This window comes from Streptomyces sp. NPDC051322 (assembly GCF_040689485.1).
In the GTDB taxonomy this organism is placed as follows: Bacteria; Actinomycetota; Actinomycetes; order Streptomycetales; family Streptomycetaceae; genus Streptomyces.
On sequence record NZ_JBFBAK010000003.1, the window covers coordinates 521,407 to 578,221 of the forward strand.

Genomic DNA, 56,815 nt, shown 5'->3' on the forward strand with positions numbered 1-56,815 from the left:
GGGATGCACACCGGTGGTGGCGCCCTCGCCATGACCATGGGTGACGACTGGGGCTCGGACCAGAGCGACCAGGCGGGCAATGACGACCACGGCAAGGCCGACCACGACAACGGCCGCCCGCACGGCGGCATGCACACCGGTGGTGGCGCCCTGGCCCTGACCACGGCCGTGACCACGGGCGACGACGGCGGCTCGGCCTCCGGTGTCGACCGCGGCGACTCCTGGAAGGGCGACCACGACAAGTCGCGCGAGGACGTCCGGCCGCACGGTGGCATGCACACCGGCGGTGGCGGCATGGCCGTCACCAACGGCGGCCTGGCCGCAGGTTCGATGCTGCTGCTGGGTGGCATGGGCGCCGGCGCGTTCGTGCTGCGCCGTCGCCGCAGCAGCGTCTCGGGCCTTTCCGCTGCCTGACCGATTCCGCACCACCGTACGTTTCAGAGCTGACGAGGCCACCGCCCGCCACGGGCGGTGGCCGCGGCGGTGGTCATTGCCGCTCGCCGGCCCGCATCCTTCACTCCCCCCACCCGCACATGCCACCACCCCGTTCTCGAAAGGCAGCGCACCACCCCCATGGCCGCCGAGAAACTCCCCCCGCCGCATCCGTCCTCCCCGTCCGCCCCGCAGCACTCGTACCCCCCGCCTCCCTCCCGCTCCCCGTTCCGCGCGTTCCCGGAGAGACGTGTGCGCCCGCTGTACCGCGCACTGATGTTGCCCGTCGCGGCCATGGCCGTGGGCGTGCTCCTCCTCTGCAACTCCTTCGCCGCCCCGACCGACGACGCCAAGGCGCAGTCGAGTCCCGAGGTCGTCGCGTCCGCCCCCGCCCCGCGGGCGGCCAGTCCCACCCCTGCCGGTGTCGCCCCACTGCCTCGCTCCACGCCGACGCGGCTGACGATCCCGAGCATCTCCGTGAACGCGCCGTTCACCCCCCTCGACATCGGCGCCTCCGGGCAGCTCAACGCGCCGCCCCCCAACAACACCAACCTGGTCGGCTGGTACCGGGGCGGTGCCACCCCCGGCGAGCGCGGCACGGCGATCGTCGCGGGACACGTCGACACCAAGACCGGCCCGGCCGTGTTCCTGCTGCTCCGCACGCTGAAGCCGGCGAGCACCGTGAACATCACCCGGCAGGACGGCACCATCGCCGTCTTCAAGGTCGACTCCGTCGAAACCTTCAGCAAGGCCAACTTCCCGAACGACCGCGTCTACGCCGACACCCCTGACCCGCAACTGCGGTTGATCACCTGCGGTGGCGCCTACGACAGAAAGGCGCAGGACTACGAGGACAACGTCGTCGTCTTCGCCCACCTCGACTCGGTGAAGCACACCTGATCCGCCGGCGCAGCAGATCTGTCGGGAGCGCACCTCACACGGTGAACAGCCGCGCCGCGTTGTCATGGCAGACCGCGCGCAGCCACGTGTCACCCAACCCGGTGCGCTCCAGCGCGCGGAGCGCGTCGATGTACGGATAGGGGATGTTGGGGAAGTCCGTCCCCAGCAGCACCCGCTCCCGCAGGCCGGCCAGCCGGGGGAGCGCGGTGCGCGGGAACGGAGCAGCGGCCTCGGCGAAGGGGGTGAACGCCATGGTGGTGTCCAGCATGACCCCCTCGTAACGTTCCGCGAGTCCGAGGAACTCCTCGTACTCCGGCATCCCGAGGTGCGCGACGATCAGCCGCAGCCGCGGATGCCGCCCCAGCAGCTCGGCGATGGGTCCGGGCCCCGTGAAGGGGCCGGGCACCGGCCCGGACCCGCAGTGCGTCACCACGGGCGTCCCGTGGTCGGCCAGCAGCCCCCATACGCCGTCGAGCAGCGGGTCGTTCGGGTCGTAACCACCCACCTGCAGGTGGCACTTGAAGACTCGCGCGCCCTGGTCGAGCGCCCGGCGCACGTCGTCGAGCGCCTCCGGCTCGGCGAAGAAGGTGGCCGTGTGCAGACACTCCGGCACCCGCGCCGCGAAGTCGGCGGCCCAGTCGTTCAGCCAGCGCGCCATCCCCGGTTTGTGCGGGTAGAGCATGCTCGTGAACGCCCGCACCCCGAAGCCCCGCAACGTCTCGACCCGGCGCTTCTCCTCCTCCCGGTACGTGATCGGCCACGGCCGCCCGATCAGCGGCCCGGCCGCGTCGAAGTAGGCCCACACCTTGGCCAGCACCTGCTCCGGCATGAAGTGCGTGTGCACATCGATCAGCGCCTCCAGCCCGACCGCCCGCCGGAACGCGGCAACCGCGCCCTGCTCGGTCTCGCCACCGGGCGGTATCGGCTTCTCCGGCATGAGCCCGCTCCCTCGTCGTGTACCAGCACTGTTCGGCAGGACGGCCTCGGGCCGCCGCCGGACAGCGATCATCCTCCTGCGGACGGGTGCGGGACGCGGCCGGGGTCCACACGCCTGCCCGCCACCCGGGCGGCCGAGTCCGAGGTCGGGCGGGCGTGCCGTCCCTCCGTCCGGCCGCCCCGGGTGGCCGGTGGTCGCACCGTGGGTGACACTCGGCGGAGCCCACAGAACCCCGGCCGCTGTCCGCCGGACGGTCCCGAGGAGTCGCTCTGATGTCAGCGGACACCCCGGCGGGAGACGGTCCGAACGCCGCCCTGATCGAGGACCCGTTCGGCCCGCTGAGGAGCAAGAACTACCTCATGCTCCTCGTGCTGACCGGTCTGTTCGGTGTAGTGATCTCAGCGGGCGCCTACGGCTTCCTCGAAGCGGTCTCCCATCTGCAGAGTGCCCTCTACACCGACCTGCCGAAGGCGCTCGGCTTCCACCGACCGCCGCCGTGGTGGCCACTCCCGCTTCTCGCGGTGGCCGGGCTCCTGGTGGCACTGACGGTCCGGTTCCTGCCGGGCAACGGTGGGCACCAGCCGGCCGAGGGCCTCAAGACCAGGGGGACCACCACCTCCGCCGAACTCCCCGGCGTGCTGCTCGCAGCGGTCGCCTCGCTGGCACTCGGTGCGGTCGTCGGGCCCGAGGCGCCGCTGATCGCGCTGGGCGGGGGCTCGGCCGTGTACGTCTTCCGGTTGCTCGGACCCGACTCCGAGGCGACGTCCCGGGCAATGGTGGGGGCCGCCGGCAGTTTCGCCGCGATCAGTGCCCTGCTCGGTTCGCCACTGCTGGGTGCGTTTCTGCTGATGGAGGCATCAGGGCTGGGTGGCCCCATGCTCGGGATCGTACTGCTGCCCGGTCTGCTGGCCTCCGGCATCGGGTCCCTGGTGTTCACCGGCCTCGGTTCCTGGGCAGGAGTCAAAGGCGTCACACTGGTCATCCCGCACCTTCCGCACACCGGGCGGCCCGACATCGCCCAATTCGGCTGGGCGTTGGCGATCGGCGTCGCGATGGCGTTGCTCGGCACCGGCATCCGCTCCCTGGCACTGCGTCTGCAACGCCGGGTGAACCGCCGCAGGATGGTCTTGACCCCGGCCCTGGGTCTCGTCGTGGCGGCCCTGGCCATCGCCTATGCGGAGGGCACCGGTAAGGGCGCGTCCGATGTGCTGTTCTCCGGGCAGAGCGCGCTGCCCCACTTGCTGCTGCACGCCGGCAGTTACTCGGCGGGGGCGCTGATCCTGCTGCTCGTCTGCAAGGGACTCGCCTACTGCCTCTCGCTGTCCGCGTTCCGCGGTGGCCCGATCTTCCCCGCGATGTTCCTCGGTGCCGCGTCCGGGATCGTGGTCTCCCATCTCCCGGGGCTGCCGTTCGTCACCGGCGCTGCCATGGGAATGGGCGCGATGTCGGTGGCGATGCTCAAGCTCCCGCTGACCTCCGTCCTGCTGGCCACGCTGCTGCTCGGCTCCGACGGGGTCGACGTGATGCCTCTGGTGATCGTTGCGGTGGTGGTCTGCCACATCACCGTTTCCTGGCTCACACCGCCGTCCGGACGGCCCCTCCACCCAGGGCGAAAGAAGTGAGGGTGCGGGAACGGGCGGAGCTCGAATTCGTTGGCACAACCCGCACCCTCAGCGCGGCCGCACCTGAGAGCGGCGGTTGGTGACGGGGGCAACGAGTGGCATCGCCTGGGGAGGGGCTGCATACGGTGCTGACCGGCTGAAACGCACTTCTTGCTCCCAGGTGGGGCATGACGCCCGAGGGTGGCGGCGCAACCGCCGGTCTCCGGCGTTGCAGAAATTGCATGACGCTGTTGCATTGGCCACATGCTGCCTTGAGAGTGGCCGCCTGAGACCGCAGTGCAGTCTCGTACTCCCGCCCGACTCAAGGATTTATCGTGATTCAGAAGGACACCGCGTTTTACAGCGAGGGCAGCCGTCTTGAGGCCACCCTCTACTACCCGGACGACGTGACGGAGGGCGGGCAGCGCCAGGCGCTCGTCATCAACTCCGGCTACCAGGGGTTCAACGAGTTCTACCCGAAGATGTTTGCTTCGCGGATGACCGAGCGCGGATTCGTCTGCCTGGGCTTCGACTACCGGGGTATGGCGGACAGCGAGGGTGAGAAGGGCCGCGTCCTGATCGAAGAGCAGGTCCAGGATGTGCGCAACGCGGTGACGTTTCTCCGCTCGCAGGAGGACGTCGACCCCCGCCGCGTCGGCCTCATCGGCTGGGGCATGGGTGCGGCGAACGTCATCCTCGCTGCCGAGAAGGCCGGCGACGTCGCGGGTGTCGCCTCACTGAACGGGTTCTACGACGGGGAGCGCTGGCTCAAGTCCATCCACACCTACGACGAGTTCCAGAAAATCGTCGCCGAAGTGGAAGAGGACCGGACGAACCGGGTCCTCCGGGGCGAGTCCAGGCTTGCGGACACCTTCGTCCACTACCCGCTCGACCCGGCGACCGGTGACTACGTCCAGAAGGAACTGTCGCAGGTCTACGGCTTCGGGCACCCGACCCGGCTGCAGTTCACCGAGTCCATCCTTGACCTGAAGGTGGCGAGCGTGGTGGCGAACCTGGCGCCGACGCCGCTGTTCCTCGGACACGGTGAGCAGAACTCGCTGCACCCGTACGACGAGGCCCTGTCCCTGTACGCGTCGGCCGCCTCGCCCAAGACGCTCTACACGATCCCGGGACGACACAACGACTTCATGTTCGGCGATCACCCGGAGTTCGTGCTGCTCTGCGACCGTCTGCGGGAGTTCTTCGACGAGGCCTTCGACATCTCCGCCGCTCCCGTCCGGAGTGTCTCGGCCTGACCGCCGTCCGGGGCTGCCCCTGCGGAACCTGGCCGGTTCAGCCCCGACGCCGAAGGCGGATCGAAGCGCGTGATGCAGAAAGTGCAACCTTTCGTTGCGTATATCGTCGCGATCCGTCTAGTTATTCATACCGCTACCAAGGATTCGGTATGGCTTCTGAGCAGAAACAGACTCCCGCTGCGCGGAGTGGCGCTTCGCGCGTGATGGCCGTTCTCGACGCGCTCGCGTCGGCGGATCCGGTCGTGTTCCCGGACGGGATGAGCGTGTCCGATGTCGCGAGGACGCTCGGGCGCGAGAAGTCCGTTGTGTCCCGGCAGCTCAAGAGTCTGCTCGAAACGGGCATGGTGGCCAGACGTCCTTCGATGCGGTACGAGCTGAGCTGGCGGCTCTTCGCGCTGGCTGTCCGGGCGGGGGACCAGCGGCTGACCACACTCGCGAGCCCTTTGCTGCTCAGGCTGACCGAAACCGTCCGGGAGCGCACCTACCTGAGCGTTCTCAGTGACGGCGAGGTGCTCACCGTGCTGTCCGAGGGCTCCCGGCGGTCGGTCGAGGCCGTGAACTGGGTGGGCCGCACGATCCCGGCGCACAGGAGCTCCAGTGGCATGGCTCTGCTGATGGACTACGAGGACGAGCACATCCTCGAGCTGGTCCGGCGCGGCGACCAGAGGGGATCGGACCGTGAGGCACAGGTGTTCCTCGCCCAGGTGCAGGAGGCCCGCCGACGGGGTTACACGGTCGCGAACCGGATCTTCGACCCGGAGCTCGTGGGTATCGGGGCACCGGTCCGGGATTTCACCGGCCGGATCACAGCCGCGGTCAACATCTCCGGCCCCGCGTTCCGGGTCGAGCCGCACATCAGGACGCTCGCCGGGCACCTGCTCTCGACGATGCGCGTCCTGCAGTCCGCTCTCGGCTCCGACGTGCGCCCCTGCACCGATCCAAGTGATCTCTGACGGTCACTGATGCCCACCGACACCACCCGTTCGAGCCCCGGAGAACCGGAGAACACCATGCGACATCCTGCTCGCCCCCTGCCCGGGTCCGGCCCCGCCGGGCCGCGGCAGCCGAGACTCCATGCGGTCGTGAGCTGTGCCGGCACGAGGACGGCCGCGCCATGAAGCTCGTCTCCTACATGTCTGACAATGCCGCCTACTTGCTGTTCCTGACCGAGCAGCACATCGAACTCGTCCTGATCAGTGTCGGGATCGCCGCGGTCGTCGGAATCGGGCTGGCCGTTCTCACCCAGTCCGCACCGGGCCTGCGCCGCGCTCTGCTGTCACTCACCGGATCGCTGCTGACCATCCCTTCCTTCGCCCTGTTCGCCCTCATGATCCCTGTCTTGGGGCTCGGTGTGGCCCCGACGATCGTCGCCCTCACCGTGTACGGAGTCTTCCCGATCCTGCGCAATGCGGTCACCGGCATCGAAGAGGTCGACCCGGCCGTCGTGGAGGCGGCACGTGGACTCGGCATGGGCCCGGGACGGCGTATGCGTACGGTCGTGCTGCCCCTGGCCTGGCCGGTGATCCTCAACGGGATCCGAACGGCAACGATCATGCTGGTCGCGACAGCGGCCATCGGAGCCGTCGTACGCGGCCCCGGTCTGGGCCAGCTGATCTTCCGTGGGCTGGATCGTATCGGGGGAGCCAACGCGCTGGAGGAAGCTCTCTCCGGAGTGATCGGAGTGGTGCTCGTCGCTCTGGTCCTCGACCTGCTGTTCATCGCGATCGCCAAGATCACTGCCCTGCGAGGATCGAATGTCTGACAGGCCCATCCCGAGCCCTGACGCCATGATCTGTCTGGACGAGGTCTCCACACGATATCCGGGCCAGGAAAAGGCCGTTGTCTCCGAACTCTCGATGGAGATCGAGCGAGGAGAGTTCGTCGTCCTGGTCGGGCCGTCCGGCTGCGGGAAGACCACCACGCTGCGGATGATCAACCGCCTCGTCGAGCCGACACACGGGCGGATACTCATCGACGGCAAGGACGTCACCCACACCGAGGTGGACGGCCTGCGGCGTGGCATCGGCTACGTCATCCAGCAGATCGGCCTGCTGCCACACCTGACGATCGCGGACAACATCGCTCTCGTGCCCAAGATGTTGGGAGTGAAGAGGCCCGAGCGCCGTGAGCGGGCGAGGGAACTGCTGGAGATGGTCGGGCTCGATCCGGCCACCTACGCGGACAGGTACCCCAAGCAGCTCTCCGGCGGCCAGCAGCAGCGGGTCGGTGTTGCCCGCGCTCTCGCGGCTGATCCGCCGGTGATGCTGATGGACGAGCCGTTCGGCGCCGTGGACCCCATCGCGCGGGAGAAGCTCCAGACGGAGTTCCTGCGGCTGCAGCAACGCATCCGCAAAACGATCGTGATGGTCACGCACGACATCGACGAGGCGCTTCGCATGGGCGACCGCATCGCCATATTCGGTCCCGGGTCGCGCCTCGCCCAGTTCGACACCCCGTTGGAGATCCTCAGCAACCCCGCAGACGACTTCGTCCGCGACTTCGTCGGCTCGGGCGCCCCAGTCCGGCGGCTGACGCTCCTGAAGGTCTCGGACGTCATCGACTCCGCGCCTTCCGGCACGGCCGGCGTGGCGAACGCCGTAGAGGTCGGCGCCGATGACAGCGTCCACAGGGCACTTGAGCTGGTCCTGGCGGCGGGGGCCGACGGCGTCGAGGTCAGCGTTCCCGGGGACGCCGGCCGCTACCTCGACCTCCAGACCCTGCTCACCGCAGCAGCCCAGCCGGCGAAGGTGCTCTCGTGAGTGCCGGGGCCGTTCAGGCGACCACCCGGGGCGGAGCGCGCCGTTCGCGGACATGGGTGCCGCCGCTGGTCGTCCTCGTCCTGCTGGGAGCCATCTGGGCCTATGTCGGCTCCAGTCAGCTGGATTCCGTCGAAACCCGCAGCCTGGCCTCGGACGTCGTGCTGACCGCACTGTGGCAGCACGTCCAGCTCGTCGTCATGTCGACGCTGCTGACCATCGCCGTCGGAGTCCCCCTGGGGGTGCTGCTGACCAGGCCCCGCATCAGCAGGGCGGGCGCGGTGGTGCTCGCGGCGGCCAACGCGAGCCAGGCGGTGCCGTCGATCGGGGTGCTGGTGGTGCTGGCCATCGTCTTCGGCGTCGGTTTCTGGATGGCCGTCGTCGCGCTGGTGCTGTATGCCCTCCTTCCCGTACTGCGCAACACCATGGTCGGGATCCGTCAGGTCAGCCCTGCGCTGATCGACGCCGGGCGGGGCATGGGGATGAGTCGACGGGAGGTGCTCGTCACCATCGAACTGCCGCTGGCGGTACCGGTGATGCTGGCGGGCATCCGGGTGGCGCTGATCCTGAACGTCGGCGTGGCCACCCTCGCCGCGTTCACCAACGCCGGCGGCCTCGGCTCCGTCATCTCCTCCGGTATCTCTCTCGACAGGACGCCGGTGCTCGTCGTCGGCAGTGCCCTCACGATGGCCCTGGCCCTTGCCGTCGACTGGCTGGCCGGCCTGGCCGAGCGGGCCCTGCGCCCGCGCGGTATCTGAGACCGCCCGGTTCCGGGACCCCGCACACATCGTCAAGCACCACGAAAGGGCTTCAGCATGCGGAAATACATGGTGACTGCGGCAAGCCTGCTCGGCCTTGTGCTCGCCAGCGGCTGCGCTCTCACCAGCAACGGCCCCGGGCAGGGCAGCGGCCCAGCGGACAGCGGCCCCCTCAAAGGGGCCACCGTGAATGTCGCCTCGAAGGATTTCACCGAGCAGCTGCTGCTGTGCGAAATCACCGCTCAGCGGCTCGAGTCGCAGGCAGCGAACGTCAAACGCACCTGTGGAATGAGCGGCAGCAACGCCGTCCGCGCCGCACTGACCGGCGGCTCCGTGGACATGTACTGGGAATACACCGGCACCGGCTGGCTGGCCCTGAAACAGCATGGAAGCACCTCCGACCCGCAGGCCGTGTACGAGAAGGTCAGGTCCCTGGACAAGGCCGAGAACGATGTGGTGTGGCTCCCCCCTGCGGCGGCGAACAACACCTATGCGCTCGCGATGAGGACACGGACGGCGAAGAAGCTCAACGTCTCCACGCTCTCCGACTACGCCGAACTCGCCACGAAGGATCCGGCAAGCGGCCGCTTCTGCGGTGCCTCGGAGTTCTTCGGCCGGGACGACGGGTGGTCCGGGCTGGAGAAGGCGTACGGTTTCCGCCTCCCCAAGAGCGATGTGGCGGAGCTGGCCGAAGGCCCGATCTACAACGCGGTCGCTAAGGGGAATCCGTGCAGTGCGGGTGAGGTCTTCGCCACCGACGGCCGGATCTCCGCCCTCGGGCTGACCGTCCTGAAGGACGACAAGAAGTACTTCACGCCCTACAACCTCTCCCTGAACGTCCGAGGCGCCATCCTGAGGAAATACCCGGGGATCCGGACGGCGATGGCTCCGGTGGCCAGGCTGCTGACCACCTCCGAGATGCAGAAGCTCAACGCACAGATCGACGTGGCGGGCAAGAGGCCGGAGGAGGTGGCACACCAGTGGCTCAGCGCCAACAATCTGACCTGACGGCGGGCGCGGCGGGATCTTCCACGCTTCGCGTGGGACTCCTCCAGACCGCACCCGTCTTCGGCGCGGTGGGGGAGAACCTCGCCGGCATCGCCGAACTGCACGGTGGCCTCGGCCCCGTCGATCTCGCTGTCACCCCCGAACTCTCCGTCAACGGCTACGGATTCACCCCCCACGAGGAGACGGACCTCTTCGCCGGCGATGATCCGCGTCTCGCCGCCCTGGTGTCCGCGGGTGTCGGCGTGGGCTTTGCCGAGAAGGGCGCCTCGGGGCTGCCCTGGAACAGCTACCTGCTGTCCGATCCGCGGACCGGGACCCGGCACCTCCAGCACAAGCTCCATCCCGTCTCCTACGCCCCGTGGAACGAGCACCTGTCGTTCCGGCCCGGCGCGGAGCTGCGGACCGCCTGCTTCGACGCGGCCAGGATCGCCACGGCCATCTGCAACGACATGTGGCACCCGGTCGTCCCGTGGCTGGCGGCCCAGGGCGGTGCCGAGGTCCTGATCGTGCCCGTGGCCAGCATGGCGGGTACCGACCCGGCGAGGATTCGCCGCACGTGGGAGGTGATCCTGGAACATGCCGCCGTGCTGCTGCAGTGCTACGTCGTCTTCGTCAACCGCTGCGGTACGGACGGCGAGGCTCGGTTCTGGGGCGGATCGCGCGTGCTGGGCCCGGACGGCGACGTCCTCGTACACCTCGGGGGCGAGCCGGGTGCCGCGTTCGCCGATCTGGACCTGAAAGCCCTGCGCCGGCTCCGCGCAGAGGTACCCCTGCGCGCAGAAGCCCGGACCGACTTCCTCGCCAGGGCGTTGCCGGCACGACTGCCCTCCGAAAGCGAGCCGCCATATGTTTGACGTTCATGTGCACGCAGCCCCCGACGTCCTCGCACGGATCGGCCACGACGACCAGGTCGGAGCTGCTTATGCCAGGGCCGGCTACAGCGGCTTCGTCCTGAAGGCTCACCACGAATCCACGGTGGGCCGGGCCAGCGCTCTCAACCGTTCGTCCGGGCTGGACGTCGTGGGGGGAATCACCCTCAACCGTGCCGTCGGCGGGATCAATCCGGCGGCCGTACTGTCGGCCCTGTCCACAGGCGGCCGGGTCGTGTGGTTCCCCACAGCGGACGCCCACACCCAGGAGAGTGCCGGCCTGCCACGGCTGGGCGACCTGGACGAGCGGCTGGACCGCTCCGTGCTGTCCGTCCCCCCCGTCCTGGCAACGGGCGACGCATCAGCCGAGAACGCCGCCTTCGTGATGGACCTGATCGCCGAGCACGACGCGGTGCTGTGCACAGGGCACCTCAGCGGCGCGGAATGCCGGTGGCTGCTGGAGCAGGCCGAAGCCCGGGGCATCGACAGGTTCCTGCTCACACACCCCTCCTACACCGTCCCCGGTATGGAACTGGGGGAGATCGCCGAGCTCGCGGAGCGGGGCGCCCACGTCGAGATCACCGCCTACCAGCTCTTCCACCAGCCCGGGATGACACCTGCCCGACTGGCCGCCGTCGCCCGGGCAGCAGGGTCGCGTCTGGTCCTGGCCTCCGACGCGGGACAGCCCGACAGTCCCGAACCTCCCGCCGCCCTCGAACAGCTCATCGCCGCGCTCGCCGCCGAAGGACTGGACCCCGGTTGGCTGCGGGACGCCGCCGGCGACACCCCCAGGAAGCTCGTCCTCCCGTGACGGCCGGGCACGCGAAGCGCATCCCTTCATGTTCGTCAGCAGACCCGAGACACCCGGACGCGAATCCGTAGCGAACGGATGCGTGTCCACCCCACCGGACCCGATGGCTTTCCAGGAGCAGCACCCTATGGACGCGACCATGGCAGACGATCCGAAGGCCCTCACCGAGGCGTTCCTCGACGCCCTGCGCGGACAGCTCGGCGAGCTCGTCGACGGCTCGTCCGCGACCAGGGCGGTTTATTCGACGGACGCGTCGAACTACCGGATCATCCCGAAGGCCGTTCTCATGCCCCGGTCGAAGAGCGACGTGATCACCGCGGTCCGTATCGCCCGCGCCCACAACGTCCAGGTCACCGTCAGGGGAGGAGGCACCTCCTGCGCCGGGAACGCCGTGGGTCCAGGTCTGGTGATCGACTTCTCCCGCTTCATGAACCGTGTCCTGTCGGTCGATGCCGGGTCCTCGACGGCGGTGGTCGAACCGGGGACCGTCCTGAGCACGCTCCAGAGCGAGGCCCTCCCCCTCGGACTGCGGTTCGGCCCCGATCCGTCCACCGCCACCCGCTGCACAATCGGCGGGATGATCGGCAACAACGCCTGCGGCCCCCACGGCCTCTCCTACGGGCGCACGGCCGACAACGTAATCTCCATGACCTGGCTGACCGGCAGCGGTGACGTGATCACGGCCGGCTCGGGGGACGACGCGCTCACGGCGGTGCCCGGTCTGGACGCCTTCGTCTCCGAGAACCTGGCCGTACTGCGTACCGAGTTCGGACGTTTCGGACGCCAGATCTCCGGCTACTCCCTGGAGCACCTGCTTCCTGAGAACGGACGCAACCTGGCAGCCGCCCTGACCGGCACGGAAGGCAGCTGTGGGATCCTCCTCGAAGCCACGGTCAGGCTCGTCCCCCAGGCACCGGCACCGGCCCTGGCGGTCCTCGGTTACAGCGACATGGCCACCGCCGCGGACGATGTGCCGAACCTGCTCCCCTTCCACCCGCTCGCCCTGGAAGGCCTGGACGCACAGCTCATCGACGTCGTCCGCCGGGCGCACGGCAACGCCAGTGTCCCCACCCTGCCCGCAGGCGGCGGATGGCTGATCGCCGAGGTCGGCGGCGCCACCTCGAACGAGGCCGTCGGGGCAGCACGGAAACTCGTCGCCTCCTCCGCCTCCGCCGACGCCGTCGTCCTGCCCGCAGGCCCCGACGCGACCAGGCTCTGGCAGATCCGCGCCGACGGCGCCGGCCTGGCCGGACGCACCGCCGACGGCAAGCAGGCGTGGCCCGGCTGGGAGGATTCCGCCGTCCCCCCGGAAAGGCTCGGGGACTACCTGCGCGGACTCGAAGCGCTCATGGCCGAGAAGGAGCTTTCCGGGCTGGCCTACGGGCACTTCGGCGACGGGTGTGTCCACGTTCGTATCGACTTCCCGCTCGACGCCGGGGGCGCGTGCATGCGCGGGTTCCTCGAACGCGCTGCGGCCCTGGCCGGCGAGCACGGCGGCTCCCTCTCCGGCGAACACGGAGACGGGCGTGCCCGCTCCGAGCTGCTGCCCGCCATGTACAGCCCCGAGGCCCTGCGCGTGATGGAGACCTTCAAGGCGCTCCTGGACCCCGAGGACCTCTTGAACCCCGGGGTCGTCGTCCGCCCGGCGCCGCTGGACGCCGACCTGCGCCGCCCCCGGGCCCGCCGGCTCCGCGCCACCGACGGCTTCGCCTTCGCACACGACGGCGGAGACATCACCGAAGCCGTCCACCGGTGCGTCGGGGTGGGCAAGTGCCGTGCCGATCTTCGCGATCAGGGCGGATTCATGTGCCCCTCGTACACGGCCACCCGGGACGAGAAGGATTCCACCCGAGGCCGTGCGCGCATGCTCCAGGAAATGCTCAACGGCGGATTCGTCACGGAGGACTGGAGCTCCCCCGAAATCCACGAGGCCCTCGACCTGTGCCTGAGCTGCAAGGCCTGCGCCAACGACTGCCCGACCGGCATCGACATGGCCATGTTCAAGTCAGAGACCCTCCACCAGACGTACAAGGGGCGTCTGCGTCCGCTCAGCCACTACACGCTCGGCCGGCTCCCGCAGTGGCTCCGGCTCGCCGGCCCCGTGGCCCCGCTCGTCAACCTCGCCGGCCGCATCCCCGCGCTCCGCAGAGCCATGGCGACGCTGATGGGAGCCGATCCCCGCCGTTCGCTGCCGACTCTGCCCCGGAAGCCGTTCCGCCGGAGCAGGCCGGAGACGACGGGCAAGCGGCAGGCAGGCGGGCCCAGGGTCCTGCTCTGGGTCGACTCCTTCTCGGACGCCATCGATCCGGACGTCCCCCGGGACGCCCTCGATGTCCTCGCCGCCGCCGGCTGCGACGTCGAGATCGCCGCCCCCGGGGCCTGCTGCGGTCTGACTCTCATCTCCACCGGTCAGCTCACCGCCGCCAAGGCCAAGCTCCGCAGGACACTCGACCTGTTGCTTCCGCACGTCAGGGACGGTCGGACTGTCGTCGGCATCGAGCCCAGCTGCATCGCTACGCTCCGCTCGGACCTCGTGGAGCTCCTCCCCGACGACCCCCGCGCCGCCGAGCTCTCCGGCTCGGTCAGGACCGTCGCCGAGTTTCTCAACTCGATCAGCTGGACGCCGCCGCAGGCATCGGAGAGCCTCCTCGTCCAGCCCCACTGCCACCACTACTCGGTCATGGGATACGACGCGGATCAGGCATTCCTGCAGGCCATGGGCTGTGACGTCGAGATCTCTGCCGGATGCTGCGGTCTCGCCGGGAACTTCGGTATGGAGAAGGGCCACTACGAAGTCTCCGAGAAGATCGCGCAGGACGGCATTCTCGCCAAGGCGTCCGCTGCCCCGGACCGGCGCATCCTTGCCGACGGGTTCTCCTGCCGTACGCAGGTACGCGATCTCGCCGGCCTCGACAGCCGGCACCTCGTCCAGGTCGTCGCCGAAGCTCTCCGGGGGGCTGAGTGATTCCTCGAGCAGCTCACCCTCGCATGTGGACTTCTCGAAGGTTCCTTCCCCGCTGCTCGTGACACAGCAAGCGTCCCACCTGCGCCGGTGGTACTCGTTCCTGTATCACTCGGGCTCAGCATGCGATATCCAGCGCCTCGTCGTCGGGTGGGCAGTCGCGGCAGCGGCCCGGTTGTGCGGCGCGGAAGGGGCGGTCGCAGCCGCCGTCGCAGGTCTGCCAGGGCAGAACGGTGGGTGCGGCTGCCGGGGCGGGTGCGTCGAGGGGCCGTTCGCTGAGGCGGTAGGCGAGGATTTTGGCGGGGCGCGCGAGGAAGTGGTCCGGGAGGCGGAAGGTGAGCTCCTGGGTGATCTGTTCCGCGCTGATGCCTGCTGCCAGCCAGTCGGCGACGGCGGGTGCCAGTTCGGCGACTTCGCGGCGGGAGAGGACCAGTCGGCGGTCGACGATGCGGAGCGACGCGAGGATGGCGACGGCCTGCGGGTCTGCGTCGGCGAGTGCGAGTGGGGGTGGCGGCGGGGTGGTGGTGCTCGGTTGCTGTACGGGCGACGGCGTCACCGGTGGCGTGATGGTCCGGGCCGCCGGGGCCGGTGCCCGCGCCGGTACGTCCCCCGGGATGTCCTCCGGCACGCACATCCGGGGCAGCGGCGGTGTGGGTGGGGGCGGGCTGGGGAGGCCACGGCCGGGTACGTCGTAGGCGTAGGTGCGGGTGTGGAACCGGCCGCCGGGACCGCGTACGCGGCGGCGTTCGAGGTATCCGGCCGTTTCGAGTTCGCGCAGGGCCCGCGAGATGAGGATCTCGCCCTCGGTGAAGTGCGCGCACAGCGCGGGGATGCTCACCGGGGCGCCGTCGGGCAGCGAGAGGATGTACGCCGCGACACCGACCGTGACCGCGCTACCGGGCCGCTGCGCGAGGGCGTTGGCGAGGACGGTGAAGTTCGCGGTGAGGCGGGTACGGACGCGGATCACGCCGGAGGTCGGTGCTCCGGTGTCGGCGCGCAGGGGCGCGTTAGACTGCGGCTCAGCCATCGGGAAGGTATCGCTTCCTGGTTGGTCAGGCCCTCGGTCAGGATTGCGAGTCCTGGTTGAGGGCCGTCTTCATGTCTTGGGTTGTTGGGCTGAACGTAACCGTCCTCACCGTGCATATGCAACCAAGTCACCCTTGCGGGTGACGGGTTGGGCGGGGAGGGTGGGTAGGTAGTTCTTTCTCTTAGGTCCTTGAAGGGATCTCGTGGGTCACCGGCCCCTCGCGGACGGGAACCCGGTGAAGCCGAGCGTCTGCCAGGCCGCCCCTCAGCGCTGCGCGGCTGGACGGAGTCCGTCCCCTTTCGTGCCTCCGTGCCGGCTTCGGACCCGCGCCCAATGAAAGACTCGCCAAGCCTGCTTCCCATCCTGCGTTCCCGCCTGCAGGGCGAACTCCTGGCCCTGCTCTGCCTGCATTCGGAACGCGAATACCGCATTACCGAGCTCGCGACGGACTTCGGGGTGACACCCACGACCGTCATGCGCGAGGTTGACCGTCTGATCGGCGGCGGCATTCTGGCCGATCGGCGAGTGGGGCGGAGCCGCCTCGTCAGGGCTCGAACGGACACCCCGCTGTATCGCCCACTGAGCGATCTCATGGCCGTCTCCTTCGGGCCTGTGCCTCTGCTCTCCGCGATGCTGGCGGGACTCGCCGGTGTGTGCGAGGCATACATCTATGGTTCGTGGGCCGCTCGGTACAGCGGTGAGTCGGGTCCGCCCCCCGGAGATGTCGATGTCCTCGTCGTGGGCGAGCCCGATGCGGACTCGCTCTTTGACCTCGCCGAAGAGGCGTCTCGGCGGCTGCGCCGTGAGGTCAACACCCATCGGGTCACCGCCAAAGCGTGGGCTGCTCGCACGGAGGATCCGTTCCTTACCGGCGTTCGCGAGCGTCCGCTGGTCCAGTTGAAGCTTGACCAGGAGACGCAATGACGCGTTGGAACCAAGGGCGGGCGACGATCGACGCGCTCATCAGCAGCGGTGCACTCGAGCGAGTGCCCGCTTCCCAGCAGGCCGCCGAGGCGGAGGTGGTCCGGTAAATGGACTTGGCTCGCCAGGAGCCCGTCGCCGAAGATGGCGTCGCCTGAATCGCCGTCACCCGAGACAAGAGGAGCTCAACGACCATGGCCCGTGCTGTCACTCTGATCCGATCCGCTGCCCTGTCAGACGTCGCGGAGTACGCCTACGCGGCCACGGCCCCCGCCGACGCGCGGTTGATCTTCCTCGCCGGGGCGTGCCCGCTGGACGAGGACGGCTCGACGGTGGCGGTCGGGGACTATGCGGGCCAGGCTGCACAAGCCGTCGAGAACATGCGGACCGCGCTCGTCGCGGCGGGAGCGTCGCTGCAGGACGTCATCAGCACGAGGGTGCTCGTCGCGTCCACCCGGCGGGAGGACCTGGTGACTGCCTGGCAGGTGGTCCGGGACGCGTTCGGCGATCACGATGTGCCCAGTACGTTGATGGGGGTCACCGTGCTCGGGTACGACGACCAACTCGTTGAGCTCGAAGCCGTCGCCGCCGTGCTCGACTCCTGATGATGACGTCAGTGCATGGTGCGGCCCGCTGTCCGTGCAGGCGGCAGACCGTTGAGCCGGTGCGCCTCGGCCCCAGGTCCTGATGCTTCTCCGACGTCGCCTGAGGTCGGACCGGAGGCCCGGAAAGTGCGTCGGTAGGCCGACGGGGCGACCCCCGCCTCCGCCGCCAGGTGCCGCCGCAGCGAGGTGGCGGTGGCGAAGCCGACCTCGTGGGCGACCCGTTCCACCGGCAGGTCGCTGGACTCCAGCAGGTGCCGCGCCCGCCGCAGCCGTTGCTGGGTGAGCCAGCGGCCGGGGCTCAGACCGGTCTCCTCCCGGAAGCGCCGGGCGAAGGTACGGCTGCTCATCGCCGCGTGCGCGGCCAGCTCGTCCAGCGACAGGGGCAACTCCAGCCGCTGCAGCGCCCAGTCGCGGGTCGGCCCGGTGCCGGTTCCGCTCGCGGGCGGCAGTGGCCTCTCGATGTACTGCGCCTGCCCGCCGTCCCGGTACGGCGGCACGACGCAGCGGCGGGCCACCTGGTTGGCCACCTCGCTGCCGTGGTCCTGGCGCACCAGGTGCAGGCAGACGTCGACACCGCTCGCCGCCCCCGCGGAGGTCAGCACGTCACCGTGGTCGACGAAGAGCACACCGGCGTCGAGCTCGACCCTGGGGAACAGCTCCCGGAAGTGGTCGGTGAGCGCCCAGTGGGTGGTGGCCCGCCGCCCGTCCAGCAGACCGGCGGCGGCCAGCAGGAAGGCGCCGGTGCAGATGGACACCAGCCGGGTGCCGGGGCGGACGCGGGACAGCGCGGCGACAGCCCGCGGGTCAGGGGCGGCGGCCGAGGCCGCGGTGATGGCGTACGGGGGGATGACCACGGTGTCCGCCCCGGCCAGCACCTCGAGGCCGTGCCCGGGGGTGACGGTGAGGTCCGAGTCGGTGCGCACGGGCTGCCCGTCCACGCTCGCCGACAGCACCTCGTAACGGCCGTCGGCTGACCCCATGACCCGGTGCGGGATGCCGAGTTCGAAGGGGTAGACGCCGTCGAGGGCGAGGACGACGACCTTGTGGGCGCCGGGCCGTGGGGCCGGGCGCATCAGGCGGTCCAGTTCGGCCGCGCGGGCGGCAAGGTCGATGAGCATGGCAGGAATGTATCGGACAATGACGTTCCTGCCATCGTCCTGGCTCGGACCGTACGGCGAGGATCGGCGTATGACCTCTACGGACAACTCCGCGAACCCCACCTCCCGCAACTCCGCCGCCCCGGATGACGCTCCGGCCGGCGCCCCCGTGATGCTCGCCCTGCACCAGACGGTCCTCGGCGGCCCCGATGTGCTGCACCTGACCGAGCTTCCGCGGCCCGCGCCCGGCCCCGGCGAGATCCTCGTCGCGGTGCACGCGGCGGGGCTGAACCCCACGGACTTCAAGCACCGTGCCCTCAGCGTCTTTCTGCCGCCCCCGCCGCTGACCCTCGGCTGGGACGTCTCCGGCACCGTGGTGGAGACCGGCTTCGGCGTCACCCTCTTCCGGCCCGGTGACGAGGTGTTCGGGATGCTGCCCTACCCGTACGGGGCCGGCTCCCACGCCGAATACGTGACCGGCCCCACCCGCGCCTTCGCCGCCAAGCCCGCCGGTATCGACCACGTCCACGCGGCCGCTCTGCCGCTGGCCGCGCTCACCGCCTGGCAGGCTCTCGTCGAGACCGCGGACCTCCGTGCCGGGCAGCGGGTGCTGATCCACGCAGCGGCCGGCGGTGTCGGCCATCTCGCCGTACAGATCGCCAAGGAGCGCGGCGCCCACGTCACCGGGACGGCGAGCGCCCCCAAGCACGACTTCCTGCGTGAGCTCGGCGCGGATGCCTGCATCGATTACCGCTCCGAGGACTTCGCCGACACCGGGGAGCCCTACGACGTCGTCCTTGACGCCCTCGGCGGCGAGAACGCCACCCGTTCCGTGGGCGTACTCCGCCCCGGCGGCATCCTCGTCTCCCTGCTGCCCGGCGCCGACGACACCCAGGCCGCGGCGGAGAAGGCGCAGGTCAGCGCCGTCAACCTGCTCGTCGAGCACGACCAGGCCGGGATGCGCGCCGTCGCCGAGCTCGTCGCCCGGGGCAGGCTCCGTGCCCACGTCTTTGGCACCTTCCCCCTCGCCGAGGGCGCCCGGGCCCACACCCTGGGGGAGACGGGCCGCACCACGGGGAAGCTGGTCATCACCGTGCGCTGAGACGGATCATGCTGCCCGCGCTCGTCGGCTTCAGGAAGACCACGCGGCGAGGAGATCCGCAGGACCGTACGCGGCATCGATCCCCCTGCAGGCTGTTCCGCTGCGCGAGACGGCGACCAGGGGCAAGGGCTCGGACGTGAGCATGGCGCGGTGCCGGTGCAGAGCCGAGAGGTCGTGCTGGTCGAACGGTGAGTTCTCCAGCCACTTCACCGAACCGACGAACAGCAGCTCCTTCGCGATCGGAGCGCGGTCGGCTCCGACGATGTCGATCTCCACGTCATTGGTCCTGGTCCAGTAACCGCCGATGGCCGGAGCGGCGTTGAGCGTCGAGTCGGGAAGCAGCCGGGCCAGCGCCTCGCGTACCAGGGGCTCGACGGCCCGGCCGCGCCAACTGGTCCAGTTGGCGCGGATGCGCTCCAGCGTCAGGTCGCCCCGGCCGCGCTCGATCTCCTCCATGGCCGGGCCGAGGAGCTTCAGCCAGAAGCGCAGGTACGGATCGGCGACCCGGTAGCGACGTTCCTTCGAGGGCCGCGTCGACAGGGGCAGCTCAGCCGCGATCATGCGTTTGTCCGCGAGGACGGCGAGCGACCGCTGGAGGGGGGTGGGTCCTATACCGCCGGCGCTGCGGGCAATGTTGGAGAACGTCCGTTCGCCGCTGCCGATCGCCGACAGCACGGTCCGGGCCTGGGCCCGCTGGGGGAACTCCGCAGCGAGCGAGCGCTCCGCCGACACGAGCAGGGCCGAGACCGGATCCCGAAGTGCTTCCTTCAGGAAGTCCCACATTCCGGCGCCATGGCTCCACTCGGCGCAGATGAGCGGCAGTCCCCCGGTGATGAGGGCCGCGTCGAAGGCGCCGGCGGGATCGAGGCCGAGCATGGCGCCCACCTCGGCCGGGTTGAGAGGGCCCAGCACCATCTCCCGCCCCCGCTGGTGGAACGGACGTCCGTAACTGTTGAGCGCCTCCATCATCGACAGATCGGATCCGATCAGGACAAGCAGAACCGGTTTGGTTTCCATCGCCCGGTCCCACGCCCGCTGCAGGATGCCCTCGAAAGCACCCTCGTCGTCCATCAGGTAGGGCATCTCGTCCATGACCACGATGCTCGCCCGGTCACCTGGCAGGGCCGCCGCCAGTACATCGAAGGCGGCATCCCAGCTCACCGGTCGGGCTGCTGACAGCAGGCTCGCCGATGGAAGGCTGGAGGACCGCGCGTCCCGGCCGAGCCGTTCCAGGTCCCCCTCGACCGATGCACCTGTGGCGGCGTAGAAGAGAAAAGGCGCGCCTGACTTCTCGGCGAACCGTTCCACCAGACGTGACTTGCCCACCCGCCGCCGCCCCCGCAGCATCACGCAACGTCCGGGGCGCTGTCCGCCGACACCCGCGATCACCTTGCTGAGCTCGCTGTCGAGGGTCCGGAGCTCGTCCTGCCTGCCTACGAAGTCCACCATCCGACGTTCTCCAGTCACGAGGCCCGCTCCGCCATAAACTAACGTTGATGTTACTAACATCAACGTTGCTAACATTGATGTTAGTTCAATTCACGCACGCCGCGTCCAAGGTGGCCCGTGGATACCGGCGCTGACCAGGTGCGCGCCCGCGCCTCCGGCACCTTCCCCCTCGCCGAGGGCGCCCGGGCCCACGTCCTGGGGGAGACGGGCCGCACCAGGGGGAAGCTGGTCATCACCGTGCGCTGAGACGGATCATGCTGCCCGGTCGGCCGCAGCAGTGGCTCCTCATCCGTCCCGTCGGAGAGGAAGGCCGCCTTGAAGGCCGCGAGGGTCCCGGGGTCGGCGGTGCGGAAGTTGGAGCGCAGCAGCCCGAGTTCGGCGGGGTTGCCGACCATCGCCGACGCCAGTCCGGTGGCGTCGACCGTGGCCATCTCGGGCTCGGCACAGTAGGCGCTGACGTCGAGGTCGACGGGGCACCAGGCGGACATCTATCTGCTCAATTTCTGGTTGTCGTTGTCAACGGGTGTTCGCGGTCGCCTCGTCCGGCGTGCCGACCGCGTCCGGACCGGTGGAGCGGTGCGGCACCGCCGAGCCGTTCGTGGGCTTGGACCTCGCCAGCCACAGGCCGGTGAAGGCGGCGGTGACCATGGTGACGGCGCCGGCGGCGAGGAAGGCGCTGTTGAGGCCGGCCTCGAAGGAGGCGCCGCCGGACTGCCGGGTGCGGACGACGGCTCCGAGCACCGCCACGCCGAGCACCGCGCCGATCTGCCGGGTGGTGCTGCTGATGCCGGAGGCGAGGCCGCCCTCCTGCGAGCTGACCGCTTGGATGGTGGCGCCTGTCAGCGGAGACATGGTCAAGGCGAAGCCGATGCCGACGACTGCCAGCCGCCACCACACGTTCCCGTAACCGGTGTCGGCGTGCACCAGGCCCAGCGCAAGGAGCCCCCCTCCGGCCAGGGCCAGGCCGATGGTGACCACGATGCGGAAGCCGTACCGGGCGGCGAGCCGGCCCGCGAACGGGCTGACGATCACCATGCCGAGGGAGACGGGGAGGGTCTGCAGGCCGGCGCGCAGGATCGAGCTGCCCTGGACGTACACGAAGAACTGGGAGAAGAAGAACGACGAGCCCATGAGCGCGAACCCCACCACGATCATTGCGGTGTTGGACACGGTGAACAGCCGCTGACGGAACAGCCGCAGCGGCAGCATCGGTGCGGAGCGACGCGCTTCCACGGCGACGAAGGCGGCGAGAAGAATCGCCGCGGCGGCGAAACTTCCCAGGACGACCGGTGTGGTCCAGCCGCGGGCGCCGCCCTCGATCAGTCCGTAGGTCAGCGCCCCCACCGCCAGAATGGACAGCACGGTCCCCGGGATGTCGATCGCCGGGGCGTTCGGACTGCGGGACTCGTCGAGGTGGCGCAGGCCGACCAGCAGCAGGATCGCACCGATGGGCAGATTGACCAGGAAGATGGCGGGCCAGCCGAAGGCATCGGTCAGTACGCCACCGGCCACGGGGCCTACGGCCAGGCCGATTCCGCTGAATCCGGCCCACAGGCCGATCGCCTTGATGCGTTCCTGAGGTACGGGGCAGGCGGCGGCGAGCAGGGCCAGCGATGCGGGGCTCAGCGCCGAGGCCCCGATGCCCTGCAGCGCCCGGCCGGCGATCAGCCATCCGACAGAGGGCGCGAGGCTGCAGAGCGCCGATGCGGCGGTGAACACCACCGCACCGGTCAGGTACACCCGCTTGCGGCCGAACCGGTCGGCGAAGACTCCGCCGGACAGCAGCAGCATGGCGACCAGCAGCACGTACGCGTCAACGATCCATTGCAGACCGGTCAGTTGAGTGTGCAGCCGGAGCTGCATGTCGGGCAGTGCTGCTCCGACGATCGTGTTGTCGAGCAGCACCATGAATTGGCCGAGGCAGGTCACCGTGAGCAGCACGGCCCGGTTCGGTCGACTGCCTACGGCCGCAGGCGATCCAGCCATGAAGAATTCTTCCCCTCGATCGGTGGTTGCGCCTCTCCACGGCCGACAGGGTCGGGCCCCGGACGCGCTAAAGCAGCCAATGGCTGCGTTAGGAGACTGTAAGGGGGTCGCTTCATAAACGCAAGTAATAACTGCGTTAAGGTGGGCGCATGAACGAGCGACAGCAAGCCCGGCGACCCGGCGGGCGCGGCGCCCGCGTCCGCGCGGCGGTGCACCAGGCCGTCACCGACCTGGTGAGTGAGCGCGGCTACGGCAAGTTCACCGTCGGCGAGGTCGCAGCCCGCGCGGGCGTGGCCGACAGCAGCATCTACCGCCGGTGGGGCAACCTGGACGCCCTGCTCACCGACGTGGCGCTCACCCGGCTCAACGCACTGTCGCCGATGCCCGACACCGGGAGTCTGGAAGGCGACCTGCGCGCTTACGCGGCCCAAGTGGCCCGCGTGATCACCGGACCCGACGGCCTGGCGGTGCTGCGCCTGGCCGTCACCCTGTCGAGCAACGGTCAGCAGGGCCTGCAGGCACGTGCCGACTTCCTCGCCGAACGCAACCAAAAACTGCAGTCCATGCTCGATCGCGCCGGCGAACGCGGCGAGGACGCACCCGACGCGCTCGGCGTGCTGGACCACGTGATGGCCCCGATGTACGTCCGCGTCCTGCTCGGCATCGGCCCGCTCACCCCGGAGTACGTCGACGGACTGGTCGACCGATTGCTGTGACCTCGGCCCGGTCACCGGGGTCGGCCCTCGGACGCGGTGCCCGGGCTCCGTGAGGTGCGGGTGGGTGCCCGGAAGCCGGCGACGTTCACCCTGCACGCCTACGGCGAGGCTTCGTTCGACCTTCTCGCCCCCTTCTTCGCGCCGGATGGCTCTGCCCCATGGAGGCACTTAGCGTGGCCACAGCGGCATGATGCGGTTCGCGTACTACTCGGGCTGAGGGAACTCGGAGAACGAACGCCAACGATGGTGCACCGGTTCGGATGGTCCCCGCCACGCCCCTTGAGTCGATCCCGGTGACCGGGTGGGAGGTGTGCGGCGCGCCGACCAGTCAGCGCGGAGGCGCGCAAGGCGCGTGACAGCCTGTCGGTGCCGTGCGAAAAGTGCCCCGGGAGTACGGGACCTGGGCGGACTGGCTGGGGGTGCCGCGGCATACGTTCGCGGTCATGTTCGGGGCGGTCATCGCACAGGGGCGGGACTACCGGGAGACTTTTCAGGAGTTCCAGCCCGGCTTCAATCTGGCTGAGGAGCGCGAGAAGCGCGCGGCCGCTGGGAAGCCCGAATGGTTCGGTGAAGACGACCTTTGCGCCGATGTGCGGCCGACCCTGACGGCGCTGCGTGAGGCCGGGCTGTGGGTGGGTATAGCTGGGAATCAGACGGTGCGGGCCGGTGGGCTACTGCGCGGTCTGGACCTGCCGTCCGATCTGATCGCCACCAGTGACGACTGGGGTGCATCGAAGCCGGACGTGGCCTTCTTCGAACACGTCGTAGAGACGACGCCTGCCGAGCCGGGCGAGATCCTCTACGTCGGGGACCGGCTCGACAACGACATCCGTCCGGCCGTGCAGGCGGGGCTGCTGACAGCCCTGATCCGGCGTGGGCCCTGGGGCACGATTCAGCGGCGTGATCCGGAGGCTGATGTGATCACGACGATGCGGATCGACTCGCTGGCGGAGCTGCCGGAGAAGATCGCCAAGTTCAACGCTGGAGAGCGCTGACCGTCGTACCCAGCCTCGCTGACTACCTCGCCGAGCGGCTGTCCCGTGCCTACAGCCGCTACACCGTTGAGCGCTTCGGTGCGCGACCAGTAGTCGCACGACTGGCGGACCAAGGCACTGATGCCGAGGCGAACCGCATCAGGCGTGACCGTGCCGAGCCCGTGGCCGGCGGTTGTCTCCGCCATCGAGAGGGAGCTGTACGCATGAGTGCGCCATGAGCAGGTGCCCCCACGCGGTCCCCGTCTGTCCGTCGCCTCCGCCATGGAAGAGGCCTACTACGGCGTGCGGCTCTACCGCGCGAAGGATGGGCCGTTCATGGTCGGCGTGTGTATCCAGCGGATAGACCTTTGCGTTCCCCTGGGGCACTTCGTGACGAGCCAGGTCTGCCACGAGGTGGCGGACTTCCGAGACGACGAGCTGGCGCGGCCTACCGGGCTTCGCCGGGTCCCGTTGCCGACGGCCTGAGCTGCGATGCGCTTAACTAGCTCATCTCTCTGATAACCAGGGTTATCGAACATTCGCCGACTTGCCCTTCTCCTTCGGTCGTAGAGTGCACATGCACCGCCACCAGCACCTGGAGACCGCGAGGGAGGGGAGCCCCATCATGTCCAAGATGTCGGATTCCGTGTCGCGCGCAGCGCACTCCCTGGCAGCCGCGCCGCTCGTCTCGATGTCCGAGATCGCCACTCTCGCGCAGGTGAAGCGCCCGGTGGTCTCCACCTGGCGCCGTCGGCACCGGGACTTCCCGGGCCCGGTCACGGCGAGCGTCAGCCGACCGCTGTTCGATGGCGGGCAGGTGGCCGAGTGGCTGATCATGACGGGCCTGGGCAATGCCGATCCCGCTGTTCTCCGGCCGGAGATCGCGCTCTTCGGCATCGCCGCACAACGAGAACACTTCAGTGCCCGGCAGCTGGTCGAAGTCCTCGGCAGCCTGCTCTGTCTGCGGAAGCTCGACAACCGTCCCCTGGCCGCATCCGTCGCGGACCGTGTCGGCCGGACCCCGGATGATGACCAGGAACTGTGGGCCGCCGTGCTGCACCGGGCCGAGCGCATCGACGCCGAGGACGAGTTCGTGCTGCGCGAACTACGCTCCGCCGGTGCCGTTGCGGCGCCGCTCGTCCGGCTCGCCGAAGACCTCGTCGAAGCCGCTTACGACGAGCGCGGCGCCTATGAGTGGCTCCTTGCATCCCGCTTCCGGCTGGGACTCGACGCTCTGGCGGCCGATGCCGTGGCCCCGGGGCTCCAGGCTCTCCTCATCCAGCTGACCGATCTCCGCGCCCGGCTGGAGCGAGGCGAATCCGTCACCCTGGCCGATCCGCATGCCGGTGTGGGCGACCTGCTCGCCGGGCTGCTGAGGGAGGCGGACGACTGCGAGCAGGTCACCGTGCTGGCCGCCGACCCTGACACGTGGCTGGCCCGTGTCGTCCGGCGCCGACTGTTGCTGGCCGGTGTCGACGAGCTGGCTCTCGACGTTCAGACCGGTCACGACCTGGAAGAACGCCTCGCGGACCCCGACCTGGTCGTCACCCAGCTCCCGTACCGTCCCGGCGAGGACCGCTCGGTACTCGCCGCCCTGGAAGGCGTCGAGCGCATCGCCGACCTGCTCGGCCCCGGCTGCACGGCGCTCGTACTGGGCCCGGCCGATGCCCTGGTCGACAAGCTGAAGGGCACAGAGGAATCGCAGCTGCGGTCTGCTCTGCTGCGCAGCAACGTCGTCGAGGCCGTCATCTCCCTTCCCGGTGGCGTGCTGCCCTACCGCCCCGGTTACCGGCCGGCCCTGTGGGTCCTCACCCGTGGCGCGGTCCCGGCGGCGGAAGGCAAGGTTTTACTGGCCGACATCAGCGCCGAGCCCCTGACCGAAGGGGTACGGGGCCGGCTGGCCGAGGACGTACTCCTCTGGCGCGCCGAAGGCTTCCGCGCCCTCGACGGCCACGACCCCCGCTACGGGCGCGCGGTGACCGTCGCCGAACTGGACCGCGACTTCGGCGGCCCGCTGACCCCGTCCGCGCCACCGGCCTCCGCGATCTGGTCCCGTACGGTCACCGAGCGCCCCGCGCTCATCGCCGAGGCCGAAGCGAGCCTGGCACGTGCGGCAGAGGCTTCTCGGTCGTACGGCGAGGAGCACGGCCCGTACCGCGGTGGCATTCTGCGCCGCATGGGGCGGATGCCCCGGCGCACCACGCTGTGCGCGCTGATCGCCGAAGGCCGGGTCGCCAGGCTCCCGGGCCACCGCATCGACGGGCAGCACGTCATCCCGGACGGACACCACACCGTGCTCGGACCCGAGGAGATCACCGGCAGCGGCGCCGTCGGAGCGCGGCGGATGGACCGAATGGTGCTGGCCGCCGCGTACGAGCGGGTGGCGCTCACCGAACCGGGTGACGTCGTCTACACGCTGGCGCCGCAACTCGGGCTGTACGTCGACCATGCGGGCTTCAGCGTCGTCGCGTTCCCGGCACGGGCGCTCCGCGTCAACGCCGGGGCCGTCCGCCCGCTGACCCCGCGCGTATTGGCCGCGCTGCTCGGCGCCGCCCGCAATACCGGCCGCAGCCCCAGCGCGGTGCGCGCTGCCCGCCGTATCGAGGACTACCAACTGCCCGACCTGGACCCGGAGGACGTCGAGCGCTTCGACGCCCTGCTGGCCGAGACCGAGCACCGGGAGCGGATGCTGCGGGCGCAGGAGGACGCGCTCGACGAGGCACGGCGACTGACGGTCGCCGGCCTCGCCGACGGCACGCTCACCCTTGACCACATTCCGACCGACTACCGCACGCCGTCACCAGGAAGAAGGAACGATGCCCCCGCGTAAGCGAGCCGCAGCCGGACAGGACGAACTGCCCGGCGTCTCCAGTACCAAGGAGATCCAGGACATCCTGTGGAAGGCTGCGGACAAGCTCCGTGGCTCGATGGACGCAGCCCAGTACAAGGAGTTCGTGCTGGGGCTGGTGTTCCTGAAGTACGTGTCCGACGCGTTCACCGAGCGGCGGGAAGAGCTGGCCGCCGACCCCGAGTTGGCGGCGATTCCGGAGCACCGGCGGGCGGCGTTCCTGGAGGAGAAGGATGAGTACACCAACGAGAACGTCTTTTGGGTGCCGGCCACCGCACGCTGGGACCACATCGCGGAGAACGCGAGCAGCGCGGAGGGGGGTATCGGAAAGCTCCTCGACGAGGCGATGGACGAGGTGATGAAGGCCAACAAGACCCTCACCGGTGTCCTGCCGAAGATCTTCAACCGCGACAACGTCGACCAGAAGCGGCTGAAGGAACTGGTCGACCTCATCAGCGACGCCCGCTTCACCGGGCACGGCGACCGCCCGGCACAGGATGTGCTCGGTGAGGTCTATGAGTACTTCCTGGAGCGGTTCGCCCGAGCAGAGGGCAAGCGGGCCGGCGAGTTCTACACACCGGCGAGCGTGGTGCGGCTGCTGGTGGAGGTGCTGGAGCCGTACGAGGGGCGGGTGTACGACCCGGCGTGCGGCTCGGGCGGCATGTTCGTGCAGTCGGGCAAGTTCGTCATCAGCCGACGCGGCAAGGACCACACGCACGACCTCGCGGTGTACGGCCAGGAGGCCAACGAGCGGACATGGCGCCTGGCCAAGATGAACCTCGCCATTCACGGCATGGACCCCAAGGGGGTCGGCGAGCGGTGGGCAGACACCTTCGCCGACGACAAGCTGCCCGACCTCAAGGCCGACTTCGTCATGGCCAACCCGCCGTTCAACATGTCCGACTGGGCACGGGTGGTCGGCGACTCGCGGTGGCGCTACGGGACTCCGCCGCAGTCCAACGCGAACTATGCGTGGCTGCAGCACATCGTGTCGAAGCTGGGGGACCGGGGGAGCGCGGGGGTTGTGCTGTCGAACGGTTCCATGTCGTCGAAGCAGTCGGGGGAGGGGGAGATCCGGGCGGCGCTGGTCGAGGCAGACCTGGTGGCGTGCATGGTGGCTTTGCCGGGGAACTTGTTTCGGACGACGGCGATTCCGGCGTGCCTGTGGTTCCTGACGAAGGACAAGTCGCCGCAGGGGTCGAAGGCGCTGGAGGACCGGCGGAGCAGGGTGCTGTTCATCGACGCGCGGGCTATGGGGACGATGCTCGATCGTACGGAGCGCATCCTTACGGAGGAGGACTTGGGGAAGATCTCCGACACGTACCACGCGTGGCGGGGCACGAAGTCGGCGAAGGACAAGGGACTTTCGTACGAGGACGTGGCCGGGTTCTGCTACAGCGCGACGCTGGAGGAGATCGAGAAGCACGAGTATGCGCTCACGCCGGTGCGGTATGTGGGGGCGGCGGAAATCAAGGACGATCCGGACGCGGAGCCGATCGACGTGCGAATTACACGGTTGACGAAAGAACTTCTCGTGCATCTTGACGAGTCTGCTCAGCTCGACGCCACCCTGCGCGAGCAGTTGGGGAGGACAAATGGCTGAGTGGGCTCAAATTTCACTGGCCCGGGCTGCATCATGGCACTCGGGCGGCACGCCTAGGACCTCTGAACCTAGCTTTTGGGGCGGTGATATCCCGTGGATCTCGGCTGCGAGCCTAAAGGACTTTTATGTCGATTCCTCTGACCGAAATGTCACGGAGTTGGGTGCTGCCAACGGGACTCGTCTCGTGCCGAAAGATACAGTCCTCATTATCGTGCGTGGTATGAGTCTGAAATCCGAGCTCAGGATGGGCATTACTCGCCGGACGGTCGCGTTCGGACAGGACTGCAAGGCGCTGATTCCTGCCCCTGGCATTCACCCGCCGTTTCTTGCGTATGCTATCAGGGCAAAAACTGACGAGATCCTTGCATTGGTTGACGAAGCTGGACACGGAACTGGGAGGCTGCAGACGGAACTGATCGCCAAGATCACCATTCCAGTCCCTGAGCTGATTGAAGAGCAAGTTCGCGCCGTCGCTTTGCTCGAGGCGCTGGACGACAAGATCGCGGTCAACGAGCGCATCGCGGTTACATCCCGCGCCCTGGGGCTGACCGAATACGCCCTGGCCGTCGAATCCGGTGAAGCATCCGAAGCGCGACTCGGCGCAGTGGTCTCGCTGTTGACCCGCGGCGTGGCGCCCAAGTATTCGGATGATGCGGAAGAGCTTACGGTGCTGAATCAGAAATGCATCAGGGATGGGCGCATCATTCTCGCCCCGTCGCGGAAGACACTCGGCGACAAGGTGCCGAAAACGAAGCGCCTTATTCCGCACGACGTGCTCATCAATTCAACCGGAGTTGGGACGCTGGGCCGTGTTGCCCGCTGGATGGATTCTAAAGAAGCAACGGTTGACTCCCACGTGACTATCGTCCGACTCGCCCCTGAAAAGGTCGACCTGGTGTGTGGAGGATTCGCTCTTCTCCGAGCGCAACCCGAGATCGAGGCAATGGGTGTAGGCAGCACCGGGCAGACCGAACTCAGACGTTCTCAACTTGAGGACCTTGAAATTCTGCTTCCCGCCGAGTCTCGCCAGCCAAGCCTGCGTGCCAGGCTGGATGCGCTCGAGACTAGAAGTGACGCGGCCCTTGCTGAATCCCACACCCTCGCCGCCCTCCGCGACACCCTCCTCCCCCAACTCATGTCCGGAAAACTCCGCGTCCGCGACGCGGAACGCATTGTGGAGGACGCCACATGACCAGCGGTAGCGACAGCGACAGAGTCCCCGCCAAGCACGACGGCAAGATGACCGAGTCCACCTGGGAGAACCTCGCCATGGATGAGCTTGCCGAGCTCGCCTGGGTGGTCAAAGAGGGCAAGGACATCGCCCCGGGCTCTGGTCACCGCAAGGACTGGGACGACCTGATCCTGCACGATGAGCTGGCCGCAGCGATCGCGCGCCTGAACCCCGAACTGCCGTCCTCGGCAGTTCAGGAGGCTCTCCGGATCGCGACCGACCCCGCCTCCACCGAGGCGTACCCGGAGAACAAGCAGGCGCACGCCCACCTCACCTCCGGTATCCGCTTCACCTACAACGACGAGTTCGGCGCCGAGCAGACCCCGACCGTCCGCCTGGTCGATTTCACCGGCACCGGAACGGGCACGGCCGTCGACACCGGCAACGCGTCGGACACGAACAGCTACCTCGCCGTCAACCAGGTCACCCTCCGCGACAGCGACGGTCGCCACCGCCGCTTCGACGTTGTCCTCTACGTCAACGGCCTCCCCCTCGCCGTCATCGAGTTGAAGAGCGCCGCCGCCGAGAACGCGACGCTCAAGGACGCGCACGCCCAGCTCCAGACGTACATCGCCGAGTTCCCGATCGCCTTCCGCTACAACGTCCTCTGTCTCGTCTCGGACGGCATCACCGCCAAGTACGGCACCGTCTTCACCCCGTACGAGCACTTCGCCCCCTGGAACGTGGACCACGAGGGCGCACACGTCGACACCAACGCCCCCGACTACGACGGCCTGGAGGCGCTGAACCTCGCGCTGCACGGCCTGTTCACGCAGCCCCGGTTTCTCTCCCTCACCGCCAACTTCGTCAACTTCACCCCTACCGGCAAGCGGATCGCCAAGCCGCACCAGTTCTTCGCTGTCTCGAAGGCCGTGGACGCGATCGTCACCGCGTCCCGCAGCAATGGTCAGGCCGGTGTCGTCTGGCACACCCAGGGGGCCGGCAAGTCCGAGGAGATGGTGGAGACCTCCGCTCTGGTCTCCCGGCACCCGGCCCTGAACAACCCGACGATCGTCGTCGTCACCGACCGCAACGACCTCGACGACCAGCTGTACGAGACGTTCCAGGACAGCCAGATCCTCCTCGGGCAGGAACCCCTCCAGGTCACCACCCGCGAGCACCTCCGTACCGAGCTGACCAACCGCCGCACCGGTGGGATCGTCTTCACCACACTGCAGAAGTTCGGGCTCAGCAAGGAGGAGAAGGACGCGGGCGCCGACCATCCCCTCCTCTCCGACCGGCGCAACATCCTGGTTGTCGTGGACGAGGCGCACCGTTCGCACTACGACAGCCTCGACGGATACGCCCGCCACCTGCGGGACGCGCTCCCGTACGCCACGCTCATCGCCTTCACCGGTACGCCGATCTCCAAGGCCGACGCGGACACCCGTGCGGTGTTCGGTGAGTACATCGACGTCTACGACCTCAAGCGGGCCGTCGACGACGAGGCCACCGTCCGGGTCTTTCACGAACCACGCGTCATCGACGTCTCCCTGCCGCCCGGTGTGGACCCCGAGTCCATCGACGCGAAGGCCAACGCCCTCACCGAGGGCATGGACGATGCCGAGCGCCGCCGTGCCGTGCAGTACGCCGCCACCATGAACACGGTTTACGGCGCACCCGACCGCATAGCGACGCTCGCCGACGACCTGATTGCGCACTGGGAGAAGCGCCGGGAGCTGATGAAGCCCGACATCGGCGGTCCGGGCAAGGCGATGATCGTCTGCGCCACCCGGGAGATCTGCGTCCGGGTGTACGACGCTCTGAAGGAGCGGCGCCCGGAATGGGCGGACCAGGACGTCACCAAGGGTGTCATGAAGATCGTCTTCCATGGCGACCGCACCGACTTCGAGCACCTTCGCGAGCACGCCCTGCGCAAGAGCGAGCAGAAGATCGTGCAGAAGCGCGCCAAGGACGTGGACGACGAGCTCGAACTCCTCATCGTCCACTCGATGCTGCTCACTGGATACGACGCGCCGCCCATCCACACCCTGTACATGGACCGCCCCATGCAGGGCGCCAACCTGATGCAGGCCCTGGCCCGCGTCAACCGCCGCTTTCGCAGCAAGCAGGACGGGCTCCTCGTCGGCTACGCGCCACTCACCGACAACCTCAACAAGGCGCTGCGCGAGTACTCACGCCAGGACCAGGAGGACCAGACCCTCGGTGCGGACATCGAGCGGGCGATCACCGAGGTCAAGAACGAACTCGCCACCATCAAGGGCCTGCTGGCCGGCTCGCACTGGAAGGAACGGCTAGCCGAGACCCACCATCCCGAGTCACGCAAGCGCGCTCTGCGGCTGACCTCCAACTATCTCCGCGACCCGAAGACCCCCGGCAACAAGGTGGAGCCCGGTGAGGCCCCGCTGTCCACGCGCTTCAAGGACAGTGCCGCCCGGCTGGAGCGCTTCTTCCGGGTCTGCGCGATGAGCCGCGAGATCGTGGAGCGCTGCGAAGAACTGGCGGACTGGCGGCGGGACATCTCGTTCTTCAGCGAGGTCCGGGCCTGGATGGTCAAGCTCGACGCTGCCGAACGCGAGGCGACCGGAGAGCCGCTGACAGCCGAGGTCCGGCGCTACCTGGAAGCGCTCGCCGCCTCCGTCGTCGACGCCGACAAGATCACCGATCTGTACGACGAGGCCGGCATCGGTCCGCTGGACATCACCCGCCTCAACGAGGCGCAGCTGCGCAAGCTGGAGAACTCCGAGACCCCGCACCTGGTCGCGGAGGCCCTGCGCCGCATGATCGAGCAGAAGATGCGAGAGGTGACGAAGCACAACGTCGTCCGGCACGAAAGCTTCTCCGAGCGGCTGGACGACCTGATGAAGCGCTACATGCTTCAACAGCTGTCCAGCGCCCAGGTAATCGCGGAACTCGCCGCGATGGCCCGGGAGGTGTCCGACGAGGCCCGCCGCGGTGAGCGCTTCGACCCCCCGCTCAACCACGCCGAGCTAGCCTTCTACGACGCTGTCGCACACCGTGACATGGCCGAGCTGATGGCGGGCGGCGACGAGACCCTCGCCAAGATCGCCCGCGCACTCGTCGCCGATATCCGGAAGAACCTCTCCGTCGACTGGCTCTCCCGCGAACCGGTCCGCGCCAAGCTGCGGACCCGTATCCGCCGAGTCCTGGCCATGTTCGACTACCCGCCGGAGGAGGAGCGGGAGGCCGTCGACCTGGTCCTCAGGCAGATGGAGACCGTCGCCGCGCTGTGGGCGCCGGGGGCATCGAAGTAGACCTGAGCGGTGGGGAGGGCACCCCCTCGTAAATCCGTGAACAGTTCAGGCCGATGTGTTCACTGCCCGCTCGATTGAGTAGGCGGTGAACACATCGCGGCGAAATGTTCACGTTTTTTGGGCCCTACTGCCCGCGCCCTGTCCGTGATCAGTACGAGGCCGGCGGGCAGCCAGGTGGAGCCGAGCGCCCCGCCGTTCAGACTCGTGGGGCGGCAGTGTGCGCGGTGAAAGCCGACCACGCGGCGGGGGAGACGGTGAGGGGGCGGATCCCGGTGTCCTTGGAGTCGCGGACGTGGACTGAATCGGGACGGTAAGCGACCTCGATGCAGTTGTCGTTCTCACTGCCGCTGTAGCTGCTCTTGAACCAGTCCAGATGTGTGCTGCTCATAAGGCTCCTCGCATCTGTTTCAGCAGGCTCACCGTAGCTCCGCAATCGAGTGCCTGCGAACGCAGTTTGCCATAGCGCTGGAGGAGCACACTGACGTCCTTCGGGGCCGTGATGAGGTTGCTCGACCGCTGCCCTTCCGTGTAGCCGATCCATCGGAGATCCGGAGTTTCGGCCAGGTACATCTGACCATCTACGCCTGCGTGGTCTTCCTGGCAGATCGGCATCAGCTGGACCTCAACATTGCGCCGACTCCCCACCTGTAAAAGGTGATCGATGACCTCGGCGGTGACGCCGCGGCCTCCCACGTGCCGTTCCAGGAGCGTCTGCTCGATCACGAAGCTGAAGGTGGTACTCGGCCGCTGGGCGAAGAGCTGCTGACGGTCGAGCCGAAGGCCTACCTCGCGCTCGAGTTCGTCCTCCGCGATCGGAGGCACCCGCCGCTCGAAAATGGCCCGGACGTACGGCTCCGGCTGCAACAATCCAGGGATCGCCCGGCACTCGTACGCATACAGCGACACCGCCTCCTCCTCGATCCCCGCCCACTGCCGGAACCACGAGGCCAGCCCCGCCTTCCGGGTAAGGCTCTGCGCCGCCGCCTTCAGTACCCGCCCGGCCGTCGGCCCGAGTACGGCCTCCGACCGCTCGATGAGCTCCCTCGGCGGGAACCTCTTCCCCTGCTCGATCTTGGCGATGTAGTGGGCCGAGTACTGCACCCGAGGTGCGAACTCCTCCTGCGTCAGGCGTGCTTCGTCCCGTAAAACCTTCAGCACCGCCCCGAAGGTCTTGAGGCTGTCCGACATCTCGGGTTCGCTGTTCGTGCCGCCGCCACCGTGGTCCGCCGTCATCGCCGCCCGCCTTTCGCTCCCGTACTCCGCGAACGCCCTCTATCCGTTCATCGTTACGGGCAGTTACCCACCCAGTCCAGAGTGTCAACCAGTACAGATCTCTCTGTACTGGCATCGTCCCTGTTGGCGTGCGCCCGGCCTGACGACTCTGGCGATATGTCAGCTTCTGGCGCCCAAGGGGCCATCACCGTACGTTCGTTCGTCCAGCGCTTCTCCGCCACCCGGCGCGGTGCGCGGCTGGCGCGCCGGCTCGCCACGCATCAACTGAACGGCTGGGGTTTCCCGTACGGCAGCCCGACCTCCGACTCCGTAGCGCTGCTGGTCGCGGAACTGGCAGCCAACTCGGTGTTGCACGGCCGTGTGCCAGGGCGGGACTTCGAGCTTCGCCTGCTGTACGACCGGGGCGCGGGCGTCGTGCGGATCGAGGTGTCGGACACGCACCCCGCTCAACCCGTCCGTGTTCGGCGGCCCGAGGACGCGGACGGCGGTCGCGGGTTGGTCCTCGTCGAGGCCGTTGCCGCCCGCTGGGGAGTGAAGGAACGAGTGGGTCCGGGTAAGACCGTGTTCGCGGAGGTGGGAGCCAACACGACCCGTGATAACCCCAGTTATCAGTGAATTCGTGGATTGGGCCGTGCGCGTCTCCTTATTGTTCCGTCCTGCCGGGCCCGTCAGATGCGGGAGAACCCGACACCGCAGGCAGGGGAGAGCACCGTGACGGAACAGCCGGAACACCGCGAACCGAACCCCGGGGAGTCCGGACAGAGCGAGGACCCGCCGACGGTCTCGCGGCTCATCAGCGATCGCCTCGACGGGTCGGTTCTCTCCGACGCGACGAAGGCACTGCTTCAGGAGGCGATGGGCGACGGGGACGACTCCGCCGCATCCACCACGCCCCGGGTGTTCCTGGACTCGGTCGCCGTCACCGGGTTCCGTGGCATCGGGCCGAGGGCCTGGCTGTCGCTCACCCCCAAGCCGGGCGTGACCCTGGTCGTGGGGCGTAACGGCTCGGGCAAGTCCAGCTTCGCCGAGGGCGCCGAGACCGCGTTCACCGGCACGAGCACCCGGTGGGCGGGCCTCAACCCGGTCTGGCGTAGCAACTGGCGCAACCTGCACGACGGAGGCGCTCCGAAGGTCGAGGTGAAGCTCAGCATCGGAGGAGACCCCGGGCCGAGCACCCTCACCTGCACCTGGCAGGGCGACGATGTCACCCTCCCCCAGGCCGAGTTCAAGCGCCCCGGGCACGGCAAGCAGGCGTTCTCCGAGGCGGGCTGGAGCCAGGCGCTGACGGACTACCGGCCGTTCCTGTCGTACTCCGACCTGGACCGGATGGTGAGCGGCAAGCCCGCCGAGATGTACGACGCGGTCGCCTCGATTCTGGGCCTGGGAGAGATCACCGCCGCCGACAACCAGCTTCAGGGCATCGAGAAGACGCTCAACGCCGCACTCAAGAGCGCCGACGCGGAACGCCCGGAGCTCATCGAGAATCTGTCCGCGCTGGACGACCCCCGCGCGACGAAGGCGCTGGCAGCGCTGGAATCGGCCGGCGGAACGGACTTCGACGCGCTGTCCGCGCTGGTGGACGGCCTACCCGGTGCGGACGAGAGCCGGCTCAGTAGTCTGCGCGCCACCGCCGCACTGGTCGGGCCCGACCTCGACCGGGTCGGCCCGGCCGTGGACCGGCTGCGCGCGGCCCGGGCCGCGCTGGAGGACGTACACGCGACGGGCGCCGAGGACGCCAGGCAGCGGGCCGAACTGCTGGCGAAGGCCGTGGAGCACAGCCGTCGGCACCCTGACGAGGAGGCCTGCCCGGTCTGCGGTTCCGATCGTGCGCTGGACGACGCGTGGGCCGACCAGGCGCAGGAGGCGATCGCCATGCTGCGGCGGGAAGCCGCCGCCGCCCAGGAAGCCCGCGGTGAGCTGCGGAACGCGGTGGACGCCGTGCGCTACCTCATCGCCCAGGAACCGGTCTGGCTGCCGGAACCGCTGGCCGACCCGTGGCAGGACTGGGCGGCCTGCCGGGACATCACAGAGCCCGAGCAGCTTGCCGCCCGCGCCGAGCAGGCGGCTGTGGTCCTCGCCGACGCCTGCGCCGGCCTGCGGGACGAAGCGGCCCGCGAGCTGGACCGGCTCGATGAGGGCTGGCGTCATTGCGTCGCGCGGCTGGGGGGCTGGCTCGACAGGGCTCGCACAGCCAAAGCCGGAAAGCCGAGGCTGCGCCAGGTCAAGGCAGCACGCAAGTGGCTCAAGGACGCCTCGGGCGAACTGCGCGAGCAGCGGCTGGCTCCCTTCGCCGCGCACTCGCAGCAGATCTGGGAGGAGCTCCGGCAGCAGAGCAGTGTCGACCTGCACGGCGTGCATCTGACCGGCATCGACAGGGCGGCTACGCGCAAGCTCGTGATGGACGTCTCCGTCGATGGTGAGGAGGCTTCGGCGCTCGGCGTCATGAGCCAGGGCGAGCTGCACTCGCTCGCGCTGTCGCTCTTCCTTCCCCGAGCCGCCGCGCCGGGCAGCCCGTTCGGCTTCATCGTGATCGACGACCCGGTGCAGTCGATGGACCCCGCGAAGGTGCACGGGCTCGCGAAGGTCCTGCATCACCTTGGCGAGACCCGGCAGGTGGTGGTCTTCACCCACGACACCCGGCTGCAGCGCGCGTTCACGAACCAGGAGCTTCTGGTGACGGTGCTCGAGGTGGAGCGCGGCGACAAGTCCGTGGTGAAGGTGAGGCGGGTGACCGATCCGATCGAGCAGGCGCTGAAGGACGCGGGCGACCTCGCCAAAACGCGGGACCTGCCGCCGGAGGCCATGACCCATGTGCTGCCGGGCGTCTGCCGGACGGTGCTGGAGCGCGCCTTCGCCGAGGCCGCGTGGCTGCGGTTGCGCAAGAGGCCGGAGCACGACGTGGAGGCGGTAATCGGTGACGCCGTCAAGCTGATCGATATCGCTGCCCTCGGCCTGTTCGGCAACGGCTCCCGCACCGATGAGGTCTACCGCGAACTGACAGCGCGTTGCGGGCCGCACGCGGTGGGGCTCTTCAAGAAGTGCCAGGAGGGCTCACACGCCGGTGGTACGTCCATGCCGGACCCCCGCCGCTTTGTTCAGCAGATCGGTGACATGGCCCGGTCCGTACGCAAGCCGGAAGGACCCACGTCGTGAACACTTCCATCGACCAGCTGATCGCGACAGCTGACCGGCTCCTCACCGACGCGCCCGCCACCATGGGAGCAGGGAGGTACCGCGGAGCGGCCTTCGCTCTCCGAACCGCCCTGGAGATCGCGGTCGCCGCCACGCTGCTCGCCCCGCCGATCAGCATCGAGCGGGTGAACAAGCGGGTGAACACTCGGGCGCAGATGCTGTGCCTGCGCGGCTGCACCGAGGCGGAGACCGCCCGCCGGGCGAGGGCGGTGTGGGTGCTGCTGTGCCTGGGTTGCCACTACCACCAGTACGAAATCGGGCCTACCCAGGATCAGGTACGGGCATGGCGGCTCGAAGTCATTGCCGTTCTGGGCTTGTTGGCGGCATAGTCGCTGTCTGCTCGCCATTTTCATCTCATACTGTCATGCGCCTGAAAAACGACGACTTAAGGAGTTCCCGAGATGGCAACAGATGCCAGCGACGGACCGGTTGCGGAAGAACCCGGACGTGGGCAGCGGGTCCTCGACCTCCTGAACAAGGCAATCGACAATCAGAGCCCACTGGTGCGCAAGAACATCGCCCGGGCCCGCCAGCGGAATCCAGAGGCGACACCAGCAGAGGTAATCCGCAGTCTGGAGCGGATGTACGTCAGCGCCCTGACCGGGACGGGTGCTGCAGTGGGAGGAGCTGCAGCCGCGCCCGGCGTCGGCACGGGAGTCGCCCTGGCACTGTCGGCAGGCGAGGCTCTCTCGTCTCTTGAGCTGAGCACGCTCTTCGCGCTCTCGGTCGCCGAAGTCCACGGAGTTCCCATCGACGAGATCGAGCGCCGCCGGACGATCGTGATGGGCATCATGCTCGGCGGAAGCGGCTCCTCCACCATTGGTAAGGCCGCGGGTCGTACAGGGCAACACTGGGGACGTCAGGTTGTCGGCAAGGTGCCAGTTGAGACGTTGCGTCAGATCAACAAGATCTTGGGGCCGAACTTCGTCACGAAGTACGGGACCAAGCAGGGAATCATCGTTCTCGGCCGAGTGGCACCGTTCGGTATTGGCGCTGTGATCGGTGGTGGCGCCAACGCTGCCGTCGCCACTCTGACGGTGAGGGCCGGTCGTCGTGCCTTTGGCCCGCCCCCGGAGTCGTGGTCACCGTTGACGCGCAGCACACCGCCCATGTCCGAGAACCCGCAGGGCTGACCCTCGGTGTACTGAAGGGCGTTGAGCAGCCCGTCTCCGCCACCGGTCCACCGGAGTCGACTGCGGCACCTGCCACGGCGCTACGCAGCACCTCAAGGTGCCCAACCAAGGAGCTCGCACCTCACTGGCGCGCGGCGAGCCGTTCCATCAGGGCGGCGCTGCGCCCCAGCGCCTCGCGCTCCTCGCCGGTGAGTTCGAGCTCGATGGCCTGGGCGAGCCAGCCCGCCCTGCGCCCGCGCTCCCCCTCCAGAGCGGCCTGCCCCGCAGGGGAGAGCTCCACCCGGGACTTGCGGCGGTCCGTGGGATGCGCCCGGCGGACGGCGAGCCCCATTCCAAGGGCAGCCCGACCGCGCGGGCCGTGGACTGGGGCCGTACGCGCTGGTCCGCCGCCAGATCGCTGGTGGTCATGGCCCCGTCGCGATCGAGGGTGGCGAGCACGGAGACCTGCTCGAGTGGTATCCGGTCCTCGTGCTTCACGCGCCGCGTAGCTTGCCCATCGCGGTACCGACGGATCCCTCAGCCGCGCCGCCGTGCCCTCCGGCGCCTCCACCGGCGCACGCGAAACCGTTGGAAATGCGGCGGGGGTTCCGCGGGCGCTGGCACGGCAGGGGGCGTCGACCGTGCGGTCGCCCACGCCCACGCCCACGCCAACGGCGACATCGCGTCAGCGGTCGTCTGGCGTGAACGCCGACAATCGGCGGGCCTCGATGCCGTACTCGACGGCACGGCCGACGAGTTCCGGCTCGGTGCCGATGCGCTCCTTGGCGTCTCCCTCGCGGCCGCTGAGGCCGCCGCGGCGGCCCACCGCCAGCCGCTCTACCGCTACCTCGGTGGCGCCGAGGCCTGCCTTCTCCCGCTGCCGATGATGAACATCGCCAACGGCAGCGCCCACGCCGATTTATGACGGCCCCGGCCCATCCCCAGTGCGGACCCGCGTGGCGCCAGCCCTACCACGGCAGTCCGAACACGGGCGAAGGGCCCGGCTCCGGGCGGTGGACGCCACGGGGCCGGTAGCCCAGCCGATCCGACAGGCCCACGACGTCGGCCAGCAGCCAGATGATGGCGAGCCACATCTCGGTACCCTGCAGGCCGGGCTCCCGGCCGGGGCCGCCGCCGCCCTCTCCCGCCGGGCCGAAGCCGAATCCGGCGCCGTCCTGCCAGCGGTCCAGGGCCCGCGGAAGGAGCTCTTCCGCCAAGCCCCGCACTTCACCGGCGCGGTGGCTGCTCTGCCGGCCGGCGAGCCACAGTGGGTGGGCCACATCCAGCACATTGCAGGCGTTTTCACGGCCGGCAGCAAACCAGCGCGGATCGCTGCTGTGGGCCAACACCGTGTCCACCACCTGCTCCGCGTACGGCAATCGCAGGCCGAATTGGGCAAAGGAGCCACGTGTCAGCCGATAACCGCCGTTGACCAATTGCAACCGGCCGACCGCAGGGGGACCCGCGGCACCCCACAGCCCCGTCCCCGTATCCGCTCGGCTGACCAGCCAGCCGAACAACGCCTCCAGTGCGCCCGGCCCGGCAGCATCGACGACCAGCTCGAAGTTCCGGTACGCGGCAGTCGACCAGCAGTCCACCCAGGCACCGGCTGACCATGCCTGGGTCTGCCACGGCAGGGCCTCAAGTCTGGCGATGAGCTGAGCCGCCGTCATGTTTTTCACCACGTGCACCGGGTGGGCGAAGCGCGAGCCCAGCAGATCGAGGGCGTAGCCCACCGAGAGCACGTGATACTCGGCAGCGCCGTCATCGATCCAGCCGTCGGCGGCCGGTGCACAGAGCGCGCCGGGGCCACCGTCAGACGCGAATCCGGGCACCAATCCGGTGCCGGGGTCCTGCAGTGAACGCAGTCGCTCGGCGTGCTCGGCTCCGGAGAGCTGCGGCGGAGGCGAGGCGAGAAGCAGGTCGGCGATCTCGACGGCGTCACAGTGCGCGCGAACGGTCACCGGCGTGCCCGGCCGGTCCCTGTACCGGCCCGCATCACAGTCCCAGGACCGTGCGATTACCTCGCTTGCCTGATTCCTCGCTCGCTCGGCGAACCGGGCGAGGGCGTCCCCCAGGGTCGGGCCGCCCGTCGTCACACGGTGTTGTGGTGCGTGCCCGGTGCGGCGGTCCCGAAGCGGGCGGGCCGGGTTGCCCGCGGCGATCGTCCAGGGTCGGAGATCCTTCGTGACGACGGAGCCCGCGCCGACCACACAGTGGTCGCCGATCGTGACCCCGTCCAGGACAACGACGTTCGAGCCGATCCACACGTCGTCGCCGACCGTTATGCCCTTGCTGGTCAGCGGCTGCCGGTGCACCGGCAGTTCAGGGGCGAAGCCATGGTTGAACCCGAGCAATGAACTGTGCGCCCCGATACGTACGCCGTCGCCGAGCACGATCCGGCCCCGGACCACGGCGTAGGGGTTGACCGTGCAGTCGGACCCGGTCGTCACTTCGCCGGTCACGTAGGCGTGCCCGGCGATGTAGGAGTCGTCGCCCATACGGAGGACATCAGCGAAAACGCCTGCGGTCCCGGAGACGAAGCACCGCGGGCCAATGCTCGCGCCCTGATCGGTCAGGTGTTTCTGGCGGGCCGCCTGCGCATCACGCTGTTGCGCCGAGGCGCAACGGGTGAATTCCCAGGGACAGTAGTCGAAGTAGGAGTCCTTGAGGAAAGCTTCCGGATTCACCGAACAGGATTGTAGAGAGCGCTTACTGCCTGCACAACTGCTGCCGGCACCACTGTTGTGCAGCCCCGGCCGCTTCGGCCCTCGTCATCAGGCGGTCTTCACCGCACGGATCGAGTACATCAGCGGGATCCGCGGTTGGCCGGGCGGGAAGCCGTATTCGCCGGTCCCGGAGTGCTCCAGCATCGGATAGCGCCGGAACAGTGTGGTGGCGTGCTCGTGCAGGAACTCGATGCGGAGCCCGGCCTGCGCCAGCGCGGTCACCACGTCCCCGAGCGGATGCTGCCACTGCACCGAGCGTTTCTGGGCGAGCGGGGGGCCGTCCGTGTACGTATGCGGGAAGTCGAAAGTCTCCGCCTGGACATGGAAGTAGTCCTGCTCAACACTCCGGCCGTCCTCGCCCAAGATATCGGTAAGGGGGTGGAATTCCGCGAGGTAGAGGATTCCGCCTTCGTTCAGCAGCGAAGACGCCACGTGTGCCCAGCGGAGCAGGTCCGGTAGCCAGACCAGGGCGCCGAGCCCCGTGTAGACGACATCGAAGGACTCCTGGTTGAGGGCAGCGAGCGCCTCATACACGTCCGAGGCGACGAATCGGGCGCGGTCGGTCATGCCGACATCGTCAGCCAGCGCCCGGGCCGTCCTCACTGCGGCGTCGGAGAAGTCCAGGCCGGTGACAGCTGCCCCGAGCCGCGCCCATGACAGCGTGTCCTGGCCCATGTGGCACTGCAGGTGCACAAGGCGCTTGCCGGACACGTCGCCGACCTCGTCGAGTTCGAAATTCCGCAAGGTGGATGCGCCTGCCCGAAACCCGGGCAGGTCGTAGAAGTCGCTGCCGGCGTGAATGCGGACTCTGTCGTTCCAGTTCTCCCGGTTGAGCAGAAGCCAGTCCGTTTCGGCATGGGTCATGCCGGCGACCGTACTGGCCGACCCAGCCGTTCCGCACGTGAATTGTTGTCACTGCCGGATGCCTTGAGGGACCACGGTGCACCATCGTGAAACCGAGCTCACGATGTCAACAGCGGACGCGGTGGGGCGATCACCGGCCGCTCAGGGACTGCACCTCGTCATAGGTGACCACGCCCGCATCCACCGGCCACCCCGCCCGTACGTCGGCCGCCGTGCTCAGTGCCGCGGCGAGTGCGACGCGGAACAACAGTGAGCCGAGGCTCACCCTGCGGACGCCGAGCGGTCGGCGAGTTGGGCGAGGGTGGGGCCGGAGGGGGAGTAGAGGATGGTGAGCGGGATGTCGAGGAGATTCACCTGCTTTCCCGTCACGGCGCGTCGACTCGCATGTCACGGGGTTGTCTTGATCCAACTCCGGTCGCAACCGCTCGCCAAGTCATAGGTGTCCTAGGAAACAACAGCGTCCCGCTCAGCCGGAGCGAGCGGGACGACACCGCTTCCCAGGAGTACCGATGCGCGCCAAGAAGATCTCCGCCCTCGCCCTCGTCGTCGCCGCTGCCGGCCTCTCGCTGACCGCGTGCGGCGGCAGCGACGGATCGAGTGCCTCCGCCAAGACCGGCGCGTCCACCGCCGTGAGCGGCTCCACCGGCTCCACCGACGGACAGGGCTCGACATCGGGTTCCGCCGCGTCCGGCTCCTCCACCGGCTCCTCATCGCCCGGCTCCTCCACCGGCTCCTCATCGTCCGGCTCCTCCACCGGCTCATCCAACGGCTCGAAGGCGGGTAACGCAGCGAACGCCGCCAGGACCCAGTCCGCGGCGTCGGGCGCCATGTGCAAGACCGACGATCTCGGCTTCAGCGCCGCCTCCGCGGGGGTCAAGAACGAAATAGTCGTCAACCTGAAGAACAACGGTTCCCGCGCGTGCGCCATGCACGGCTTCCCGGGCGTCCAGCTCGTGGGCCCCGACGGCCTGGGCGACACCGGGCCCGACGCCGCCCGCACCGATGCCTCGGGGGCCACCGTCAAGATCGCGCCCGGCGAGGAGACCCGCTTCCTGCTGCACTACATCCCCGACACCAGCGGCTCCGGCAAGACCTACACCAGGCTGTCGGTGACCCCGCCCAACGAGAAGGTCTCGGAGATCGTGAATCTCAACGACCTGGCGATCACCATCGCCGCCCCCAGCGGCCACGCTCCCGACGTCTACGTCGACCCGGTCGGCTACCACGTCGGCTACGGCAAGTGAGTCGCTCCGTGCCAGGGCTCCGCGTGCGGGTCAGCCGCCGCTCAGGCTCTGCACCGCGTCGTACGTAGTCGCCCTCGCGCCCACCGGCCGCCCCGCCCGCACGTCCGCTGCCGCGCTCACCGCCGCGTCGAGCGCCACCCGGAACAGCAGGGAGCCGAGGCTCACCCGGCGGACGCCGAGGGCGGCGAGTTGGGTGAGGCTGGGGCCCGAGGGGGAGTAGAGGACGTTCAGCGGGAGCGCGCCGAGGAGATCGACCAGGGCGGCGATGTCGGCCGGGACGGAGAGGCCCGGGACGAAGACGCCGTCGGCGCCCGCCTCGCGGTAGGCGGCGAGCCGGGGGGCCGTTTCGGACCGGTGGGTGTTCAGCCAGCGGGTGTCGGTACGGGCGTTGACGAAGAGGTCCGGTACGGCGGTCTTCACTGCGGCGATTTTGGCCGCGTGCAGGTCCATGGGGGTGAGCGTGCCGTCGCCCCGGCCGTCCTCCAGGTTGATGCCCACCGCCCCGGCGGCGGCCAGTCGGCGCGCCAATTCGGCGACCTCGGCCGGGTCGTCGCTGAAGCCGCCCTCGGCGTCGACGGAGAGCAGGAACGGGCCCTGGCCCAGCCGTTGGGCCAGCAGGAGCGTCTCGTCCCTGGTCGCCGCCCTGCCGTCGGGCAGGCCGGCCGCAGCTGCCACGCCGAGGCTGGTCGTACCGATCGCCGGGAAGCCCTGGGCGGCGAGGGCCGCCGCCGATGCGTGGTCCCAGGCGTTGGGGAGCAGGAGGGGTGTGTCGGTGTGATGGAGGTCGGCGAAGGCGGTCATGGCGTCCCCGGGTCGGTATCGGTGGCGGTGAGGTTGCCGATGGCATCGGCGTAATGGGCCGATCCCATGAGGTGGAAGGCGAGTTGGCGGAAGGTCCAGCCGGCTCCGGGCGAGTGGTCGAGCTGCTCGGGCGTCAGGGTGTGCAGCCGGTTCGTCCAGATCCGGGCAAGGCGGGTCAGCCGGCTGCGGGCCTCGTCGAGGTCATGCCGGGTGAACGGGGCGAGGTCCGCGTCGGTGGTGATCGTGGAAGCGTGCCAGTGATCGGGCTGCGGTTCCTCACCGGCGAGGCGGGCCTCCAACTCGGCGAGGTGGTCGACGAGATGGTCGGCGACCCTGCGGATCGCCTTGTGCGGGGTGTAGACGCGGTCGTCGGCCGGGAACGGGCGGCCGTCCCAGGCCGTCCAGGTCGACGCGCGGGCCAGGACGTGTTCCACCATGGCGGCAACGACGCGGGCCGGGTCACGGTCGTCCGTGGCAGGGGTGTCGTCGGCCGGATCGTCGGCCTGGGCCCGGTCCAGGATTCCGGCGGCGAGGGCCGACGCGTGGTTCCTGCCTGGGCAGACGCGGGGCGGGCTGCCGAAGGTGAGGGAGAGCGGGCCGGTCCGCTCGGGGTCGAAGGTTTCCGGGTCCGGGAAGACCTCCGGGTCCCGGTTGGCGGCGGCGATGTCCAGGGTGACCAGGTCCCCCCGGGCGATGTCGGTCCCGGCGATGCGGGTGTCGCGGACGGCGAGACGGCGCATCACCCGTACCGGAGGGTCGTGGCGCAGGATCTCGGTCAGCAGCGATTCGGTGGAATACGCGGTCAGGCCGTCGTCGGCCGCCCGCCGCACGACCCCGGCAGCCCGGTCGATCAGGCCGCTCGTGGCGTCGCAGGCCTGTACGAGGAGGCCGATCCGGTTGGCGGCCACCTCATCGGCCCCGTCATCGGTCCCGCCGCCGGCTTCCGTACCGGCCGGGCGCATACGGGGCAGCAGCCAGGCCACCGCCGCGTCGGCGTCCGGGTCGTCCCCGCCGAAGTACGCCCGGGCCACGGGGCGGATCGCCTCCGCGACGGCGGCGGGGTCCGGGAGGCCCAGTTCCTGGGCGAGGGTACGGACCACCAGCAGGCGGGCGTCACCGTCGGGGCCGGACGCGGCGGCCTTACGGAGGGCGGCCGGGTCCAGGCGGGCCAGATCGGACTCCACCAGGGCCCGGCGGCGGGCGTGTGCGTCGCCGGAGCTGAAACGGGCCACGGTCGCCCGCAGCCACGCCATGGTTCCGGGAGCACCGGTGCCGGTGGCCGGCAGCGGGACGAGAGCCGGGTCGGCCAAGGCGGCCCGGACGTCCCGGTCATGGTCGAACTCGTGCACGGGGCTGGTCATGCCGCCAAGCTAGGACCCCGACAGTTCGGCCCCGGCCGAACTGTGGCCGGGGCACGATGGATGTATGACACTCGCCCGAATCGCCGGACTGCTCGCGGACGAGACCCGCGCCGCGTTCTGCATGGCCCTGCTGGACGGCCGGGCCTGGACGGCGGGTGAACTGGCCCGGCAGGCCGGTGTCTCGCCGTCCACCGCGAGTGAACATCTGTCCCGACTGATCGCCGGCGGCCTGCTGGCCGAGGAGCGCCAGGGCCGGCACCGCTACGTCCGGCTGGCCGACCCGACGGTGGCAGCCCTGATCGAGGACCTGGCCGCATATGCCCCGTCCGTCGCCCCGGCCCCGAGGAACCTGCGCGAGTCGACCCGGATGAGCGCCGAGGCGCGGGCCCGGACCTGCTACGACCATCTGGCCGGCCACCTGGGAGTGGCCGTCACCGACGCCATCCTGAGCCGGGGCCTGGTCAGCGACGAGGCGGGGCTCGCCGTCACCGGGCCGGGCCGCGTCTGGCTCGCCGGACTTGGCATCGAGCTGCCCGCCCGCAGGGGCTCCCGGCCGGTGGTCCGCAGCTGCCTGGACTGGACGGAGCGCCGCGTCCACCTGGCGGGCGCGCTCGGCGCGGCACTCTGCGGGCACGCCCTCGACCGGCGCTGGGTGGAGCGGATCGGCAGCGGCCGGGCACTGAGGGTGACACCGGACGGCGGGCGGGCCTTCAAGGAACTGCTCGGCATCGACGTGGCCCGGGAGGCCTGACCCGCGAAGTGGGAAGCATGACCGAGTACCCCCGGGCCGGGATGTGACCCGCCCCACGTTCCGAGTGCGGCGGGCCATCCCGGGCAGGCACCAGACCGAGCGGCCGTGTCCGCCTTTCCGGTGATCATTGAGTGAGCGGGACATCTCATGATGTGATACATCGGGGGAGCCGTGCGGCCGCTCGCTAGACTGAGCCGACCGCAGTAATGACTGGATCGAGGAGCGCACGTGGGCCTTGTCGTGCAGAAGTACGGAGGCTCCTCCGTAGCCGATGCCGAGGGCATCAAGCGGGTCGCCAAGCGAATCGTCGACGCCAAGAAGAGTGGCAACCAGGTGGTTGTCGTGGTGTCAGCGATGGGCGACACAACGGACGAGTTGATCGATCTTGCCGAGCAGGTGTCGCCGATTCCTGCCGGGCGAGAGTTCGACATGCTACTGACCGCCGGAGAGCGGATCTCCATGGCGCTGCTGGCCATGGCGATCAAAAACCTGGGCCACGACGCCCAGTCGTTCACCGGCAGCCAGGCCGGTGTCATCACCGACTCGGTCCACAACAAAGCGCGGATCATCGACGTCACGCCGGGCCGGATCCGTACCGCGCTCGACGAGGGCAACGTGGCGATCGTCGCCGGGTTCCAGGGCGTGTCCCAGGACAAGAAGGACATCACCACCCTCGGCAGGGGCGGCTCGGACACGACCGCGGTCGCGCTGGCTGCTGCTCTTGACGCCGAGGTCTGTGAGATCTACACCGATGTGGACGGCGTCTTCACCGCCGACCCCCGGGTCGTCAGGAAGGCCCGGAAGATCGACCGGATCTCCTTCGAGGACATGCTGGAGCTCGCCAGTTCCGGCTCGAAGGTGTTGCTGCACCGCTGCGTGGAGTACGCGCGCCGTTACAACATCCCGATCCACGTCAGATCGTCGTTCTCGGGACTGCAGGGCACCTGGGTCAGCAACGAAGCACGCCAAGCACACGAAGCACAAGGGGAACGCACGGTGGAGCAGGCCATCATCTCCGGTGTCGCCCACGACACCTCCGAGGCGAAGATCACGGTCGTCGGCGTTCCCGACAAGCCCGGTGAGGCGGCGGCCATCTTCCGCGCCATCGCGGACAGCCAGGTCAACATCGACATGGTGGTGCAGAACGTCTCCGCCGCGTCGACCGGCCTGACCGACATCTCCTTCACTCTTCCCAAGGACGAGGGCCGCAAGGCGGTCGACGCCCTGGAGAAGTCCAAGGCGATCGTCGGCTTCGACTCGCTGCGCTACGACGACCAGATCGCCAAGATCTCGCTGGTCGGCGCCGGTATGAAGACCAACCCGGGGGTGACGGCGACTTTCTTCGAGGCGCTCTCCGACGCCGGTGTGAACATCGAGCTGATCTCGACGTCCGAGATCCGCATCTCGGTGGTCACCCGCGCCGACGAGGTCAACGAGGCCGTGCGCGCCGTGCACACCGCCTTCGGCCTCGACAGCGACTCGGACGAGGCAGTCGTCTATGGGGGCACCGGTCGATGACCGGTAAGCCGACGCTCGCGGTCGTCGGAGCGACCGGAGCCGTCGGTGCTGTTCTGCTCCAGATGCTGTCGCAGCATGCCGACGTCTGGGGCGACATCAGGCTGATCGCCTCGCCGCGCAGGGTCGGCCGCAGCCGGGTCGTGCGCGGCGAGGAAGCCGAGGTGCTGCCGCTCACCGAGGAGGCCCTCGACGGCGTGCAGGTCGCGATCTTCGCCGTTCCCGACGAGGTCGCCGCTCGGTGGGCACCGATCGCCGCGGCCAAGGGCGTGGTCGTGGTGGACGGTTCGGCAGCCTTCCGGATGGACCCGGCGGTGCCGCTGGTGGTGCCCGAGGTCAATCCCCACGCCCTGCGGCTCAGGCCGCGCGGCATCATCGCCTCCCCGCACTGCACCACCCTGGCCATGATCGTGGCGGTCGGTGCGCTGCATGCCGAGTTCGGGCTGCGGGAGCTGATCGTCTCGACGTACCAGGCGGTGAGCGGCGCCGGCCATGCCGGGATCGATGCGCTGCGCGGCCAGACCAAGCTGGTCGCGGACACCGAACTGGGCACCCGCCCCGGCGATGTGCGCCGGGCCGTCGGGGACGACACCGGTCCCTTCCCCGCGCCCATCGCGCTGAACGTCATCCCCTGGTCGGGCTCGGTCGCTGCGGACGGCTGGTCGTCGGAGGAGCTGATGCTCCGTGACGAGACCCGCAAGATCCTGGACCGGCCGAAGCTCCCGGTGGCGGCGACCTGCGTACGGGTTCCGGTCGTCACCACCCATTCGCTGTCGGTGCACGCACGCTTCGAGAACGAGCTCACCATCGCGCGGGCGCACGAGATCCTGGCGACCGCGCCCGGGGTGGTGCTCTTCGACGACCCGGAGGCGGGCGATTTCCCGACACCGGCCGACGCGGTGGGCACTGATCCGGCCTGGGTGGGACGCGTACGGCGCTCGATGGACGATCCGCAGGCACTGGAGCTGTTCGTCTGCGCGGACAATCTCCGCAAAGGCGCCGCACTGAACGCGGCTCAGATCGCCGAGGCAGTGGCCGCGGAGCTCGTGACCTCGGAGCTTTTGTAGAATCCGGGCACGCACTGTGAGGAAGACCTTGGTCTGCACCACTTGAACTGCGACGGGTGCCTGTTACACGATTCACTCCCCCGGGGCAGCTGCGGTCATCTGCAACCACCGCTGTGCCGACAGCGTCTTTGGGTTCATCTCATTCTGCGCGGGTGTCATGAGCGGCCGTGCACGAAAGGGACATTGGGGAGATCGGTACGCATGGGGGCAGTGCGCATGAGGGCAGCACACGCGCGGGCGTCGGCCACATCGCCAAAAGCGATGCCATACGCGTACAACCCTGACGGGGGGAAGCGTGTCCAACTGGCGTGGCAGAGGTTCTCGATATCGCAGCGGTGTCCGGACGTGGCGGAGTGGTTCGCCCGCTCCGGCGCCCCCGTACGCTCGGTGGCATGCCGGTGATCGCCCCCGTGCCGGCCACCCGCCCCACCAGAATTCCCTCCCAGAGCGGCGGGAGCGCTGACGACGCCATGGCCGTCGGCACCACCGTCGATCACCTCACCGAGACCTACCGCGCGCACTACCGGTCGCTGCTGGGTCTCGCCGCGCTGCTGCTGGACGACACGGCTTCCTGCGAGGACGTCGTCCAGGAAGCGTTCATCCGCGTGCACTCCGCGCGCAAACGGGTCAGGGACCCCGAGAAGACGCTCGCGTACCTGCGCCAGACCGTGGTCAATCTGTCCCGGTCCGCACTGCGCCGCCGCATCCTCGGTCTGAAGCTCCTCTCCAAGCCGATGCCGGACATGGCGAGCGCGGAGGAAGGGGCGTACGACCTCCTGGAGCGCGACGCGCTGAAGAAGGCCATGCGCAATCTCCAGCGCCGCCAGCGCGAAGTACTGGTGCTCCGTTACTTCGCGGACATGACGGAGGCCCAGGTCGCCGATGCGCTGGGGATATCGCTGGGCTCGGTGAAGGCCTACGGCTCGCGCGGCATCGCCGCGCTGCGGGTGGCCATGGAGGCCCCGGCATGAGTGAGATCAACCGGAACAAGCAGGCTGGGAACGGAATGCCGAACGAAGGGCCGGATCACTTCACGGACGGCCTCGACGAGGACGAAATCGCGCTGCGCAGGCTGATGCACGGCGCGGTGAGAGACCTCCGGCCGTCCGAGGACGCGCTCGACCACCTGTACAAGGCCGTTCCGGCCAGGCGGGCCCGGCGCCGCCAGGTGCTGGTCGGCGCGGCCGCGGCCGTGCTGCTGGTCGGTACCGCGATCCCGGCTTTCATCCACGTGGCCGGGGCGGGCGGTGGGCCGCCGAGCAACCCGGTAGCGGTGGGACACCGCCACCATCCCCAGGACAGTACGGGCCCGACGGAGGGAGACGGCGGCGGCAAGAAGGCCGAGGACTCGCCGTCGGGCAGCAACCCGACCGGCAAAAGCGGCAAGCAGCACAAGCCGTCCGCCCCCGGCAAGGGCCCACACGCCGGTACGCCGACGGGCACGGGCGAGCCGTCCGGCCGATCGGCCAAGAGCCTGCCGATCTGTGACGCCCAGCAGTTGGGCGTCACCTCGGCGTCGACCGCGCCGGCCAACGCCGACGGCACGGTCTACGGCACCTTCCGTGTCTCGAACGTCTCGGGCACCCAGTGCTCGATCACCGACGCGGGCACCGTGAACTTCCAGGCGATGGGCGCCGCCGACCCGGCCAGGATCGCCGTGGTCGACCACACGGCGGGCGACCCCGCGGCCGGGCTGCCCGATCCCTCGCAGGAGACGACCGGTCTCGTACTGAAGCCGGCCAAGTCCTATGAGGTGAAGTTCGCCTGGGTGCCGTCGGATACCTGCCCCAGCGAGAAGCCGTCACCCGATCCGACACCCTCGGGCGGATCCGACAGCACGGGGAGCACCGGCCAGGACGCGGCACCGCCGGACTCCGCCAACACCAGCCCGCAGCTGGCCTACGGCGACGGTGGCACCTCCGACGGCAGCGTGGCCGTCGTACACGAGGCGGAGCCGGGCGTACCGGCCGCCGAGGCGACGATCCCCAACGCGTGCGCGGGCACCATCTACCGCACGGGCGTGCTCGACACACCCTGATCGTCGAGGCTCTCCGTACGGTCCGTGCGCTGTGCGTTCTCCGGGCCGGGCGGCCCTTCCGGTACCAGGCCCAGCGCCAGGTCTCTGGCGGCCTCGGCCTCGCGGCGGATCAGCCGGAACCACATGAAGACGACGAACCCGGCGAAGACGAACCACTCCCCGGTGTAACCGAGGTTCTGGAACGACTTCAGGTCGAGGCCGCTGTTCTGCGGTGCGGCCGCCGGCACCGCGGTCAGCCCCGCCGAAGGGTGCGGCAGGGTGATCCAGGCGTCGTACACCGGGTAGGGCACCAGGTTCACCAGCGAGGCCGCGCTGATGATCCCGAGTTGCCCGCTGGGCAGCCCGCCCTGGGTGTGCGCCCCGTCGGTGCCGCTGTTCTCGGAGGCCTGCAGCGACCCGGTGACGGTGACCTCGTCCTTGGGCGGGGCCGGCGCCTTCGAACCCGCCGGCAGCCATCCGCGCACCACCGGGAGCGCCTTGCCGCCGTCGGTGCGCAGCAGGGTCAGCACGTACGAGCCCTGCTTGCCGTCGACGACCCGGTCGGGCACCAGGAACTGCGCCCCGTACCGCCCGGTGGCCCTCGCCTGGCGGCCCGAGGTGTCGAGGGTCACCGGCAGCAGACTCGCCAACGGGGCGGACGCCTGACGCGTGGGGTCGGGCCGGTGCTGGTCGGAATCGTGTGTGGCGACGCGGGCCTCGAACCTGCTCAGCTGCCAGGACCCCATGAAGATGCAGAAGGGGATGGCGAGCAGGACGAAGACGTTGATCCCCCACCAGCGGGGTGTCAGCAGGAACCGGTACACGCCTCCAAAGGTACGTGGCCGCCGACGGGACTCTGCCCCCGGACCCCGCCCGGCGGGTGGCCTACCCCACGTGCCGCGCCGCGAAATCCAGCTCCAGGCCCACCTGCTTGACCCGTTCGTCCACCACCAGCGAGCCGTGCCCGGCCTCGTATCGGTACACCTCGTGCACCGCCTGCCGGTCCGCGAGCCGCTGCACGTAGTTCTCGACCTGGCGGATCGGGCACCGGGGATCGTTCACCCCGGCCGAGATGAAGACCGGCGCCCGCACCGCGTCCACATAGGTCAGCGGCGACGACGCCGCGTACCGCTCCGGTACGGACTCCGGGGTGCCGCCGAGCAGCGTACGGTCCATCGCCTTGAGGGCTTCCATCTCGTCGTGGTAGGCGGTGACGTAGTCGGCGACCGGGACCGCCGCGAGGCCCGCCGCCCAGACGTCCGGCTGGGTGCCGAGGCCGAGCAGCGTCAGGTAGCCGCCCCAGGACCCGCCGGAGAGCACCAGCTTCGCCGGGTCGGCGAGACCGGAGGCGACGGCCCATTCACGGACCGCAGCGATGTCCTCGAGCTCGATCAGACCGACCCGGTGCTTGAGGGCGTCGGTCCACTCCCGGCCGTATCCGGTCGACCCGCGGTAGTTGACCCGTACGACGGCATAGCCGTGGTCGACCCAGGCCGCGGGCGCGGAGGCGAACTCGTCGCTGTCGTGCCAGGTCGGCCCGCCGTGCACATCGAAGACGGTGGGGAAAGGACCGGCCCCCTCGGGCTGCTGCACCAGGGCGTGGATACGGCCGCCGGGCCCCTCCACCCATACGTCCCGTACCGCTACCGAGGCCGGCGCGGTCATCCCCGGCGCTCCGGAGGTGGACCGCACGACCGGCGGCAGCGCGGCCGACGACCACAGGTACTCGACCGTGCCGTCCGGGCGGGCGGTAGCCCCGGCCACCGTCCCGGCCGGCGTCTCGACCCGGGCGAGGCGGTGCCCGGCGAGCTCGTAGCGCCACAGCTCGCTGCGCGCCTCGAAGCCGTGCACGATCAGCAGCGCGGAGCCGTCCGGATACCACTCGGCGCTCACATCGCCGGGCAGGTCGACGGCGAGCGCGGTCTCCTCGCCTGTCGCCACGTCCCACACCATCGGCTCCCAGCGCCCCCGCCGCTGGTGCCCGACGAGCAGCCGGGTGTCCCCGGCGACCGGCGCGAAGCCCAGGACCTGCAGGCCCAGCTCCTGCGTACCGCCCCGGGTGTCGTCGAGCTCCGCGACCGCCGAACCGTCCGGCCGCAGCACGCGCAGCGCGGCGTGCATGGCGTCGCCGTGCTCGGTGTGCTCGATCGCGATGAGCGTCCCGTCGTACGACAGATCGCCGACTCCGGCCGACTCGCGGTGCCGGTAGATCTCCACGGGCGCCGCCCCGGGACGCACCAGGTGGAGGGTGGACCCGTCCTCGTCGGTCGAGCGTCCGACCACCGCGGTGCCGTCCCGCCCGATCGCGAGACCGCCGGAGTAGGCGGGCTCCAGGCCGGGCGTCGCGGGTTCGTCGGGGCCGCCGTGGAAGGGCTGGCGCATCCAGACGCCGAACTCGTCCCCGTCGGTGTCGGCGAACCACCACACCGAATCGCCGTCCGGCGGGAGCACCCCGTCGGTGGTCCCGTTCGGCCGGTCGGTGACCTGGCGCTGCTTGCCGCTCGCGCGGTCCCAGGCGTACAGCTCGTATGTGCCGGTCGCGTTGGACACGAACAGCGAGCGGTCCGGCGCGTCCTTGGCCCAGTCGGGCAGCCCGACCCGCGGGGCCCTGAAGCGCTTCTCCCAGGACGGCATCTCGGGCTTCCGCGGGGCCCGGTCGGGCGTCGTGTGTGCGTCTGTCATGCGCCCATTGTGTAGGCCGGCGGCCGCCGAGCGGGTGGCGCCTCCGGTCAGATCTGCCGGGCGGGCCAGTTCAGCAGCCGGGCACCGATGACGGCCGTCTGCAGCGTGTAGCGGTGCGCCGGGTCGGCGGGGTCGGCGCCGGTCAGCTGACGGATCCGCTCCAGCCGGTAGGTCAGCGCGCGCACGCTCAGCGACAGCCGACGCGCCGCCTCGGCCGCGACGCAGCCCGATTCGAAGTAGTGGTTCAGCGTGGAGACCAGCGGCTCGGCGCCGCCACGGGCCTGCCGGAGCGGGCCCAGCGCACTGCGGACCAGGTCGACCAGGGCGTCCCGGTCCCGGGTGAGCACCGGGTAGACCAGCAGATCGGCGGCGCGGAGAACCGGCCCGTCCAGATTCATCCGGGCGCCGAGTTCGAGGGCGTTGAGGGCCTCCTCGTAACTGTGCACGACACCGCCGGCGCCCGGGTGGGGGCGGCCGACCGCGATCAGCGCGCCGTCATCGGTCGCCGCGTACGTCTGTTTGGCGAAGTGGGTGAGCACGTCGTCCTGGTCGCCGGGGGCGACGCAGATCAGCCGGCCGTCCTTGGTGGTGAGCAGGATGCTGCGATTACCGAACCGGCTGAAGAGGGCGAGCCCGACACTGCGGGTGACGCGGTCGCTCTCGTCGTACGCGGTGCCGCTCTGCGCCACCGCGACGGCATGCGTCTGCGAGAGGCGCAGCCCGAACCGCTCGGCACGCTGGGCGAGGCGGCCCAGGTCGCTGCCGCCGTACAGCAGGTCGTGGATGAACTCCCGCCTGGCCGCCTCCTCCTGGCGTACCGCGACGCGCTGCGCCCGTTCGTACCCCTCGGCGAAGGCGTCGATCGCCAGCTCCACCGCGGTGAGCGCGCTCGCCGCCGAGCCGGTGGGTACGGCCGGCCAGCAGGCGCGGGTGGCGGCGAGGTGCTCGCCGATGAGGCTGCGCAGCGTCCGGCCGTCCTCGGCGGCCCGTTCACCGCCGGCCCGGCGGGCATCGAGTTCGACCCGGGTCGGACGCCGGCCGGTCGCCAGGACCTCGGAGAGCATCAGCGCGTATCCGTCCAGATAGGGCGCGGGTCTCTCGGATTCTGACACGTCTCCCTCCCGATCTTCGTCTCGGTACGGTCGGCGGTCGGGCCGGGTGCGGCCCTGGCATGCGGGGACCTCGAATATTGCCGGGATCCGGCAATGCGTCAAGTCGGGTGGGCGGTCATCATGGGACAGCGGAAACGGGGGAGGGCGTCCCGGTGCCGGAGTGCGGAAACGTATGTCGACGCCGGGACGCTCTGCGGGGGTGGTTCGCAGGGGGACGGGGGGAGAGCGGTATGAGGGAGCTCATCGACGCCGCTCTCGGTTTTCCCGCGGCTGATCGTCTGGACCGTCACCCGCCGGCTGCGTAGCCTCTTCAACCTGCTGAAACTGGCCGGGCTGCGCTCCACCCTGACCCCGGCGCAGGCCGAGCGCTGGGCCGAAATCAAGGCTGTCCATGTCGCCGGCCGGGGGTGAACGCGGCCGCCGGTCAACGCCCGGACCTTGCCTCATCTGCGAATAACCGCACATCTGTTCACCGCGTGATCACTTCGGGTGAACCCCGACCGCGTAACCGATCACCTCGCACGAGCGTTCCGAAGAAGACCGCAAAAGGCCGCAACGAAGGCGGCCGCTGTGAGTGCGTTCAGTACAGGACGTCTAGGAAAGGCTTGTGTCCATGTCTCGTATCGTGCGGATGACCGCCCTGTCTGCCATTGCTGCCGCCACCGTGATGGGGGCCGCCTCGGCCGCCTCCGCTGACGCCGGCGCGGAGGGTGTGGCCGCCGGCTCGCCCGGTGTGCTCTCCGGCAACCTGGTCCAGGTTCCGGTGCACGTCCCGGTCAACGTCTGCGGTAACACCGTGAGCGTCATCGGCGCCCTGAACCCGGCGTTCGGCAACGTCTGCGTCAACGGCTGACGGCTGATATCGGCTGCACCAGCTGCGCCCCGGCAGGCCCAGGCCTGCCGGGGCGTTCTGCGTGAGCCGGCCGGTATCGCTCGAAATGATTCACGAGGGCGGGCAAACGGGTGACGGTGCATCGGCTCCGTGACTGAGGCACGGGAACACGCGTTACCCACCGGGAGGGGACGGCGAACGGGCCTGGCCCGCCGTCGGGAAAGCGCCCCGTTGGCGCGCGGTGTGCAGGGCGCGTAGCCCGGGATTGCCTCTGTGTGTGCACTCAAGACAGCAATACGTAGTCAGATTTCCATACAGAAAATGAAGAGCCGAGGGTTTCATGCGCAAGTTTCAACGGATCGCGCTCATCGTCGCGGCGGCAGGCGGTCTGACCGCCGTCGGCGCCGGCACGAGCTTCGCCGACGCTCCCGTCGGGTACAACGGTGCCGCCCCGGAGGCGCTTGCCCCGGCTCCTGCCCCGGCTCCGCAGCAGGCCGCTCCGCAGCAGTACGCCCCGGCTCCGCAGCAGCAGCAGTACGCCCCGGCTCCGGCCCCGCAGCAGTACGCCCCGGCCCCGCAGCAGCAGCAGTACGCCCCGGCTCCGGCCCCGCAGCAGTACGCCCCGGCCCCGCAGCAGCAGCAGTACGCCCCGGCTCCCGCTCCGCAGCAGTACGCCCCGGCCCCGCAGCAGCAGCAGTACGCCCCGGCTCCGGCCCCGCAGCAGTACGCCCCGGCCCCGCAGCAGTACGCTCCCGCCCCGCAGTACGCCCCGGCTCCGGCCCCGCAGCAGTCCCGTTGGGTCGTCCCGCAGGTGGCTCCGCAGGCGGCGCCGCAGGTGGCCCCGCTGGTCGCGCCGCAGTTCGCCGCCCCGGGGGTCATCTCGCCGCAGTCCGGGCCGCAGGTCAACCCGCAGGTCAACCCGCAGGTCAACCCGCTGGTCAGCCCGCTGATCGCGCCGGCCGTCCCGCAGGTCTCCCCGTTCGGGCTCGGACGAGTCGCGGCTGCTCCGGTGGGACAGCTGGACCTGCCCGGAATGGGATGACGGTTCAAGGAGGGTCCGGTGCGCCGGCCCCTGCTCAGCACGTCTGTCGATCAACGGAGAACAAGATGCGCATGCTTCACAAGGCTGCCGTGGTGGCCGCCGCCCTCGGAAGCGTCGGCGGATTCGGCGCCGGCACCGCCTACGCCCACGACGAGCCGGACCAGGGCATCGAGGTC

The 56,815-nt window shown here is 69.5% G+C and carries 49 protein-coding genes and 4 pseudogenes (1 of these 53 cut by a window edge); 36 read left to right on the forward strand and 17 right to left on the reverse strand.

All coding sequences use genetic code 11. From position 1 onward, the window contains the following. Positions 1-414, forward strand: a 414-nt coding sequence (locus AB0436_RS10600; protein ID WP_366467369.1) for a hypothetical protein, incomplete at its 5' end; no start/stop codon positions are given. 294 nt (positions 415-708) lie between these two features. After that, the gene (locus tag AB0436_RS10605) at positions 709-1,332 is read left to right on the forward strand and encodes a class F sortase (RefSeq protein ID WP_366467499.1); all 624 of its coding nucleotides are present in this window, start codon (positions 709-711) and stop codon (positions 1,330-1,332) included. A 34-nt stretch (positions 1,333-1,366) separates the two neighbouring features. On the opposite strand, the gene AB0436_RS10610 is transcribed toward AB0436_RS10605, so the two are convergent. Then, on the reverse strand, positions 1,367-2,269 hold the full coding sequence (locus AB0436_RS10610; RefSeq protein WP_366467370.1) for an amidohydrolase family protein: 903 nt from the start codon (positions 2,267-2,269) through the stop codon (positions 1,367-1,369). A 272-nt stretch (positions 2,270-2,541) separates the two neighbouring features. On the opposite strand from AB0436_RS10610, the gene AB0436_RS10615 reads away from it, so the two are divergent. From AB0436_RS10615 to AB0436_RS10660, 10 genes are all read left to right on the forward strand, one after another. Further along, a complete protein-coding gene (locus AB0436_RS10615) occupies positions 2,542-3,891 on the forward strand; it encodes a chloride channel protein (RefSeq protein ID WP_366467371.1) in 1,350 nt (449 codons plus the stop codon). Between the two features lie 314 nt (positions 3,892-4,205). Next, the gene (locus AB0436_RS10620) at positions 4,206-5,126 is read left to right on the forward strand and encodes an alpha/beta fold hydrolase (protein WP_366467373.1); all 921 of its coding nucleotides are present in this window, start codon (positions 4,206-4,208) and stop codon (positions 5,124-5,126) included. A 149-nt stretch (positions 5,127-5,275) separates the two neighbouring features. Further along, positions 5,276-6,079, forward strand: a complete 804-nt coding sequence (locus AB0436_RS10625) for an IclR family transcriptional regulator (protein ID WP_366467375.1) — start codon at positions 5,276-5,278, stop codon at positions 6,077-6,079. A 161-nt stretch (positions 6,080-6,240) separates the two neighbouring features. Then, positions 6,241-6,888 (forward strand): ABC transporter permease, encoded by a 648-nt coding sequence (locus AB0436_RS10630; protein WP_366467376.1) that lies wholly within the window; start codon positions 6,241-6,243, stop codon positions 6,886-6,888. After that, positions 6,881-7,885, forward strand: a complete 1,005-nt coding sequence (locus AB0436_RS10635; RefSeq protein WP_366467378.1) for an ABC transporter ATP-binding protein — start codon at positions 6,881-6,883, stop codon at positions 7,883-7,885. The genes AB0436_RS10630 and AB0436_RS10635 overlap by 8 nt, the downstream gene beginning before the upstream one ends. After that, on the forward strand, positions 7,882-8,640 hold the full coding sequence (locus tag AB0436_RS10640) for an ABC transporter permease (protein ID WP_366467379.1): 759 nt from the start codon (positions 7,882-7,884) through the stop codon (positions 8,638-8,640). Before AB0436_RS10635 ends, AB0436_RS10640 begins: the two co-directional genes overlap by 4 nt. Positions 8,641-8,709: 69 nt before the next feature. Next, a complete protein-coding gene (locus AB0436_RS10645; protein ID WP_366467380.1) occupies positions 8,710-9,648 on the forward strand; it encodes a glycine betaine ABC transporter substrate-binding protein in 939 nt (312 codons plus the stop codon). A 32-nt stretch (positions 9,649-9,680) separates the two neighbouring features. Beyond that, positions 9,681-10,502 (forward strand): nitrilase-related carbon-nitrogen hydrolase, encoded by an 822-nt coding sequence (locus tag AB0436_RS10650; RefSeq protein WP_366467381.1) that lies wholly within the window; start codon positions 9,681-9,683, stop codon positions 10,500-10,502. 7 nt (positions 10,503-10,509) lie between these two features. After that, positions 10,510-11,328: a DUF6282 family protein gene (locus AB0436_RS10655; RefSeq protein WP_366467382.1), complete on the forward strand. Its 819-nt coding sequence runs from the start codon at positions 10,510-10,512 to the stop codon at positions 11,326-11,328. 139 nt (positions 11,329-11,467) lie between these two features. After that, the gene (locus AB0436_RS10660) at positions 11,468-14,293 is read left to right on the forward strand and encodes an FAD-binding and (Fe-S)-binding domain-containing protein (protein WP_366467383.1); all 2,826 of its coding nucleotides are present in this window, start codon (positions 11,468-11,470) and stop codon (positions 14,291-14,293) included. Positions 14,294-14,408: 115 nt separating this feature from the next. On the opposite strand, the gene AB0436_RS10665 is transcribed toward AB0436_RS10660, so the two are convergent. Next, positions 14,409-15,317 carry a hypothetical protein gene (locus AB0436_RS10665; RefSeq protein WP_366467384.1) on the reverse strand — a complete coding sequence of 303 codons (909 nt, stop codon included), beginning with the start codon at positions 15,315-15,317 and terminating at the stop codon, positions 14,409-14,411. 333 nt (positions 15,318-15,650) lie between these two features. On the opposite strand from AB0436_RS10665, the gene AB0436_RS10670 reads away from it, so the two are divergent. Then, complete coding sequence (locus tag AB0436_RS10670; protein ID WP_366467385.1) at positions 15,651-16,241, forward strand: winged helix-turn-helix domain-containing protein; 591 nt, start codon at positions 15,651-15,653, stop codon at positions 16,239-16,241. A gap of 191 nt (positions 16,242-16,432) precedes the next feature. After that, complete coding sequence (locus tag AB0436_RS10675; protein ID WP_366467386.1) at positions 16,433-16,843, forward strand: Rid family hydrolase; 411 nt, start codon at positions 16,433-16,435, stop codon at positions 16,841-16,843. An 8-nt stretch (positions 16,844-16,851) separates the two neighbouring features. Here the strand turns inward: AB0436_RS10675 and AB0436_RS10680 are convergent, their stop codons facing one another. Further along, on the reverse strand, positions 16,852-17,961 hold the full coding sequence (locus tag AB0436_RS10680; protein WP_366467387.1) for a helix-turn-helix domain-containing protein: 1,110 nt from the start codon (positions 17,959-17,961) through the stop codon (positions 16,852-16,854). A 151-nt stretch (positions 17,962-18,112) separates the two neighbouring features. Between AB0436_RS10680 and AB0436_RS10685 the strand changes: the two genes are divergently transcribed. Continuing rightward, positions 18,113-19,042: an NADP-dependent oxidoreductase gene (locus AB0436_RS10685; RefSeq protein WP_366467500.1), complete on the forward strand. Its 930-nt coding sequence runs from the start codon at positions 18,113-18,115 to the stop codon at positions 19,040-19,042. 30 nt (positions 19,043-19,072) lie between these two features. On the opposite strand, the gene AB0436_RS10690 is transcribed toward AB0436_RS10685, so the two are convergent. Beyond that, complete coding sequence (locus tag AB0436_RS10690) at positions 19,073-20,491, reverse strand: DUF234 domain-containing protein (RefSeq protein ID WP_366467501.1); 1,419 nt, start codon at positions 20,489-20,491, stop codon at positions 19,073-19,075. A gap of 126 nt (positions 20,492-20,617) precedes the next feature. On the opposite strand from AB0436_RS10690, the pseudogene AB0436_RS10695 reads away from it, so the two are divergent. Beyond that, positions 20,618-20,737, forward strand: a pseudogene (locus tag AB0436_RS10695) (zinc-binding dehydrogenase); the annotation flags it as partial. A gap of 35 nt (positions 20,738-20,772) precedes the next feature. Here the strand turns inward: AB0436_RS10695 and AB0436_RS10700 are convergent. Then, a pseudogene (locus tag AB0436_RS10700) lies at positions 20,773-20,979 on the reverse strand (alpha/beta hydrolase); the annotation flags it as partial. A gap of 28 nt (positions 20,980-21,007) precedes the next feature. Further along, the gene (locus AB0436_RS10705) at positions 21,008-22,477 is read right to left on the reverse strand and encodes an MFS transporter (RefSeq protein ID WP_366467388.1); all 1,470 of its coding nucleotides are present in this window, start codon (positions 22,475-22,477) and stop codon (positions 21,008-21,010) included. A 149-nt stretch (positions 22,478-22,626) separates the two neighbouring features. Here AB0436_RS10705 and AB0436_RS10710 point away from each other — a divergent pair, with 149 nt between their 5' ends. The 6 genes from AB0436_RS10710 (at position 22,627) to AB0436_RS10735 (ending at position 33,085) form a co-directional block, all read left to right on the forward strand. Beyond that, positions 22,627-23,193: a TetR/AcrR family transcriptional regulator gene (locus tag AB0436_RS10710; RefSeq protein ID WP_366467389.1), complete on the forward strand. Its 567-nt coding sequence runs from the start codon at positions 22,627-22,629 to the stop codon at positions 23,191-23,193. A gap of 371 nt (positions 23,194-23,564) precedes the next feature. Further along, positions 23,565-24,188, forward strand: a complete 624-nt coding sequence (locus AB0436_RS10715) for an HAD family hydrolase (protein ID WP_366467391.1) — start codon at positions 23,565-23,567, stop codon at positions 24,186-24,188. A gap of 613 nt (positions 24,189-24,801) precedes the next feature. Next, positions 24,802-26,997: a hypothetical protein gene (locus tag AB0436_RS10720; protein ID WP_366467392.1), complete on the forward strand. Its 2,196-nt coding sequence runs from the start codon at positions 24,802-24,804 to the stop codon at positions 26,995-26,997. Continuing rightward, complete coding sequence (locus AB0436_RS10725; RefSeq protein WP_366467393.1) at positions 26,984-28,618, forward strand: class I SAM-dependent DNA methyltransferase; 1,635 nt, start codon at positions 26,984-26,986, stop codon at positions 28,616-28,618. The genes AB0436_RS10720 and AB0436_RS10725 overlap by 14 nt, the downstream gene beginning before the upstream one ends. Further along, positions 28,611-29,810, forward strand: a complete 1,200-nt coding sequence (locus tag AB0436_RS10730) for a restriction endonuclease subunit S (protein WP_366467395.1) — start codon at positions 28,611-28,613, stop codon at positions 29,808-29,810. The genes AB0436_RS10725 and AB0436_RS10730 overlap by 8 nt, the downstream gene beginning before the upstream one ends. Continuing rightward, positions 29,807-33,085, forward strand: coding sequence for a type I restriction endonuclease subunit R (locus AB0436_RS10735; protein WP_366467396.1), 3,279 nt, complete (start codon positions 29,807-29,809; stop codon positions 33,083-33,085). Before AB0436_RS10730 ends, AB0436_RS10735 begins: the two co-directional genes overlap by 4 nt. Positions 33,086-33,281: 196 nt before the next feature. On the opposite strand, the gene AB0436_RS10740 is transcribed toward AB0436_RS10735, so the two are convergent. Together AB0436_RS10740 and AB0436_RS10745 are read right to left on the reverse strand one after the other, a co-directional pair. Beyond that, positions 33,282-33,473, reverse strand: a complete 192-nt coding sequence (locus AB0436_RS10740; protein WP_366467397.1) for a DUF397 domain-containing protein — start codon at positions 33,471-33,473, stop codon at positions 33,282-33,284. Further along, positions 33,470-34,318, reverse strand: coding sequence for a helix-turn-helix transcriptional regulator (locus tag AB0436_RS10745; RefSeq protein WP_366467398.1), 849 nt, complete (start codon positions 34,316-34,318; stop codon positions 33,470-33,472). Before AB0436_RS10745 ends, AB0436_RS10740 begins: the two co-directional genes overlap by 4 nt. Before the next feature lie 156 nt (positions 34,319-34,474). On the opposite strand from AB0436_RS10745, the gene AB0436_RS10750 reads away from it, so the two are divergent. From AB0436_RS10750 to AB0436_RS10765, 4 genes are all read left to right on the forward strand, one after another. Continuing rightward, positions 34,475-34,933 carry an ATP-binding protein gene (locus AB0436_RS10750; protein ID WP_366467399.1) on the forward strand — a complete coding sequence of 153 codons (459 nt, stop codon included), beginning with the start codon at positions 34,475-34,477 and terminating at the stop codon, positions 34,931-34,933. Between the two features lie 96 nt (positions 34,934-35,029). Then, positions 35,030-37,471 (forward strand): hypothetical protein, encoded by a 2,442-nt coding sequence (locus AB0436_RS10755; protein WP_366467400.1) that lies wholly within the window; start codon positions 35,030-35,032, stop codon positions 37,469-37,471. Continuing rightward, the gene (locus AB0436_RS10760) at positions 37,468-37,839 is read left to right on the forward strand and encodes a hypothetical protein (RefSeq protein ID WP_366467401.1); all 372 of its coding nucleotides are present in this window, start codon (positions 37,468-37,470) and stop codon (positions 37,837-37,839) included. The genes AB0436_RS10755 and AB0436_RS10760 overlap by 4 nt, the downstream gene beginning before the upstream one ends. Before the next feature lie 72 nt (positions 37,840-37,911). Then, positions 37,912-38,643 (forward strand): hypothetical protein, encoded by a 732-nt coding sequence (locus tag AB0436_RS10765; RefSeq protein ID WP_366467402.1) that lies wholly within the window; start codon positions 37,912-37,914, stop codon positions 38,641-38,643. Between the two features lie 121 nt (positions 38,644-38,764). On the opposite strand, the pseudogene AB0436_RS10770 reads toward AB0436_RS10765, so the two are convergent. Beyond that, positions 38,765-39,156, reverse strand: a pseudogene (locus AB0436_RS10770) (MarR family transcriptional regulator). Between AB0436_RS10770 and eno the strand changes: the two are divergent. Next, a pseudogene (eno, locus tag AB0436_RS10775) lies at positions 39,150-39,541 on the forward strand (phosphopyruvate hydratase); the annotation flags it as partial. The pseudogenes AB0436_RS10770 and eno overlap by 7 nt on opposite strands. Before the next feature lie 49 nt (positions 39,542-39,590). Here the strand turns inward: eno and AB0436_RS10780 are convergent. The 3 genes from AB0436_RS10780 to AB0436_RS10790 all read right to left on the reverse strand — a co-directional run bounded on the left by AB0436_RS10780 (position 39,591) and on the right by AB0436_RS10790 (position 42,480). Next, positions 39,591-41,312, reverse strand: a complete 1,722-nt coding sequence (locus tag AB0436_RS10780) for an acyltransferase (RefSeq protein ID WP_366467403.1) — start codon at positions 41,310-41,312, stop codon at positions 39,591-39,593. A gap of 87 nt (positions 41,313-41,399) precedes the next feature. Continuing rightward, positions 41,400-42,215 carry a class I SAM-dependent methyltransferase gene (locus AB0436_RS10785; RefSeq protein WP_366467405.1) on the reverse strand — a complete coding sequence of 272 codons (816 nt, stop codon included), beginning with the start codon at positions 42,213-42,215 and terminating at the stop codon, positions 41,400-41,402. A 130-nt stretch (positions 42,216-42,345) separates the two neighbouring features. Then, the gene (locus tag AB0436_RS10790) at positions 42,346-42,480 is read right to left on the reverse strand and encodes a hypothetical protein (protein WP_366467406.1); all 135 of its coding nucleotides are present in this window, start codon (positions 42,478-42,480) and stop codon (positions 42,346-42,348) included. A 244-nt stretch (positions 42,481-42,724) separates the two neighbouring features. Here AB0436_RS10790 and AB0436_RS10795 point away from each other — a divergent pair, with 244 nt between their 5' ends. After that, on the forward strand, positions 42,725-43,459 hold the full coding sequence (locus AB0436_RS10795) for a DUF4232 domain-containing protein (protein WP_366467407.1): 735 nt from the start codon (positions 42,725-42,727) through the stop codon (positions 43,457-43,459). A 30-nt stretch (positions 43,460-43,489) separates the two neighbouring features. Here the strand turns inward: AB0436_RS10795 and AB0436_RS10800 are convergent, their stop codons facing one another. Both AB0436_RS10800 and AB0436_RS10805 read right to left on the reverse strand, forming a co-directional pair. Continuing rightward, entirely contained in the window at positions 43,490-44,260 is a 771-nt protein-coding gene (locus AB0436_RS10800) for an isocitrate lyase/phosphoenolpyruvate mutase family protein (protein WP_366467409.1), read from the reverse strand. Continuing rightward, on the reverse strand, positions 44,257-45,621 hold the full coding sequence (locus AB0436_RS10805; protein WP_366467410.1) for a cytochrome P450: 1,365 nt from the start codon (positions 45,619-45,621) through the stop codon (positions 44,257-44,259). Before AB0436_RS10805 ends, AB0436_RS10800 begins: the two co-directional genes overlap by 4 nt. Before the next feature lie 64 nt (positions 45,622-45,685). On the opposite strand from AB0436_RS10805, the gene AB0436_RS10810 reads away from it, so the two are divergent. The 5 genes from AB0436_RS10810 to AB0436_RS10830 all read left to right on the forward strand — a co-directional run bounded on the left by AB0436_RS10810 (position 45,686) and on the right by AB0436_RS10830 (position 50,992). After that, positions 45,686-46,372: a winged helix-turn-helix domain-containing protein gene (locus AB0436_RS10810; protein ID WP_366467412.1), complete on the forward strand. Its 687-nt coding sequence runs from the start codon at positions 45,686-45,688 to the stop codon at positions 46,370-46,372. Between the two features lie 228 nt (positions 46,373-46,600). After that, the gene (locus AB0436_RS10815; protein ID WP_366467413.1) at positions 46,601-47,890 is read left to right on the forward strand and encodes an aspartate kinase; all 1,290 of its coding nucleotides are present in this window, start codon (positions 46,601-46,603) and stop codon (positions 47,888-47,890) included. Then, positions 47,887-48,954, forward strand: coding sequence for an aspartate-semialdehyde dehydrogenase (locus AB0436_RS10820; protein ID WP_366467414.1), 1,068 nt, complete (start codon positions 47,887-47,889; stop codon positions 48,952-48,954). The genes AB0436_RS10815 and AB0436_RS10820 overlap by 4 nt, the downstream gene beginning before the upstream one ends. A 392-nt stretch (positions 48,955-49,346) precedes the next feature. Next, positions 49,347-49,925 carry a SigE family RNA polymerase sigma factor gene (locus AB0436_RS10825; RefSeq protein WP_366467416.1) on the forward strand — a complete coding sequence of 193 codons (579 nt, stop codon included), beginning with the start codon at positions 49,347-49,349 and terminating at the stop codon, positions 49,923-49,925. Beyond that, the gene (locus AB0436_RS10830) at positions 49,922-50,992 is read left to right on the forward strand and encodes a hypothetical protein (protein WP_366467417.1); all 1,071 of its coding nucleotides are present in this window, start codon (positions 49,922-49,924) and stop codon (positions 50,990-50,992) included. The genes AB0436_RS10825 and AB0436_RS10830 overlap by 4 nt, the downstream gene beginning before the upstream one ends. Here the strand turns inward: AB0436_RS10830 and AB0436_RS10835 are convergent. The 3 genes from AB0436_RS10835 to AB0436_RS10845 form a co-directional block, all read right to left on the reverse strand. After that, positions 50,962-51,795: an SURF1 family protein gene (locus tag AB0436_RS10835; protein ID WP_366467418.1), complete on the reverse strand. Its 834-nt coding sequence runs from the start codon at positions 51,793-51,795 to the stop codon at positions 50,962-50,964. The two genes, AB0436_RS10830 and AB0436_RS10835, sit on opposite strands and share 31 nt — an antisense overlap. Before the next feature lie 61 nt (positions 51,796-51,856). Continuing rightward, positions 51,857-53,653 carry a prolyl oligopeptidase family serine peptidase gene (locus AB0436_RS10840; RefSeq protein WP_366467419.1) on the reverse strand — a complete coding sequence of 599 codons (1,797 nt, stop codon included), beginning with the start codon at positions 53,651-53,653 and terminating at the stop codon, positions 51,857-51,859. Between the two features lie 47 nt (positions 53,654-53,700). Then, positions 53,701-54,765: a helix-turn-helix domain-containing protein gene (locus AB0436_RS10845; protein WP_366467420.1), complete on the reverse strand. Its 1,065-nt coding sequence runs from the start codon at positions 54,763-54,765 to the stop codon at positions 53,701-53,703. Positions 54,766-55,378: 613 nt separating this feature from the next. Between AB0436_RS10845 and AB0436_RS10850 the strand changes: the two genes are divergently transcribed. From AB0436_RS10850 to AB0436_RS10860, 3 genes are all read left to right on the forward strand, one after another. Continuing rightward, complete coding sequence (locus AB0436_RS10850; protein ID WP_366467421.1) at positions 55,379-55,618, forward strand: chaplin; 240 nt, start codon at positions 55,379-55,381, stop codon at positions 55,616-55,618. 319 nt (positions 55,619-55,937) lie between these two features. Beyond that, the gene (locus AB0436_RS10855) at positions 55,938-56,639 is read left to right on the forward strand and encodes a hypothetical protein (RefSeq protein ID WP_366467422.1); all 702 of its coding nucleotides are present in this window, start codon (positions 55,938-55,940) and stop codon (positions 56,637-56,639) included. Between the two features lie 65 nt (positions 56,640-56,704). Continuing rightward, a protein-coding gene (locus AB0436_RS10860; protein ID WP_366467423.1) for a hypothetical protein crosses the window boundary here: on the forward strand, positions 56,705-56,815 show its 5' end (the start). It continues 165 nt past the right edge of the window; only the first 111 of its 276 coding nucleotides appear in the window; it begins with the start codon at positions 56,705-56,707; its stop codon lies off the right edge, out of view.

Coding starts and splice junctions, on each gene's coding strand:
- AB0436_RS10660 (WP_366467383.1), top strand. CDS start 11,468: ATGGCAGACGATCCGAAGGCCCTCACCGAGGCGTTCCTCGACGCCCTG.
- AB0436_RS10850 (WP_366467421.1), top strand. CDS start 55,379: ATGTCTCGTATCGTGCGGATGACCGCCCTGTCTGCCATTGCTGCCGCC.
- AB0436_RS10805 (WP_366467410.1), bottom strand. CDS start 45,621: ATGACCAGCCCCGTGCACGAGTTCGACCATGACCGGGACGTCCGGGCC.
- AB0436_RS10735 (WP_366467396.1), top strand. CDS start 29,807: ATGACCAGCGGTAGCGACAGCGACAGAGTCCCCGCCAAGCACGACGGC.
- AB0436_RS10730 (WP_366467395.1), top strand. CDS start 28,611: ATGGCTGAGTGGGCTCAAATTTCACTGGCCCGGGCTGCATCATGGCAC.
- AB0436_RS10710 (WP_366467389.1), top strand. CDS start 22,627: ATGAACGAGCGACAGCAAGCCCGGCGACCCGGCGGGCGCGGCGCCCGC.
- AB0436_RS10800 (WP_366467409.1), bottom strand. CDS start 44,260: ATGACCGCCTTCGCCGACCTCCATCACACCGACACACCCCTCCTGCTC.
- AB0436_RS10795 (WP_366467407.1), top strand. CDS start 42,725: ATGCGCGCCAAGAAGATCTCCGCCCTCGCCCTCGTCGTCGCCGCTGCC.
- AB0436_RS10670 (WP_366467385.1), top strand. CDS start 15,651: ATGAAAGACTCGCCAAGCCTGCTTCCCATCCTGCGTTCCCGCCTGCAG.
- AB0436_RS10675 (WP_366467386.1), top strand. CDS start 16,433: ATGGCCCGTGCTGTCACTCTGATCCGATCCGCTGCCCTGTCAGACGTC.
- AB0436_RS10855 (WP_366467422.1), top strand. CDS start 55,938: ATGCGCAAGTTTCAACGGATCGCGCTCATCGTCGCGGCGGCAGGCGGT.
- AB0436_RS10635 (WP_366467378.1), top strand. CDS start 6,881: ATGTCTGACAGGCCCATCCCGAGCCCTGACGCCATGATCTGTCTGGAC.
- AB0436_RS10830 (WP_366467417.1), top strand. CDS start 49,922: ATGAGTGAGATCAACCGGAACAAGCAGGCTGGGAACGGAATGCCGAAC.
- AB0436_RS10840 (WP_366467419.1), bottom strand. CDS start 53,653: ATGACAGACGCACACACGACGCCCGACCGGGCCCCGCGGAAGCCCGAG.
- AB0436_RS10745 (WP_366467398.1), bottom strand. CDS start 34,318: ATGACGGCGGACCACGGTGGCGGCGGCACGAACAGCGAACCCGAGATG.
- AB0436_RS10810 (WP_366467412.1), top strand. CDS start 45,686: ATGACACTCGCCCGAATCGCCGGACTGCTCGCGGACGAGACCCGCGCC.
- AB0436_RS10820 (WP_366467414.1), top strand. CDS start 47,887: ATGACCGGTAAGCCGACGCTCGCGGTCGTCGGAGCGACCGGAGCCGTC.
- AB0436_RS10685 (WP_366467500.1), top strand. CDS start 18,113: ATGCTCGCCCTGCACCAGACGGTCCTCGGCGGCCCCGATGTGCTGCAC.
- AB0436_RS10665 (WP_366467384.1), bottom strand. CDS start 15,317: ATGGCTGAGCCGCAGTCTAACGCGCCCCTGCGCGCCGACACCGGAGCA.
- AB0436_RS10645 (WP_366467380.1), top strand. CDS start 8,710: ATGGTGACTGCGGCAAGCCTGCTCGGCCTTGTGCTCGCCAGCGGCTGC.
- AB0436_RS10630 (WP_366467376.1), top strand. CDS start 6,241: ATGAAGCTCGTCTCCTACATGTCTGACAATGCCGCCTACTTGCTGTTC.
- AB0436_RS10740 (WP_366467397.1), bottom strand. CDS start 33,473: ATGAGCAGCACACATCTGGACTGGTTCAAGAGCAGCTACAGCGGCAGT.
- AB0436_RS10680 (WP_366467387.1), bottom strand. CDS start 17,961: ATGCTCATCGACCTTGCCGCCCGCGCGGCCGAACTGGACCGCCTGATG.
- AB0436_RS10605 (WP_366467499.1), top strand. CDS start 709: ATGTTGCCCGTCGCGGCCATGGCCGTGGGCGTGCTCCTCCTCTGCAAC.
- AB0436_RS10625 (WP_366467375.1), top strand. CDS start 5,276: ATGGCTTCTGAGCAGAAACAGACTCCCGCTGCGCGGAGTGGCGCTTCG.
- AB0436_RS10615 (WP_366467371.1), top strand. CDS start 2,542: ATGTCAGCGGACACCCCGGCGGGAGACGGTCCGAACGCCGCCCTGATC.
- AB0436_RS10690 (WP_366467501.1), bottom strand. CDS start 20,491: ATGGTGGACTTCGTAGGCAGGCAGGACGAGCTCCGGACCCTCGACAGC.
- AB0436_RS10720 (WP_366467392.1), top strand. CDS start 24,802: ATGTCGGATTCCGTGTCGCGCGCAGCGCACTCCCTGGCAGCCGCGCCG.
- AB0436_RS10610 (WP_366467370.1), bottom strand. CDS start 2,269: ATGCCGGAGAAGCCGATACCGCCCGGTGGCGAGACCGAGCAGGGCGCG.
- AB0436_RS10750 (WP_366467399.1), top strand. CDS start 34,475: ATGTCAGCTTCTGGCGCCCAAGGGGCCATCACCGTACGTTCGTTCGTC.
- AB0436_RS10725 (WP_366467393.1), top strand. CDS start 26,984: ATGCCCCCGCGTAAGCGAGCCGCAGCCGGACAGGACGAACTGCCCGGC.
- AB0436_RS10785 (WP_366467405.1), bottom strand. CDS start 42,215: ATGACCCATGCCGAAACGGACTGGCTTCTGCTCAACCGGGAGAACTGG.
- AB0436_RS10825 (WP_366467416.1), top strand. CDS start 49,347: ATGCCGGTGATCGCCCCCGTGCCGGCCACCCGCCCCACCAGAATTCCC.
- AB0436_RS10765 (WP_366467402.1), top strand. CDS start 37,912: ATGGCAACAGATGCCAGCGACGGACCGGTTGCGGAAGAACCCGGACGT.
- AB0436_RS10705 (WP_366467388.1), bottom strand. CDS start 22,477: ATGGCTGGATCGCCTGCGGCCGTAGGCAGTCGACCGAACCGGGCCGTG.